The sequence below is a fragment of the Pectinatus haikarae genome (genome assembly GCF_015732185.1).
Lineage (GTDB): Bacteria > Bacillota > Negativicutes > Selenomonadales > Selenomonadaceae > Pectinatus > Pectinatus haikarae.
This window is the reverse complement of sequence record NZ_WIQM01000004.1, coordinates 344,863-402,533: the sequence shown is the minus strand read 5'-3', so window position 1 is coordinate 402,533 and position 57,671 is coordinate 344,863. Positions and strand designations below refer to the sequence as shown.

49 protein-coding genes and 3 pseudogenes (1 of these 52 running past the window's edge) are annotated in these 57,671 nt (G+C 35.6%); 8 read left to right on the top strand and 44 right to left on the bottom strand.

What is annotated here, in order from left to right:
• Nucleotides 1-23: 23 nt before the first annotated feature.
• The 11 genes from I6758_RS03080 to I6758_RS03030 all read right to left on the bottom strand — a co-directional run bounded on the left by I6758_RS03080 (nt 24) and on the right by I6758_RS03030 (nt 11,301).
• Nucleotides 24-1,478 (bottom strand): flippase, encoded by a 1,455-nt coding sequence (locus I6758_RS03080; protein WP_196603724.1) that lies wholly within the window; start codon nt 1,476-1,478, stop codon nt 24-26.
• 9 nt (nt 1,479-1,487) lie between these two features.
• Complete coding sequence (gene glf / locus I6758_RS03075) at nt 1,488-2,588, bottom strand: UDP-galactopyranose mutase (protein ID WP_196603723.1); 1,101 nt, start codon at nt 2,586-2,588, stop codon at nt 1,488-1,490.
• Between the two features lie 189 nt (nt 2,589-2,777).
• Nucleotides 2,778-3,860, bottom strand: coding sequence for a hypothetical protein (locus I6758_RS03070; protein WP_196603722.1), 1,083 nt, complete (start codon nt 3,858-3,860; stop codon nt 2,778-2,780).
• Nucleotides 3,860-4,978, bottom strand: a complete 1,119-nt coding sequence (locus I6758_RS03065; RefSeq protein WP_196603721.1) for a glycosyltransferase family 1 protein — start codon at nt 4,976-4,978, stop codon at nt 3,860-3,862. The genes I6758_RS03070 and I6758_RS03065 overlap by 1 nt, the downstream gene beginning before the upstream one ends.
• 13 nt (nt 4,979-4,991) lie before the next feature.
• Complete coding sequence (locus I6758_RS03060; protein ID WP_231038487.1) at nt 4,992-6,053, bottom strand: glycosyltransferase family 2 protein; 1,062 nt, start codon at nt 6,051-6,053, stop codon at nt 4,992-4,994.
• Nucleotides 6,054-6,085: 32 nt separating this feature from the next.
• Nucleotides 6,086-6,508: a GtrA family protein gene (locus I6758_RS03055; protein ID WP_196603719.1), complete on the bottom strand. Its 423-nt coding sequence runs from the start codon at nt 6,506-6,508 to the stop codon at nt 6,086-6,088.
• Between the two features lies 1 nt (nt 6,509).
• On the bottom strand, nt 6,510-7,448 hold the full coding sequence (locus I6758_RS03050) for a glycosyltransferase (protein ID WP_196603718.1): 939 nt from the start codon (nt 7,446-7,448) through the stop codon (nt 6,510-6,512).
• A 2-nt stretch (nt 7,449-7,450) separates the two neighbouring features.
• The gene (locus tag I6758_RS03045) at nt 7,451-8,590 is read right to left on the bottom strand and encodes an FAD-dependent oxidoreductase (RefSeq protein WP_196603717.1); all 1,140 of its coding nucleotides are present in this window, start codon (nt 8,588-8,590) and stop codon (nt 7,451-7,453) included.
• A gap of 9 nt (nt 8,591-8,599) precedes the next feature.
• A complete protein-coding gene (locus I6758_RS03040; protein WP_196603716.1) occupies nt 8,600-9,385 on the bottom strand; it encodes a sugar phosphate isomerase/epimerase family protein in 786 nt (261 codons plus the stop codon).
• A gap of 24 nt (nt 9,386-9,409) precedes the next feature.
• Nucleotides 9,410-10,309: an aldo/keto reductase gene (locus tag I6758_RS03035; protein WP_196603715.1), complete on the bottom strand. Its 900-nt coding sequence runs from the start codon at nt 10,307-10,309 to the stop codon at nt 9,410-9,412.
• Between the two features lie 26 nt (nt 10,310-10,335).
• Complete coding sequence (locus I6758_RS03030; protein WP_196603714.1) at nt 10,336-11,301, bottom strand: glycosyltransferase family 2 protein; 966 nt, start codon at nt 11,299-11,301, stop codon at nt 10,336-10,338.
• A 219-nt stretch (nt 11,302-11,520) separates the two neighbouring features.
• Between I6758_RS03030 and I6758_RS14860 the strand changes: the two are divergent.
• Nucleotides 11,521-12,022 (top strand): annotated as a pseudogene (locus I6758_RS14860) (IS1/IS1595 family N-terminal zinc-binding domain-containing protein); the annotation flags it as partial.
• 85 nt (nt 12,023-12,107) lie between these two features.
• Here I6758_RS14860 and I6758_RS03020 read toward each other — a convergent pair.
• The 31 genes and pseudogenes from I6758_RS03020 to I6758_RS02870 form a co-directional block, all read right to left on the bottom strand.
• Nucleotides 12,108-13,303, bottom strand: a pseudogene (locus tag I6758_RS03020) (IS256 family transposase).
• 65 nt (nt 13,304-13,368) lie between these two features.
• A pseudogene (locus I6758_RS15190) lies at nt 13,369-13,497 on the bottom strand (helix-turn-helix domain-containing protein); the annotation flags it as partial.
• 402 nt (nt 13,498-13,899) lie between these two features.
• Nucleotides 13,900-14,955, bottom strand: coding sequence for an IS30 family transposase (locus I6758_RS03010; RefSeq protein ID WP_196603708.1), 1,056 nt, complete (start codon nt 14,953-14,955; stop codon nt 13,900-13,902).
• Nucleotides 14,956-15,049: 94 nt separating this feature from the next.
• A complete protein-coding gene (locus I6758_RS03005) occupies nt 15,050-16,561 on the bottom strand; it encodes a hypothetical protein (protein WP_196603713.1) in 1,512 nt (503 codons plus the stop codon).
• Nucleotides 16,562-16,647: 86 nt separating this feature from the next.
• Nucleotides 16,648-17,643, bottom strand: coding sequence for a GHMP family kinase ATP-binding protein (locus tag I6758_RS03000; RefSeq protein ID WP_196603712.1), 996 nt, complete (start codon nt 17,641-17,643; stop codon nt 16,648-16,650).
• Between the two features lie 19 nt (nt 17,644-17,662).
• Entirely contained in the window at nt 17,663-18,631 is a 969-nt protein-coding gene (locus I6758_RS02995) for a GDP-mannose 4,6-dehydratase (RefSeq protein ID WP_196603711.1), read from the bottom strand.
• Between the two features lies 1 nt (nt 18,632).
• A complete protein-coding gene (locus I6758_RS02990; RefSeq protein WP_231038485.1) occupies nt 18,633-20,732 on the bottom strand; it encodes a glycosyltransferase in 2,100 nt (699 codons plus the stop codon).
• Between the two features lie 37 nt (nt 20,733-20,769).
• A complete protein-coding gene (locus I6758_RS02985) occupies nt 20,770-21,204 on the bottom strand; it encodes a hypothetical protein (RefSeq protein WP_196603709.1) in 435 nt (144 codons plus the stop codon).
• A gap of 99 nt (nt 21,205-21,303) precedes the next feature.
• On the bottom strand, nt 21,304-22,359 hold the full coding sequence (locus tag I6758_RS02980; RefSeq protein WP_196603708.1) for an IS30 family transposase: 1,056 nt from the start codon (nt 22,357-22,359) through the stop codon (nt 21,304-21,306).
• Between the two features lie 94 nt (nt 22,360-22,453).
• On the bottom strand, nt 22,454-23,308 hold the full coding sequence (locus I6758_RS02975; RefSeq protein WP_196603707.1) for an SPASM domain-containing protein: 855 nt from the start codon (nt 23,306-23,308) through the stop codon (nt 22,454-22,456).
• Nucleotides 23,309-23,325: 17 nt separating this feature from the next.
• Nucleotides 23,326-25,116 (bottom strand): ABC transporter ATP-binding protein, encoded by a 1,791-nt coding sequence (locus I6758_RS02970; RefSeq protein ID WP_196603706.1) that lies wholly within the window; start codon nt 25,114-25,116, stop codon nt 23,326-23,328.
• An 18-nt stretch (nt 25,117-25,134) separates the two neighbouring features.
• Nucleotides 25,135-25,917 carry an ABC transporter permease gene (locus I6758_RS02965; RefSeq protein WP_196603705.1) on the bottom strand — a complete coding sequence of 261 codons (783 nt, stop codon included), beginning with the start codon at nt 25,915-25,917 and terminating at the stop codon, nt 25,135-25,137.
• A gap of 112 nt (nt 25,918-26,029) precedes the next feature.
• The gene (locus I6758_RS02960; protein WP_196603704.1) at nt 26,030-29,296 is read right to left on the bottom strand and encodes a glycosyltransferase; all 3,267 of its coding nucleotides are present in this window, start codon (nt 29,294-29,296) and stop codon (nt 26,030-26,032) included.
• A gap of 100 nt (nt 29,297-29,396) precedes the next feature.
• Complete coding sequence (locus tag I6758_RS02955; RefSeq protein ID WP_196603703.1) at nt 29,397-29,873, bottom strand: D-glycero-alpha-D-manno-heptose-1,7-bisphosphate 7-phosphatase; 477 nt, start codon at nt 29,871-29,873, stop codon at nt 29,397-29,399.
• Nucleotides 29,870-30,574: a nucleotidyltransferase family protein gene (locus tag I6758_RS02950; protein WP_196603702.1), complete on the bottom strand. Its 705-nt coding sequence runs from the start codon at nt 30,572-30,574 to the stop codon at nt 29,870-29,872. Before I6758_RS02950 ends, I6758_RS02955 begins: the two co-directional genes overlap by 4 nt.
• 21 nt (nt 30,575-30,595) lie before the next feature.
• A complete protein-coding gene (locus I6758_RS02945; RefSeq protein WP_196603701.1) occupies nt 30,596-31,243 on the bottom strand; it encodes a D-sedoheptulose-7-phosphate isomerase in 648 nt (215 codons plus the stop codon).
• Nucleotides 31,244-31,408: 165 nt separating this feature from the next.
• Nucleotides 31,409-32,371 carry a glycosyltransferase gene (locus tag I6758_RS02940; RefSeq protein WP_196603700.1) on the bottom strand — a complete coding sequence of 321 codons (963 nt, stop codon included), beginning with the start codon at nt 32,369-32,371 and terminating at the stop codon, nt 31,409-31,411.
• 33 nt (nt 32,372-32,404) lie between these two features.
• The gene (locus I6758_RS02935) at nt 32,405-34,309 is read right to left on the bottom strand and encodes an O-antigen ligase family protein (protein ID WP_196603699.1); all 1,905 of its coding nucleotides are present in this window, start codon (nt 34,307-34,309) and stop codon (nt 32,405-32,407) included.
• A gap of 182 nt (nt 34,310-34,491) precedes the next feature.
• Nucleotides 34,492-35,298, bottom strand: a complete 807-nt coding sequence (locus I6758_RS02930; protein ID WP_330998011.1) for a DUF4422 domain-containing protein — start codon at nt 35,296-35,298, stop codon at nt 34,492-34,494.
• Nucleotides 35,298-36,749, bottom strand: a complete 1,452-nt coding sequence (gene wbaP, locus I6758_RS02925; protein ID WP_231038471.1) for an undecaprenyl-phosphate galactose phosphotransferase WbaP — start codon at nt 36,747-36,749, stop codon at nt 35,298-35,300. The genes I6758_RS02930 and wbaP overlap by 1 nt, the downstream gene beginning before the upstream one ends.
• A 39-nt stretch (nt 36,750-36,788) precedes the next feature.
• Entirely contained in the window at nt 36,789-38,021 is a 1,233-nt protein-coding gene (locus tag I6758_RS02920) for an O-antigen ligase family protein (RefSeq protein WP_196603698.1), read from the bottom strand.
• A 27-nt stretch (nt 38,022-38,048) separates the two neighbouring features.
• Nucleotides 38,049-39,053, bottom strand: a complete 1,005-nt coding sequence (locus I6758_RS02915) for a glycosyltransferase family 8 protein (RefSeq protein ID WP_196603697.1) — start codon at nt 39,051-39,053, stop codon at nt 38,049-38,051.
• A complete protein-coding gene (locus I6758_RS02910; protein ID WP_196603696.1) occupies nt 39,050-40,117 on the bottom strand; it encodes a glycosyltransferase family 8 protein in 1,068 nt (355 codons plus the stop codon). The genes I6758_RS02915 and I6758_RS02910 overlap by 4 nt, the downstream gene beginning before the upstream one ends.
• Complete coding sequence (locus tag I6758_RS02905) at nt 40,089-41,165, bottom strand: glycosyltransferase family 9 protein (protein ID WP_196603695.1); 1,077 nt, start codon at nt 41,163-41,165, stop codon at nt 40,089-40,091. The genes I6758_RS02910 and I6758_RS02905 overlap by 29 nt, the downstream gene beginning before the upstream one ends.
• Nucleotides 41,166-41,277: 112 nt before the next feature.
• Nucleotides 41,278-42,876, bottom strand: a complete 1,599-nt coding sequence (locus I6758_RS02900; protein WP_196603694.1) for a DUF4127 family protein — start codon at nt 42,874-42,876, stop codon at nt 41,278-41,280.
• 171 nt (nt 42,877-43,047) lie between these two features.
• Nucleotides 43,048-43,881 carry a MetQ/NlpA family ABC transporter substrate-binding protein gene (locus I6758_RS02895; protein ID WP_196603693.1) on the bottom strand — a complete coding sequence of 278 codons (834 nt, stop codon included), beginning with the start codon at nt 43,879-43,881 and terminating at the stop codon, nt 43,048-43,050.
• A gap of 71 nt (nt 43,882-43,952) precedes the next feature.
• Nucleotides 43,953-44,606: a methionine ABC transporter permease gene (locus I6758_RS02890; RefSeq protein WP_196603692.1), complete on the bottom strand. Its 654-nt coding sequence runs from the start codon at nt 44,604-44,606 to the stop codon at nt 43,953-43,955.
• Nucleotides 44,575-45,636: a methionine ABC transporter ATP-binding protein gene (locus I6758_RS02885; RefSeq protein WP_196603817.1), complete on the bottom strand. Its 1,062-nt coding sequence runs from the start codon at nt 45,634-45,636 to the stop codon at nt 44,575-44,577. Before I6758_RS02885 ends, I6758_RS02890 begins: the two co-directional genes overlap by 32 nt.
• Before the next feature lie 278 nt (nt 45,637-45,914).
• The gene (gene hisD / locus I6758_RS02880) at nt 45,915-47,186 is read right to left on the bottom strand and encodes a histidinol dehydrogenase (protein ID WP_196603691.1); all 1,272 of its coding nucleotides are present in this window, start codon (nt 47,184-47,186) and stop codon (nt 45,915-45,917) included.
• 184 nt (nt 47,187-47,370) lie between these two features.
• A complete protein-coding gene (locus I6758_RS02875) occupies nt 47,371-48,135 on the bottom strand; it encodes an SDR family NAD(P)-dependent oxidoreductase (protein ID WP_196603690.1) in 765 nt (254 codons plus the stop codon).
• Nucleotides 48,136-48,593: 458 nt separating this feature from the next.
• Nucleotides 48,594-48,752 carry a hypothetical protein gene (locus tag I6758_RS02870; RefSeq protein ID WP_196603689.1) on the bottom strand — a complete coding sequence of 53 codons (159 nt, stop codon included), beginning with the start codon at nt 48,750-48,752 and terminating at the stop codon, nt 48,594-48,596.
• A gap of 140 nt (nt 48,753-48,892) precedes the next feature.
• On the opposite strand from I6758_RS02870, the gene I6758_RS02865 reads away from it, so the two are divergent.
• Entirely contained in the window at nt 48,893-49,291 is a 399-nt protein-coding gene (locus I6758_RS02865) for a nitrous oxide-stimulated promoter family protein (RefSeq protein WP_196603688.1), read from the top strand.
• 150 nt (nt 49,292-49,441) lie between these two features.
• Here I6758_RS02865 and I6758_RS02860 read toward each other — a convergent pair whose 3' ends face one another.
• Nucleotides 49,442-50,230, bottom strand: coding sequence for an amino acid ABC transporter substrate-binding protein (locus I6758_RS02860; protein ID WP_196603816.1), 789 nt, complete (start codon nt 50,228-50,230; stop codon nt 49,442-49,444).
• Between the two features lie 124 nt (nt 50,231-50,354).
• Here I6758_RS02860 and I6758_RS02855 point away from each other — a divergent pair, with 124 nt between their 5' ends.
• From I6758_RS02855 to I6758_RS02845, 3 genes are all read left to right on the top strand, one after another.
• The gene (locus tag I6758_RS02855; protein ID WP_196603687.1) at nt 50,355-50,879 is read left to right on the top strand and encodes a hypothetical protein; all 525 of its coding nucleotides are present in this window, start codon (nt 50,355-50,357) and stop codon (nt 50,877-50,879) included.
• Nucleotides 50,880-50,952: 73 nt separating this feature from the next.
• On the top strand, nt 50,953-51,597 hold the full coding sequence (locus tag I6758_RS02850; RefSeq protein ID WP_196603686.1) for an amino acid ABC transporter permease: 645 nt from the start codon (nt 50,953-50,955) through the stop codon (nt 51,595-51,597).
• A 20-nt stretch (nt 51,598-51,617) separates the two neighbouring features.
• Nucleotides 51,618-52,370, top strand: coding sequence for an amino acid ABC transporter ATP-binding protein (locus tag I6758_RS02845; RefSeq protein WP_196603815.1), 753 nt, complete (start codon nt 51,618-51,620; stop codon nt 52,368-52,370).
• 117 nt (nt 52,371-52,487) lie between these two features.
• Here I6758_RS02845 and I6758_RS02840 read toward each other — a convergent pair whose 3' ends face one another.
• Complete coding sequence (locus I6758_RS02840; protein ID WP_196603685.1) at nt 52,488-53,129, bottom strand: hypothetical protein; 642 nt, start codon at nt 53,127-53,129, stop codon at nt 52,488-52,490.
• Between the two features lie 286 nt (nt 53,130-53,415).
• Between I6758_RS02840 and I6758_RS02835 the strand changes: the two genes are divergently transcribed.
• The 3 genes from I6758_RS02835 to I6758_RS02825 form a co-directional block, all read left to right on the top strand.
• Complete coding sequence (locus tag I6758_RS02835; protein WP_196603684.1) at nt 53,416-54,720, top strand: NCS2 family permease; 1,305 nt, start codon at nt 53,416-53,418, stop codon at nt 54,718-54,720.
• Nucleotides 54,721-54,739: 19 nt separating this feature from the next.
• Nucleotides 54,740-55,495 (top strand): glucosaminidase domain-containing protein, encoded by a 756-nt coding sequence (locus tag I6758_RS14855; RefSeq protein WP_231038470.1) that lies wholly within the window; start codon nt 54,740-54,742, stop codon nt 55,493-55,495.
• 262 nt (nt 55,496-55,757) lie between these two features.
• Nucleotides 55,758-57,671 carry the 5' portion of an anaerobic ribonucleoside triphosphate reductase gene (locus tag I6758_RS02825; protein ID WP_196603683.1) on the top strand. 360 nt of this gene lie beyond the right edge of the window, so only the first 1,914 of its 2,274 coding nucleotides appear in the window; it begins with the start codon at nt 55,758-55,760; its stop codon lies off the right edge, out of view.

Below are 57,671 nucleotides of genomic sequence, written 5' to 3'. Positions count from 1 at the left end.
AAATGACATAATTGATACTTCAATCAGAACCGTTTGCAGATGAATATTCTGTATTTATCTCTTATTTTACAGCACATACCAAGAAAAAATTTATCCTTCATCCAATACAGAATTCCCAAATATAATACAGCTCCAAACATAACCAGAAAAACTGTATTCCTGAATACCGGCAGTAAACTCCTGCCCATCATATATATCCCCACAAACATTATCACTCCCGCGGCAAAATATTTTGCAGACATTTTTATAATGTCCTCTATGCTAAAAAATTTTCTAACAAAAATGAACTGCATCACTGTAATCAACACTTCTGTAATAACAGAAGTTATCGCTGCCCCAAGCGCCATATAATGTTGAATCATAAACAAATTCATCACAAAATTAAAGGCAGCTCCTGCCAGCAGAGTTATTGAAAGCTTATTTTGCTGGTTTGTCGGAACCATGTATTGTATGCCTGTGACATTACTTAACCCTATTGCAATTATCAGCACACTAAACACCTGCAGCAAAATTACCGATTCGTCAAATCCCTGTCCCAAGAACCATGGCAGTGCATTTTCAGCTATACCCATAATGCCAAACATCAATGGAATTCCTAAAAACCAGACAAACCGATATGAGCGCATCATATACCACTTCAGTTTTTCATAATCATGATTGGCATATAAATATGAAATGCGCGGCAACATAACTATACCCAGCGCAGTCACAATGGTAAGCGGAATCTTAGCAATCTTTTCCGCCTGCTCATAATAGCCATTCTCTAAAGATGAACCGGTTATGACACCCAGCATTGTCTTATCAAGAACAGTATACATCTGTATAGCTATTTGCGGTAAGAACATTTGTATAATCACACGAAAATCATGGAATGGTTTAAATCCCCTTATATCGAAGCCGCAAAGATGTCTCCGTAAATAAGGAAACATGGATATGCCGCCGATTATATTCATTATTCCCATCAAAAAAATATAGAGATATAAATCGTCAGCTCTTCTTATAAAGGATAATATAAGCACAACATTAAATATCCTGACTATAATATTTCTCAAAATAATTTTCCCGAATTCTTCAAGTCCCTGAAAAAACCAAGAAATATCAAACAGCAATGATACAATATTTAATGCCTGCAAATAATACATACTCTTATCATCAAATTTCACAGATACGAACCAATAATATAAAATCAGGCTCACTGCCGTAGTAATAATACGTAAAAGAAACATTTCAAAAAATACTTTGCTCTGTCTTTTCGGATTATCACGATTATACGCTATCTCTCTCTGCGCATAATCCGCAATCCCCAGCGAACCCAATATAACAAAATATGTAACTATGGAAAACGTGTAGCTGTATATACCTATGCCTGAGGCGCCTAATACTCTTGATATATACGGTGTTGTTATAAAAGGTGTAATCAATGCCAGAACCTGATATATGACATTATATAAATAATTACGCGTTACACTTTTTGCCATTTAATCTGCTTACCCGTTATTTTCAATTGACGCAGCAGTTAGTGCAGATGCAATAACTTTGTCCATATCATAATATTTATACTCTGCCAAACGTCCGCCGAAAATCACATTTTTCTCCCTATCCACCAAAGCCCTGTATTTTATATATAGTTCCTGATTACTCAAATCATTGACGGGATAATATGCCTCACCGCCCCTTTGCCAGCTGCTTGGATATTCTTTTGTCACATAGGTTACAGTCTGATTGCCGAACTCAAAATGCTTATGCTCAATTATCCTCGTATATGGAGTATCACTATCTGTAAAATTCATTACTGCCACGCCCTGATAATTTTCTATTTCCAGACGCGTTGTTTCAAAACGCAGCCCTCTATACTCAAGTTCTCCCAATACATAACCAAAATATTCATCAATTGCGCCTGTATAGACTATTTTTTCGGCAAGCCCGGCAAAATCGCCGCGATGTTCGCTGTAATCCCTGTTTAATTCCACATCACTTCCGGATAAAAGATGATTGATTATTTTATTATAGCCGCCCATAGGTATTCCCTGAAATCTGTCATTATAATAATTATTATCGTAAATATATCTTACCGGAAGCCGTTTTATAATAAAAGCAGGAAGTTCTTCACACTTTCTGCCCCACTGTTTTTCCGTATACCCCCTTATAAGCTTCTCAAAAACATCTGTTCCTACAAGGCTCACTGCCTGTTCAGCTAAATTTTGAGGCTTACCGCGTACGGAAGCCTTCTGAGCGTTTATTTTAGCCGCGGCTTCAGCAGGCGTATTTACGCCCCACATTTTATGAAAAGTATTCATATTAAACGGTAAATTATAAAACTCTCCCTTATAATTTGCTATCGGAGAATTTATATAATTATTGAACTCCGCAAACTGATTGACGAAATTCCAAACTTTTTTATCACTGGTATGAAAAATATGCGCGCCATATTCATGCAGATTAATTCCGTCCTTTTCTCTGCAATATACATTGCCGCCCTTATGTGATCTCTTATCTATAACAAGACATTTTTTACCGTTTCTTGTCATCTCATGCGCAAATACCGCACCAAATAAGCCTGTCCCAACAACCAAATAATCATATTTCATAATATCACAAACCCCATTCAACAAAGTAACCATCTTGATTTATGACATTATTATATCATATTTTAAAGGCAAAAAATGAGACTGGCAGTGAATGAATAAAATCACTTTCTGCAGCAGCCTCATTTTCTATATATCAGGTTCATTATAAACGTGTTCGAAAAATGTCTTAATTTATGGGACCATTATAGACTATGTGTTGACAATCCACTCCAGTGTTCGATTAACTGCATTAGATAAAAATTCTCCATTCAGCACTTTTTTTTGCAAAATTTTTATATTGGTTTTTAATAATTCATATCTGTCAAAGTCAATCTTATCCATAATATTATTTATTTCATCCAAAGTTTCAATACAATACCCTATATTATACTTTTTCACCAGAGCTGCCACTGCAGCCTTATTCCAGACAATTACTGGTATACCGGCTGCAATATACAGAGAGAGTTTGTGGGGATTATTATATTTTAAATATTCTCCATAATCTCCATCGCAGGTTTTTGTACCAACTCCATCCCAGATCAACCCAAATCCTCCAGAAATTTTATGTGGAAGAACTTCTGGCGGATATGCCCCGCAATAATTCACGGTATCAGATAATACCCAATCCTCATTTAACCCATTGCCATATAAATTTAAAGCATATTTTTTTTTGGTCTTAACCCATTCAGATAAAAACTGTGATTTCTTTAGATTTCCGGCAAAGACTACTGCCTTTTCAAAATTTTTCTCTTTTACCGATTTCTCAACAAGATAATCAAACAGCTCCAAATTTACAATATGTGCATTTAGCAGTCCATATTGCTGCAGCTTAGATGCCATAAATTCATTATGCACAATCACTACCGAAGCTGAATTTAAAATTTCTATTTCATCTTCTGCTTTCCCAAAGTTTCTGAGAAGATCAACATCATGAACCAAAAAAACAGTATTATTCTTCTCATATAATTTTCTCATTGCCCCCCTCAATACTGATGGTGAATAAGACGGAAACTGAACAAACAAAATCTTATCCTCCACACCATGGAAAGAACAATATGTTTTTAAACAATTTATCATGCGGCTTATATAATAAATAATACTTTTAGAAGCCGTTCCATCAATATTATTGTCTAATGAATAATTAAATAATTTTTTAAACCCAAATTTATTGAAAATCGTGTCCACATCATTTCGAGCTTTACTACCAGCATGAAAATGATCACCATTTTGTTCAATAAGGACAATACAGTTCTTTTTGACATGATTATAATTGGATTTTGAAATATCTTTCATCACTGATTCCTGACTTCTGCTCGAAAATTTTCTTCAATCTGGCTTATTTCCTGCTCAATAGAATATCCCATCTCTTTTATTCTATCGGACATATCCCACCGATTATGCACTTTACACTCTAAAATATTGTGTATCCATTCATTTAAGCATAACGGCAAATATTTTACTAAATTCGTTAAGTTAATTTCTCTGGATACAAATTGAGAAAAATAACATGGCAGTCCCGCCGTCTGCGCTTCTATTCCCACTATTCCTAAACCTTCAAATCTGGAAGGAAAAACAAAAACATCCATAGCCTGCATAAGCTCATTCACATCATCCCGCATCCCCATAAACAATACTTTATCCTGCAGTCCCATTCTGTCAATCATGCTGTGAATTTCTTGCCATATTAATTTATCACTCTTTGCAGCATCTCCCACTAACATCAACACTGCATTATTCATTGCTTTGCTGACCTCTCCAAATACTTCCAATAAGAATTTATGATTTTTTTGATAAGAAAATCTTCCGACATGGCCTATGACAAATTTTCCGTGCAGAGACAATTCCCGCCTCTTTTTATCTCTTATTAATTTGTTAAACTTAAATTTACTCGTCTCTATAGCATTATGGATTATTACAAATGGCCTTACACCAAACATCCACTTTCCTGCCGACGCGGAACACGCCCAATAATCCGTAGCACTGAAAAAAAGTATCCTCTTATTGATTGCAATTAAACTTTTTCTCCAGACACTTAATCTAATCTCATCACCATTATTATGAGAATGAACAATACGCTTCCGTATTCCAAAAAATTTTGCAATAAATAATGGAAAAACATAATAGAGATGACATGTATTAAAAACTATTACATCATATTTTCCCCTTGTATTTGCCAGCAGCTTCCACCATTGATAATAATGTTTCAGAGGATTACGACTGCGCCGGCATATATTGTAAATTTCACTCCCATTATTTAAGATCTCATTTTCAAAGGCGATGGAAGAATCTGCAGTAATATTAACAAAGTCATAATGCAGCAAAGTCTTATTGATATGTCTGTACTGATTCATTAAATATGTTTCCATTCCGCCGATATTGGCGGTCATTCCAACCTGAAGTACATTTATCATTTTCCCTGCATCCTTATCTCTTTATCCGTGCAAACATTAATCTAAAATGATTTTTTACAAAGCTTATACAACCACACATTAGTATAATCAAAAATTTTTTCCTGCTTTTTAAAACATTTACCAATATCCTTTGCTTAAATAGCGCATCTGAAAAATTAACGGTCCGATACTGTAAGAACAATTCAGACTCAAAAATTTCATCTAAGAATAAAAATATATTCCGAACAGTATTTTCTTTTATACTTCTGGCAATTGCAGAATAAATATAGCGCGTATATAACCAAAAAATATTTTGTAAAACTATATTATTCAATAAGCACCATTTTTCATATTTCTTTATTAAATTATTTATTTTTGCCATATGCAGTGAATAATATTTGCTGTTTTTCTTAGTAGATAAACTATTGCTTACTCTTTTTGCATAATGATATCCGCAATTATTTAAGCAATATAGGTACTCTACATCGTCAAAAATATTCAGATTAAACATGAAATCTTCATTTACTTCATATTCCAAATCAAACCTGCGTTCCTTGATTTTAAGCGCTTTAATATCATAAAAAGAATTCCATAAATACCCAAACAAGGGCATTTGTTCGATTTCTAAAATATGTCTTCTAATTTCTGTTATATTAGTTATATATTGTTCCCGCAGAGCGATCTCTTTACTTCCTGCCAAAGTTCCTTCAGAAGTATAATATTCTTCAATACAGCCATATTTTAAAACCTGTACTTTATGTTCCGATAGTTTTTTTTGTACTATTTCCAATAAATCATTATCAATAAAATCATCAGAATCAACAAATGTCAAATATTTTCCAGAGATCCATTTTAATCCTTCATTACGAACATTAGCCACTCCCAGATGTTCCGCAGTCCGTTTTAAAATGATTCGATCATCTTTGGATGCATATTTCGCACAAATTACATAGCTATTATCATTTGAATCATCCTCTACCAGAATCAATTCAAAATCGGTAAAGGTTTGATTTAGAATACTCTCTATCGCTTTAGAAAGATATCCTTCACTATTATAAACTGGCATTGTTATACTGAAAAAAGGTTGTTTTTTCATATAAAATTTTAAACTCCCTTTATCATCAAATACTAAACCTCTTTTTTTATTGCCTTTTTTTTCATAATATAATTCCAAATCGTTACAACTGCAGTAGCCCCAAATTTTGCAAACATATAATACACACCCATTATTGTAACAAAGAAATACATACAAATTTGGTTTAGTCCTAGTCCTGCCACACTTGAGCCAATAAACACAATTCTACCCTTTCTACCTACATCTCCTGCATTTTTAAAAACATATCTCACGCATAAACCATAATTTACTATAGTGGCCAATGAAAATGATATTCCCGCTGAAATAAGATAGTTTACATCAAATATTTCCGTTAGAATGTACAACACACTATAGTCTATTACGAAGGAAAAACCTCCCGCCAGTAAAAATCGCAATATTTCAAAATAAATATTAGAAAATCGCTCTATAAAAGATTTGATATATTTATTCACCATATTATTTTGTTAATTTCTCTATAGATTCAATAGTATAATTTTTTCTTTTGAAAATCAATCCAACTAAAAGGTCTAAATATTTTATTATTACTGCCGATACTGCAAAAATTCCTGTAAAACCAATGGCCAGGAAAATCATCATACTTGTCCAGCCAGAAACAGGTTTTTCTGCAATAAATATAAATGCTGTATATACTGCTATAAAAACACTTATTACCATCATTATTAAGGTTAATAAAAACGCTGTTTTATATCCAATATCAGTAAACAAAATCAAAGCATCTACTGCCATTTTATATCTATAATGTCTAATCTCATTATCAATATTTACAGACATATTTTTTGCAGCATAATATAATGTCTCCTGCTTCAATCCACAATTGACATAGAGTGCTTTTCTATAAGGAATAGTTTTACTCATAGAAAATATCCTGTTGATTGCTCTCCTAGATAAAATCCTAAAGCTTTCTGTTTTTAATTTATATTGATTATTAGAGAAATTATTATATAACTTATAGAATAACTGCGATCCTTTACTTTTCACAATTTCCGGAGATACATTAACTATGTCATACCCCTTTAATGAACACCTATAAGTATCCATTATAAAATTACTGTCATAATCTATAATAACATTATCAAACTCAAAAACAAAATCCCCTATAGACAATTGTACACCAGCATTCATCGCCAATTCATTACCATGATAATGACTCATATGTATTATCTGCACAGTGCAGGATTTTATTTCTTTTGCTATTTTTCTTATAATAGAAACACTATTATCATCTGATGCATCATCCACTAAAATGATTTCATATTTATCGAAATTTTTTTTCAAAATGCTATTTATCTGTTCCATAAATCCTTCAATATTTTTTTCATTATTCCTGATATAGGCAACAACAGATAAAAAATTCTTTTCTTTATTTTTTTCCATTCTCATAATACCTCATCTAAATCATATACCGTATTTATTTTGCCTGACAAAACACTTATAAATACCGGCATATTCGATAGTTTCCTTACGACAGTCGGCCTTGAATCATCAATTTCTGATGCTTGTAATATTGGTTTCACAGAAAAAAGTGATTTTTTATATTTAAATCCGTATTCGGTTTTTAAATACTTTCTTGCCATCTGTGACATATAATACCATGCTGACTGTGGTTTTACCGGACAATCATTACAGTTTCCTAATTGTACGCTACTGCAATAATCACCAGCTTTCTCTTGGCATTCGAATTTTGGCAGGTTATCATAGCTCGTTACATGCGGTGTAAATGTAACTGCTGTCAAAGAATGATACGCTGTCTTACCAAAAGGCATAATGGAAAAAAATGGGCCATCCATGACCGTAATACCGGTATCCTTTAAATTTTCACTTACTTCGCATAGAATAATTTCACATAATTCATACTTTATCTTAAAAGCTTCATACTGCTTACTTTTCAATTTTTCATCCTGCATCATAGAAATGATCTGATTGCTAGAAGCATATGTAGCATTAACCAAAAAATCAGTAGAATACATTCTTCCATCATTTAAATGAATATCGAAACAATTCGTTTTCTGTATTATTGATTTTATTCGTATACCATATTCAACAGTAACATTAGTATATTTTATTAGTTTATCCCTAAAATATTGTTTCAACAATTGGGCATCATATGTATATTCTTTAGTTAAAAAGGCCCCATCGCACATACCTTTATTAAAATATCTGTCCGTATTTACTTCTTCGCAATATATCCCAGCATTTTCACAAAAACTTTTGAATTGTTCCGCATCAGTCCACGAAAAAGCTGCTGATGTGGCGTAAATTTGATCAAATTTAGAATAAATACAAAAACCATAGTCTTTATTAAAACGATCAAAATAATGTGCTGACTTTGTCGCTGTAGAAATTGACCGAGGATAATGATATCCCATATGTACTCTAGCTTGATTTATATAAGTTGCTCGCATAAAAGGTGCTTTATCATATTCTAATACGAGAACTTTTTCACCTTTTTCTGCACAAAAATTTGCTGCATATAAGCCATATAACCCTGCACCTATAATAATTTTATCATATGACATGTAATCCCTCTATTTAAATAAATTAAAAGTATCTATTACACACTTTTTTACCACATCAGTATCATTTAAGTTTTTCATCTCGATTGATACATATTTTTTATAATTAGAATCATTAATTAATAATCTTAATTTCTTATGTATCTCTCTTATGCTTATTTTATTCAAAAAAGGTTCGCTTATATGAATATGATTCACATATTTCATATCTTTTGCTGTAATCAACCTTTCTTTATTATAAATCACTGTCCCTAAATCATAGTTCACAGCAAGTCCCGGCATATTGACATCTCTTACAAAATTTAAAACTTCTGAAGTAGTAGTCAAAAAGTTTGTATTATATATTTCGGGATTTGCCTCTATAGCTATAATTACATCATTTGCATGAGCATATTCACTAAGTCTGGAAAAAAAATCAATTGCTACTTCATATTGATTCTTATCTATTATTATTCTGTTTTTAGGGCAGCCAAACACGATATTATCACACCCCATACTGACCGCAAAATCAATAGCCTTTTTTGTATAGGAATATAAAATTTCTCGCTCCTGTGTACTATTAAAAATATTTTCTGTTTTTCCATACCAAATGGACTGAATAGAAACTATCGACAGATTATAATCTTCTTTCAGTTTTTGTGCAAAAAGAATTGCTTTGTCTAAATAATTATACGGATCCTCTTGAAACACTCTAGTAGGTGCTATTTCCATACCACTAAAGCCATTTTTCTGTAAAAAAGGCTGAACTATTTTATCATCTTCTTTACTCCAAGCAATATTAGATATGGCTAAATTCATATTATCCTCCCATTAATTTATACCTTATAATTTATTCCAGATTTCTGTGGGTACTTCAATATCTAATGCAGCTATATTTTCCTGTAACTGTTGAAGTGAACTGGCCCCTAGCACAGGATAAATTCGCTTGCGCAAACACCATAAAATAGCCAAATGACTGCCTTTTATATTAAATTTTTCACAAATATCAACAAAATGATCTATACGTTTTTTATTTTGTTCATAGAAGTTCGCCGTTTTATGATATCCTATTTTATCACTTTTTTCTATACGAGAATTTTTAGGCACTCCATTCTTATATTTGCCTGTCAATAAGCCTTGACATAATGGAGAAAATCCTAAAGTACCAACACCATGACTATCACAAAAAATTTTTACCCCATTTTGCTCAGCCTTAGTAAGTGCATATGAATATATAAATTGTTCTGCAATAGGTTTTTCCATTTGTAATTTATCGCAAATTTCGTGACATTCTTCCAATGCATTTTCTGGCCATTCTGACGTTGCCCAATATCGTATTTTTCCTTCATTAATTAAATAATTGAACGTTCTAACAATCTCTTCCATAGAAACTTCATCATCATATCGATGTGCATAATAAACATCAACATATTCAAGATTCAATCTTCTTAAAGATTCTTCAAAAGCCCATAAAATATGTTTGCGCGAAAGACCCCGATGATACGTACTTTCCCCTATCGGCCATGAGCCTTTTGTCGATATAACATATTCTTGCCGCGGATATTTCTTTAGAGCCTGTCCTGTCAAAGTTTCAGCGTTTCCCATTCCATAATTATTTGATACATCAAACGATCGTATTCCCAAATCCCACGCTGTATCAATCATTGTTTGGGCAAAATTTATATTTTTATTTTCTGTTCCTATTGTTAAAGCTGTTCCAAAAGTAATTTCTGTTATTTTCAATCCAGAATTTCCTAATCGTACGTATTTCATTTGTCATTTTTCCTTTCTAGACTATTTTCGTGTTGCCATGGTAAATATTCATTTATAATCGACGTAGGGCGTTTTTTCACTTCGATCATAATTTGCCCTATATACTCACCAATAATAGTCAAAACCATAAATAACAATGTAAATAAAAATGAAACTATTGTCACTATAAAGCAAGCAATATTCCAAGGATATTGAGTAAATAAAACTCCCAACAACGTAATTATTGTAATTACAAATGAAATCATTGCCATAAAAACAATTTTTCTCAATGGTTCAATTGAGATACTTGTGATACTATCAAGTGCATATCTTAACATAGAAGCAAATTTATATTTCGTCTTTCCTGCAAATCTTTTGTCTCTATCATATTCTACCACAGCTGTTTTCATTCCGATAAATGGAACTATAACTCTAAAAACCCTGTTCACCTCTGGTAATTCTAATATCTGCTGAACAGCTCTCCTTGATAATAAGCGAAAATTAGCAGCGCTTTTTTCTAATTTCAATTTTCCTGATAAAAAATTTAGAACTTTATAATAACACCCTGCACTCAATTTTTTAAATAGTGTATCATTACTACGTTTTATTCTACTAGCAACAACTATATCCATTCCATTTTCCCATTTTTTAACCATTTCGAGTATAAGTGCAGGTGGATCCTGTAAATCAGCATCCATAACCACTACAGCATCACCTTTTGCTTTTTTTAAACCAGCACTAACAGCTCCTTCCAGGCCAAAATTTCTCGATAGATTTATAATACTTATTTTATCCATATATTTTTGTTGCATTAATAACATTTTTTCATAAGTTTTATCTTTAGATCCATCATTTACTAGAAGTAGTTCTACATTATATATATTTGAAATTGCAGCCAAAGTATTTAATGTAGTTTTACAATATTCTTGTACTAATTTTTCTTCATTATACATTGGTGCAACGACCGATATTACTTTTTTCACTTGTCTATTATCACTCCAATAAAAATTATTATCTTCCCAATGATTTATATGCTTAACGGTATTTATCTACTTTATTTCATTCATATTAACTCCAGCAATAAATTCACGTATTATAAAGTTAAATGAAAGTTGAGAACTCATCAGCCCTTCTGGTACAGTTTTATCGCAAACACTGTACTTACCGAAAGGAGATGAATTCTCATGATAAAATGATATCAGATTTACTGTCCGAAATGCAACAATCATCAAAACTTTTATCGTTATGGCAAAGATAAAAATGGAAATCAGAAATATCTTTGCCGTATATGCGGGCATCAATTTGTGCCGGATACTCATACGGTCGGCAAACTCAGAAGGCCATGCATACGTTTTTTATCCGATTTGCTCTGTCTGCGGAAAAGCCAGGTTTCTTCATCATAACCATAAGTACTATTCAAACCACCAGTGCTGCGACAAGAAATGCGACCATTCCATTTTTATCCCTGAACCAACTGTCGCTACAGTACCTTCAATGTCAAAATTGTCAGGGAAAATCAATTTCAATCGGATGCGTTATCTTGTGCATGTCATTCTGACGGCGTTGTCAACATTTCACTTGAGCAAGGATTCTTTCCGCAATATTGCTCTGATTCTGCGGACTGTCATGAATATTCAGGTTTCTCACACCACCATCAGCAACTGATATACGAAATTTGCGCCTTTGTTTCAAAATATTGCACTTTAATTGATGCCAATGCTTAATTTCAACTCCGACGGACGAAGTTAGTGTCAATAGTAGTTAGCAAAATTCAAGATAACGCCAGAGATTAAGCGACGGATTTATGTCTTTTTTCTTGAACCTGTTGCAGTGTATCCGGCTTAATATAGCAGTGACTCATTGACCAGTCTTCGCTGTATTCGATCAGGTATATTGTAACCAGCTGGATATAAGAATCCATACTGGGGAAAATTCCGACGGCGGTTGTTCTGCGACAAATTTCCCGATTGAGTCGCTCCAACATATTGGTAGAAGCGATTTTACGAAAGTCTATTGGGGTAAAATCATAAAACTGCAGTAAATCCTCCAGGCCATCTTCTAAAACGGCTATCGCTTCCTGATAGGATTTGTCAACAGATTCTATAAAAGAATGAGCATACTCTTTGGCACTGTCATAATCAGGCTGCAGCCAGATTTGCTTCAGTCGTCCAGCAAACTATGCTTCTTTCTTTGCCGGAATATGAGCCAATATATTCGCATGAAATGGACTTTACACCGCTGCCAGGCGCATTGCAAAAAAGATTCATTGATCGCTTTTACCAAGCCCTTATGGGCATCGGAAACGACTAGCCACACATTTTCTAAACCTCGTTGTTTGAGCTTTTTAAAGACGGCTTTATAAGTGTCGGTGGATTCTTCCTGCATCGGCTCAACGGCTAATACATCGCGGTGGCCCGTTTCATCCAGACCGCTTACGACGGCTACCGCCATATTTTGTATCCGGTGATCATAGCGAATTTTTTCATACAAGGCACCTACCCATAACACGGGATAGGTCTTCTGTAGCGATCTATTTCGAAAAGCCTTGACCTGATCATTAAGCTCTTTAGTGATCTGGGATACTTGGCTGCGGGAGATCGAATCAATGCCTAAACTTTTGGCCAGCTTTTCGATTTTGTGGGTGGAAACGCCATTTACATAGGCTTCCTGAATAATCTGCAGGAGCGCCATTTCTAAACGCTTTTTCTCCGTGACGAAAAAAGGAATATAGCCGCCCTTCCTTAGTTTCGGAACGAACAAATACATGGTTCCCATGCGAGTATCATAGCGGCGCACACGATAGCCGGAACGGTATCCAGACCGTTCATCGGTTCCTTCCGACTTGGCAGCATTAAGTTTTGCATCCACTTCGGCTTCCATGAGTTTTTCACAAAGCCACTTGAGCATAGCGAGCATTGGATCGTCTTTGATCATGAATTGTAATAGCATTTTTTTCAAAGGTAAGGTAGAATGGGAGTAAGCCATCTGTTTTCAACTCCTTTTGGGTTTGTTTGGTCACTTACCTTTTTCGGAGTTACCGATGGTTTTTCCTATTCTCTTTTGCGAACTTTATTATATGCTATCGTGCTGGAGCTGCGATTTATTTGCTGAGCAATATAGCGTAGTGAATGTCCTTCATGTAGCAGTGCACAAATTTCTCCTCTCTCATCAAGTCTTAGATGTTTAAAAGATGACGTGGATGTGTTTTAAACAGCCATAGTGAAAACCTCCTTATGATTGGATTTCGTCATCTTTATCATACTCGGTTTCTCACTTTGGTTGTTTATTTTTTCTGTTGTATTTCATTTTACAATAAACCACTACATATTATTTAGAACTCCATCCTCAAAATTAAAAGTATAACAGTAAAATTCACCATCGATAATATAGTTTTTAAAATCACCATTGATATAATTATTTGCTGATATTTTTACTGAATGATCTCCTGCAAGATAATATTTTGAAAAAACTTTTATTATATCTTTATTTCTTACAATAAAAATATTATTTTCAAGTATATATAAAGTTATTTTCGTAAATTGCAATAGCAAATTGAACACTTTGGTAAAATGCCGATGATCTCAGGCAATATAAAGTTTATCGAGAAAAGCGTCGAACAATTCTTCCGGTGTCTGGTAGGCAAGTCGCTTGCGCGGACGGCTATTCAATTCATCGGCAAAATGTAATATATCTTCATAAGTATATTTCTCAATCGAAACGCCCTTTGGAATATATTGACGCAAGAAGCCGTTGTGCCGTTCATTTACTGGTCGCTCCCAAGAGGAGTAAGGATGTGCATAATAAACACTGGAACCCCAGGCTTCAATCTTGGAAAATTCCTCGAATTCAGAGCCATTATCGGTTGTAATGGTTTTGAAAACAGAACTGAAACGCTCACCATATTCAGCGTGTAGTTCTTTCATCGCAGCCATGACAGACTCACTGTTTTTACCAGGAATGCGAATAGCCAGGTAATTGTTTGTAACACGCTCAATCAGAGTTAAAACAGCAGCTTCTCTGCCTTTTTTTCTGCCAATCACCGTGTCAGCTTCCCAATGGCCGAATTCCGTGCGTAAATCTACGATGTCAGGACGTTCGTCAATGCTGCGACCTTTCAGACGTTTATGCTTTCGGGTTCCTTTTTTGTTTTGCTTTCGCTTTAGAATTTCAGGCAGCTCGAACAGCGATAGCGGCAAATTACCAGCAGCCATTTCGTTATATAGGGTCTTCGTGCATACCATTTCTTTATCAGCAAAGAGCTGGTGCAGGCGCGCATGACCGACGCAAGCGTCTAACGACCACTTTTTTGCCCTAACTTGCGCAACCACCCACTTAACAAAATCTGAGCAATGTGTGATATAATGCGGCCTTTTGCACTTCATTCGATTCATTTCATATACTGCAAGACCTCGTTTGGCGCTGTACTCCGGTGTACGTCCTCTATGGCTTTTGCGCAGCGGTGTACCGCGGCGCAATTCATACATGATAGTACTTGGCGAACAATTGATTTCTCGGGCGATTGCCCGCAGAGAGTATCCTTGCTTGTTTAGTTGCTGGATCGCTCCGCGTTCTTCCCGTCCCAAATGCTGACCACGTTTTCGTTCAGGGAATACTGTGATATAATTATGGCAGTCCATAGTGATTGTCTCCTCTTTGGTTAATGGTGCTGTGAGAACTCCATTTTACCATTTAAAGAAAAGTCACTGTGGACTTTTTGCTAACTGTTCATTTTCATTTTACAATCAACCATAAAGTTATTTTATTATTATCATTATAATTTTCTATAGTGAAATTACAGCCATGTAACTTCACTAAATCATTTAAATTTTTTTGAGAAACTGATAGGGACATTTGCGTTTGATATAAATCAAAAGAACATATACTTTTCTCTGTAATATTTCTTAATGCGCGTGTTTCAAATAAACTTTCTATATTAGTAATTCTGCTAAAAATAGATTGTTGCTCAATAGCGAAAGTATTATTCATTGTTTGTATTAACATTCCATAAAAGCAAATCAACAACATTAATATTATTTTTATATACCCTATTTTTAATTTTTTTATTATGTGCCAAATAATATATGAAAATAAAAATATCATGCTAAAATATATTGGATAACTTGCTGTCAATGAAATATAGTCTGTTGCGTTTACTCGTCCTTGATACATTCTAGCTATGGCATATGGCAATGCTGGTAAAAATAAATACACGATTGCCACTATTATATATTTAAGAGAAAAACGCATACTATTATTTTCATCGTCTTTTAAAAAATAATAGTATTTAAAAAAAATTATTATTGCAACTATAGCTTCTAATATGATTTTTATATTTCCCATATTTAAAATGATGCTTTGGATTCTAGACACTAAAGATGAATCATCATTACTAGGAATTATATCTCCACATAATTTATATATGTATGCATATTTATCATTAAAAATAAAATATCCTGGTAAAGAACTTTTAAATAATTGATATAAAATATCTATATGATTTTTAGCTGACCAAATATTATCTATTTGCGTTCCACTATAATGAGATATATATATTTTAGTTAAAATAATCCATGTCGTAATATACCAGAATACTATTAGCACTGGAATTATTGTTATTTTATTTATTCCTATCCATCTACCAGTCTTATATTTATTTATGATCGGAAATAAACAAACAAAAGTAACCATAAATTCAAAACTTAATACCGCTAAGAACCAAAAAAACATTGACACAATGAATAATCGATATCTTTTTCTATTATCGAAATATTTATCAAAAAAAATTAGAGATAATAATAAATAATTTATTGGCATTCCAACTAATCCAATATATACATTTGGAAGCGCATGTTCAAAAGTAATTGGTAAAAATAAGCAAAATAAAAATATTACTAAATAAGAAAAATATATATTATTAAATATTCTCTTTAGAAAATATCCAAATAAAAACAAATTACTTATTAATATTCCTATTTGGATAAACCTAGAAATATAAAAATTTTTGCTTATATTATCAAAAGCCCAATTAATTACCGCCAACCTTAATGGTCTTCCTTGATTAAGATCAATTAAAAATTGTTGATAAATCACATTTAATAATCCATGTTCTCTATTAATATAGTGTAATAATGCATCATTTACTACACATCCCTGTATAAGAATTGAATGCATTGATAAGATAATAAATATTAATAATATCATTGGTATTTGCTTTTTATCAAAGAGTTTATGAAAATCAATCATGTGTTCCTCCATTTATTACACCACTCTTATCTATAATGGTTAAAGGGCATTACTTTACATATTGAATTTACAAATTTATTTCTTATTTATTCCAAATTATAATCTTCCGCCGTATAATAAACAACTTGTGTTCCATTATTTTCAAATTCAATCGGAACATGCAATAAATTTTTTAGAACATTCAATACGTTGTTCTTACACTCCCTTTCTACATAAAACAGTAAAAATCCACCACCTCCAGCACCAAGTAATTTTCCTCCTATAGCCCCGGCCTCTCTCGCTTTTTTATAAATATCATCAATTGCGTCTGTAGATATACTTTCTGATAAATCACGTTTTAATGTCCATGAATAATGTAATAACTTCCCAAATTCATTTAGATTCATTTTAGAAGTTAAAATATGTTCTGCTTCATCTACCATCTGCTTCATTTCTTTTAACTGTTCTATTTTTTTATTAATATTTTCCCCCGTCTTTTTTTGTATATCTGCTGAAAATCTGGTAAATCCGGTGAAAAACAACATAAGATTTTCATTCAATTCCTTCTTACGCTGATTGGATATAATAATAGGACTGACAATATATCCATTACTAGTAATATCAATCCTATTTAATCCACCATAGGAAGCAGCAATCTGATCTTGAATTCCTCCAGCCTCTTTGCAAAGTACACGTTCCAAATAAATAGCTTCATCAGATAAGCGTTTTTTATCAACACGCTTTCCTTTTAATGCATAAAAAGCGTTCAAAAGACCTACTGCAAAAGAACTACTTGTACCCAACCCTGTGCGTGCAGGCAAATCCGCATCGTACATCAGACGAATATCATGCATATCAAGATATTTCATCGCTTCACGAATCAGCGGATGGTTTATTTCATCATAAGAATTTACAGATTCTGTTTTTGAATAAGTCAAATGTGTCCTATAATTAAAAAATTTAGGTAAATGGCGTATATTTACATAACAATATTTATCAAAGCTTGAAGAAAGGACAGCACCTCCATATATTTTGTAAAAAGATGCTATATCGGTTCCGCCACCAAAAAACGACATTCTAAATGGTGTTCTTGTTATAATCATATTACTTCACCGTCTTTTCTCATAATTTTTTTCGCCAATAGTCAAGCATATCCACGATCGTCGTTTCTAAATCATATTTTTGCTTCCAAGAAGTTTCTTTATACAATTTATCACTATTTCCGCAAATTACTTTTTCATCAGTCAAACGCAACAACGCCTTGTCAATTTCAATATCAAATTGAATATCAGTATGTCTGCGTATAATGTCGATAATGTCTCTTATTTTATAAATACTTTTACCACTGATGTTATATACCTCTCCAGCTTTTCCTTTTTCTGCTAAAAGAATTAACGCGTTCACAAGATCTCTAACATCTGTAATAGCCCTAAAGGTCTCCAAATTCCCGACACGTAATTTATTTGTGACATTATTACTTGTATTCTCCATCAAAACAATTCTCTTTGTAAAATCAGCACAAACATCATTTACCTTTCTTGGACCAGTTGTGTTAAATATTCTTGCCCGAACTGTATGAATTCCAAAATTAATGTAATATTGGTAAGATAATAAATCTTGTCCTACTTTACTAATACCATATGGGTGCAATGGTAACAACGCCACGTTCTCATCCACTGGTTTATTACAATTTAACAGGGAATTACCATATTCGGCACTAGAACAAGCAACGACGACTGTAGGAACATAATCTTGATTTTCCTTTTTTATTCTCCGAATCGCTTCAAAAAGATTTATTGTACCTGTAATATTAATTTCCATTGTTTCTTGCGGTTTATCCCACGAAATAGCTGGATAACTTTGTGCTGCTAAATGATAAATTTGAGTTGGCAAATATTTTTTTACAATATCGTACACATTTGTAAAATAGCGAATATCGCACTCTAAAAGCTCGGCTTTCCCTTGAATATCCATAATATCAGTTGTTGGTCTATAATAAGTTCCAACCACCTTATCTACATTTGCATTGTAAAAATAATCTACCATATGTGAACCTACCATACCACCTGCGCCTGTGATCATAACTACCATATTATTCTATCTCCTTTGAAAAATATTTACTTAGCAATTTTGCCAATCGATCTTCCATAAAATATTTCTGTATATATTCTGCATATTTATGTTCTAAACACTGTAATTTATTTTCGTCTTTATATAAGTCTATAACTGCTTTCGAAAAATCTTCTGCTTTATCATAACTGTTTATATAGTCATCTATATCAGGAAGCCCTTCTGTTCCTATTGAAGTTGATACAACTGCAATTTGATAATACATTGCTTCTATAATTTTACCCTTTACCCCAGCCCCATATCTCAATGGAATTACACTTATACGACATTGTTGGTAGTATTCCATCAACTTTTCATCTGAAATATACCCGGTTACTACTACATGTCGATCATTTGCAAATGTTTTTATCTTATCTGTAGGATTAGACCCAGCTATTATAAATCTACACTCTGGTATTTCTTTAATAATCTGTGGCCATATATTTTCCATAAACCAAACAACTGCATTTTCATTTGGCCTATGGTTAAATCCCCCAACAAATAAAATATCCTTTCTTTCCTTGATTTTATATTTCATTTTATTTTTAAATTTAAAACAAAATACTGGCATAATAACAGCTTTCTTATTATTTAACATTTTATTTATTATCACTTGCTCATCAGTACTTAAAGTAAATATCACATCTGTTTTTCTCATAATATCTAATTCACGACGGCGCCACTGTTCTGAAGATCTCTTCAACATTTCATTTTTAGTAATTAAATATTCTCTCCATTCACGTAAAAAATGCAAATCGTGTCCATAATAAATTACTTTTGCATTAGAATTTTTTTTAACAAAATCAATATACTTTATGCTAATATGTGGCCGATTCAGAAATATATAATTTATATTTTTAACATTAGTTAAAAACCATTTTCGCCAATTTTTAAAATAATAACTACCGTATAAAACTTCTACTCCTAATTGTTGAAAGCAGGTTGTATATGGTTCTGAGCGATAAAAATTATCTCCCATAAATTTTACATTATAGCCTAATTTCACTAAACATTTAACATATTGATAAACGGTACGACTCCCTGCATCCTTATCAAAGGTGGGCACATAATGATCGATAACTAAAATTGTGTCTTTCTTCCGACTACAATCCCTTGCAAGAAATTCATTTTGTTTATATGGATAATATTTAACTTGTAAAACCTCTCTCCATTTCCTGAAAAATTTTTGTCGACTTATCTTCTCCATATTATCATTCAAAACATTATTTAAGTCAAAACGAATCACTTCTGACAAAGGTTGATACACTACTTTAAATCCTTTTTTTCGAGCTTCAAAGGCTAGATCAGCGCTGCTATATTCATCTAATTTATATTGTTCATCAAAGCCATTAAGCTGTATCCAAAGATCCTTTTTCATTAATAACGCCGTAAAAGAAATATAATCTGATTCCTTTACATAATTATATTCACTCCTTTCTCGATCACCTAAATTCCCATATTTTAATAAACTTCCATCCTTCCAAACAATACCACCTGCAGCTTCCACTTTACCTGTTGGATAAATCATCTTTGGTCCAATAATTCCAACATGGAAATCACGCCCTGCCAATTTTATAAGTTGTACTAGCCAATTTTTTTGTACGCTTGTTCTTTGGCTTAAAATCTGTATATATTGCCCTTTTGCCTTTTCTACCGCTTTATTGCAAACACATGAAAAACCTTTTTTTTCATTGCTACGACTTACAATTACATTTTTAACATATTTATCTATTTGTTTCGTCTTATCCATTGAACAATTATCGGCAATAATAATTTCATAATCTACTTCAATCGTATTTTCTATAATTTTTTTTATACAATTATATGTGTATTCCCATTGATTATCAACAAAAATGACAATTGACACTAAAGGATTATCCGCTCTCTCAGCAACTAATACTGCATAATTCTTTAATTTTTGGGGTGGTGTTAAAATTAATGTTTCTTGTAATTTTTCTTCATCGTATTGATTTATATAATTCTTTATTCTTCCAATTACAGAAGAAATAGATTCTGTACGGCAATAAAGAAAAAATTTCTCTATCTTATACCTATCTATATTTTTCAATATTGTAAGAAGCATTCTCACACTATTCTTTCTCCTTTAAATACATTATTTCTTATTCAACATTATTGATAACAGTTATTTTCTTTTGTCTCAATATATTTTGCACCATTTTCCACGCCTCTTTATAGCAAGGATTTTCTTTATTTAGCACATCCATTTCGAAATATTCGGTTTCTGTATATGTTCCCCAGTTTCCTATTCTTTGTAGCTCTATAGCATCTACCTTCAAACGCACTGCTAAATTCAAAAAATCTATCAGTTCATTATAATTCGCTTTTTGTATCACAAAACTTAACTGAATATATTTTACCTCACCTTTTAATCGCAGCATCATTAGAAAAGAAAGATTCTTTATCAGTACATCCCATTTACCACCGAGTCTTATTTTTTCATAAGTTTCTGATCTTGCAGCATCAACTGAGATTGAAAAATATATTGGCATTCCATGCAAATTGGAAAGTTCTTGCCATGTTTGTTCATTAATCAATTGTCCATTTATTCTAAAAAACAACTTCATATTTGGAAAATTTTTTTTATTCGTAAATTGCAATAGCAAATTGAACACTTTGGTAAAATGCCGATGATCTCAGGCAATATAAAGTTTATCGAGAAAAGCGTCGAACAATTCTTCCGGTGTCTGGTAGGCAAGTCGCTTGCGCGGACGGCTATTCAATTCATCGGCAAAATGTAATATATCTTCATAAGTATATTTCTCAATCGAAACGCCCTTTGGAATATATTGACGCAAGAAGCCGTTGTGCCGTTCATTTACTGGTCGCTCCCAAGAGGAGTAAGGATGTGCATAATAAACACTGGAACCCCAGGCTTCAATCTTGGAAAATTCCTCGAATTCAGAGCCATTATCGGTTGTAATGGTTTTGAAAACAGAACTGAAACGCTCACCATATTCAGCGTGTAGTTCTTTCATCGCAGCCATGACAGACTCACTGTTTTTACCAGGAATGCGAATAGCCAGGTAATTGTTTGTAACACGCTCAATCAGAGTTAAAACAGCAGCTTCTCTGCCTTTTTTTCTGCCAATCACCGTGTCAGCTTCCCAATGGCCGAATTCCGTGCGTAAATCTACGATGTCAGGACGTTCGTCAATGCTGCGACCTTTCAGACGTTTATGCTTTCGGGTTCCTTTTTTGTTTTGCTTTCGCTTTAGAATTTCAGGCAGCTCGAACAGCGATAGCGGCAAATTACCAGCAGCCATTTCGTTATATAGGGTCTTCGTGCATACCATTTCTTTATCAGCAAAGAGCTGGTGCAGGCGCGCATGACCGACGCAAGCGTCTAACGACCACTTTTTTGCCCTAACTTGCGCAACCACCCACTTAACAAAATCTGAGCAATGTGTGATATAATGCGGCCTTTTGCACTTCATTCGATTCATTTCATATACTGCAAGACCTCGTTTGGCGCTGTACTCCGGTGTACGTCCTCTATGGCTTTTGCGCAGCGGTGTACCGCGGCGCAATTCATACATGATAGTACTTGGCGAACAATTGATTTCTCGGGCGATTGCCCGCAGAGAGTATCCTTGCTTGTTTAGTTGCTGGATCGCTCCGCGTTCTTCCCGTCCCAAATGCTGACCACGTTTTCGTTCAGGGAATACTGTGATATAATTATGGCAGTCCATAGTGATTGTCTCCTCTTTGGTTAATGGTGCTGTGAGAACTCCATTTTACCATTTAAAGAAAAGTCACTGTGGACTTTTTGCTAACTGTTCATTTTCATTTTACAATCAACCAATTTTTTTTATTTATATGTTGATAAAAACGTTTCATTACCCTGCTTGCAAAAAATTCTCCGCTCATTAATCCACATAAAAGCTTACAATCTTGCAATAATGGATAAACTTTTTCTATTAAAACATTATATAAATCATCAATTTTTTCTTTACTTAACGCTTTATAATGTGATCTGCATGAAGGACATTTCAAGTTACACGTTGGATCACAAGTTAATTGTATTATTTCTGGAAATTTTTTCACTGTACAATCCTTCCATGAATTATACGTATTTCTAAAAGATTCCCTTAATACGATTGGCATATCAAAATAGTTACTATATTGTTTTTGAAACTCCCCAAAATTATCATTAAAATGATTAATCCATCTGCAAAAGCGATTACAAAATTCAAAGTTTCCACTAGCCACAGAGAAACGCAATTTTTTAACTTTATCTGAGTTCCATACATCTTTTAATGAATCTTTATAAATGTTACCTATATAATAATCATGCATAATATATCCGCTACAACAATTATAAATCTCGCCATTTTCTAAAATTTCTATTCTGTTAAATGGATAAATACAACAATATTTTTTTAAACTTCCATCATGATTCCAATTTTCTTCAGTTGTTTGGTAATGCAATTCTTTCAGCGTACCATTTCTAAATTTAAGAAAATTAATTTCTTCATTTAAACTTATGCACCCTTTATATAGACGATCCAATTCTTTAGCTTGATTTTCTTTTTCCTGTGTAACTCGCAACAAAACTGCTTCTAATTCATCTTTATTTTTTTCAAAATTTTTCATACGAAAAATCTTATGCTTTATAAATTTTTTCACTGAATCTATCATTATAAGTATCTCTCCTTTTATCCAGGATAACAGCAAAATCTCAGGATGTCAGCCTTATTAGCTTGTCCAAAATCAAATATTTTTTCTACATCTTGGATAATATCATTTTTTAATTTAAAAGAAATTATCTTTGATGATTGATGCATTATTGATAAAAAAATTCTATTGTCAAAGAACTCAAATCGATATGGAATACCATCTATCAATAATGCTTTTGTCAGATTTTCGTAATTTTTTACAACTAATTCTCGCATATTACGAAATCTAATACAGCGTCCATCACCACTGGTCAAATAAAAATAATTATCAAACTGAAATATATCATTTAAATCCGAGATTACATTTGATACATCGTGGCGCTCCAGCAATTCAAATGTATTATCTATATAATTCAAGGAAAATATTATTCCATTATTTGCTACTATCCACATAACTCCATCCAAAATTCTAATCGAACGAATATATAAGTTTTTTATTGTATCAATAGAAAATTTTTTTCTAACTGATACATAACCATCATCATTTTTTAACATCCATAAAATATTTCCTTGCATGTTTAATTCATAAAACGTTTTAGTTGTCTTATCAAAAATCACATTTCTCGCACCAATAATGCCAGAGATACATTGCGAGTAATTAAATATATCCTTATATATGTATTTATATACACGTAAATTTCCATATCCAGATTCATTTAAAATAATTAAATCACCATCACAAGCGACTGTCACGGGTGTAGCAATATCAGCTGCTATAGTCTTCCATTTTTCTATAGGCTCATCAATACTTCGATTGAAAATAACTCTGTGATGGAGTGAATCAACAATGAAATAATAAAATTCTCCCCCACAAAAAACTTTCGTTATATAGGTAGGAGAATATAGTCTCGTTTCATATTTATCATTACCTCTTGTCATATCTGCCATCATTACATCACCGGTCACCTTTACATTCTTGGATTTACAGGAAGTAACTTCCTTATTTTGGGTCAAGTATTCCTCTTCTGACAATATCTGTGCCTGCCTGAAAGTTTTTTTATCACCGACACGGACGGATGTGCTTTGCCTCTTCTTGTACAGTTCTCCTAAATAATGTCCATAAACTTCATCTACACTTCCAGAACAACGAAGTATACCCTTCTCCAGCCAAATAGCCTTATCGCAAATTTTACATACCTGTTCCATGGAATGTGAAACGAGTACAATTGTTGTACCTCCAGCCATAAGTTCACGCATGCGTCGTTCACTTTTTTGTTTGAAGTATTGGTCCCCAACGGAAAGTATCTCATCTACAATAAGGATGTCAGGTTTAACAATAGTCATAATTGCAAAACCAAGTCGTGCCACCATTCCCGATGAAAAATTTTTTACAGGCACATCTATAAAATCCCCCAGCTCGGAAAACTCTATAATTTCATTAAAATGATCCTGCATAAATTCATGTGAATAACCTAAAACGGCACCATTTAAAAAGATATTCTCTCTTGCTGTTAAATCCATGTCGAATCCGGAACCCAATTCAATCATGGGAGCAATGGAGCCATGAACTTCCACGTTTCCCCTTGTTGGTTTCAATATACCGGATATAATTTTCAGTATAGTAGATTTTCCTGAGCCATTAGATCCCACAATGGCAAAGGACTCACCTTTTCTTATCTTAAAGGACAGATCATTTATTGCATAAAATTTGTCAAAAGACAAATTACCATGAAGTTTTTTTATGAATAATTCTTTTAAATTATCCACCTTTTCTTTTGCCAAATTAAAACACATGGAAACATTATTTACTTCAATTGCGTATTCTGACACCACAAATTCTCCTTATTTCTAGAAATATAAAATAAACCGATCCTGATTCTTTTTAAACACATATAATCCCAAAAATAGACTGCAGCACATTAAAACAATGCAAATTATATGTAAAGATAAAGAAGGGATTCGCCCATAAAGTACAATTTCTCGAAAAATCTCAATAAAATAATATAGCGGATTTAAATATATTATTTTCCTCACAAACTCTGGTACCATGCTCATTGGATAAAAGATTGGTGTTAAATACATCCAACCAGTCAGCAACACACCATATAAATGAACAATATCCCTAAAAAAAACAGCTAATGTTGACAATAACATTCCAATACCTAAAGAAAAAAATAAAATATAGAGTAGAGGCAACGGTACGAGAAAAAGCGCCATTGTTAATTTTACCTTTGTCACAAGCATTACTATCATAAGCGCTAAAAGAGAAAAAAAATAATTTACAAAAGCAGACACTATCGTTGCAACGGGAAAAATATATTTAGGCATATATACTTTTTTTATAAGGCTGCTATTGTTTATTACTGAATTCATTGCTATATTACTGGATTCACTAAAAAATCCATAAATAAGTTGCCCACATAGGAGATATACAGGATAATTAGGAATATCAAAGCGAAAAAAACTGGAGAATACTATCGTTAGTATTGCCATCATCAATAAAGGATTTAATAAACTCCACAAATAACCTAAGATTGATCTTCTATATTTTATTTTCAAGTCTCTATTTACTAATTCATATAATAACCATTTGTATTTATAACCCTTTTTTAAATAAGCTACCACCTGCATATAATCACCTCAAAAATTTTTATAGATTAAACTATTTCGCAAGTAATTTCAACTCAAACTATATCCATATTTTTTATATCTGATTCCTTATATATTCATATGATAAAATACCTCAGCTAAAATATTTTTCCCATAAAGTCACTTTTTGTTCTTCTGATATTTTATTCATTTCGTCCAACACTACAACGTCGTCAAAACAATCATTGCATTCATCAGATTTATCGCTATAACCTATAAATTTCGCATGTATTTTTTTTCTAAAAAAGGCCAGTTTTTCTTTTGAAACATTTTCTTCAATCCAAAAAACAACATCTATATATTTTTTATTTTTCTGCAGCCAATTATAAATATAATCTTTATTTCCAATTAAAACTTCAATTCCAGTTTGTCTTACATTGTCTTTTATACAATCCTTGGCTTGCCCCTCATTGATCCAAAGTTTCACATTATATCCCAGTCGGGGTAATAATTGCAAAGTATCTTTTTCTATTGTGTTATCATGACACATAAGTAAAATAGTTTTTTTTCCCATACTTCTGTCTCTTGCTTGAAATACATTGACTGCATTTCTTTGATGAAAATTTCTTAATTGCACTTTCCATTTTTGATAAAACTTTTTTTGGTTTTCTATTTGATAATGTTTTATTCCTTGATCAGTATTTTTACCATTCGACATACCTTCAAAGTGAACGACCACAGATTTAGGTTGATATACTACCTTGAATCCACGTTTCCGTACTTCAAATGCCAAATCTGTATCCTCACAATACGCCGGAATGAATTGCTCGTCAAATCCACCGATCTCTTGCCAAAGTTTTCTCCTAATCATTATCGCAGCACCTGAAATATAATCAACTTCTTTTACATAATTAAACTGAGGTAAATTACTATCTTCATACCTTCCATAGTTCCATGCAGTTCCATCTCTCCAAACAATTCCACCAGCCTCCTGCAATTCACCAGTTGGATAGACCAGTTTTGATCCAACCATCCCTATTTGTCTATCCCTGTCCATCAGTTCTATTAATCCTGCTAACCAACCAGGCTGTACTTGCGTATCATTATTAAGAAAAAATATTTTTTCTCCCCGTACAAAATCAACAGCTTGATTACAATTTCTTATAAACTGCAAATTTGGATGATTATGTATAACTCGTACATTAAACAATATACTGTCTATCATTTGAGTTAAATCTGTTGAATTATCATCAGCAACAATAACTTCATATGGTATATCCAATCCTGTATTTTGTAATATAGATCGCAAACAATTATATGTATATCCAAATTGGTTATACACAGGAATAATAATTGAAACTTTTATATTCTCAAATTTTGGGAATTCCAATTTTTCATATACAGATATTGACCGATCAGATTCTGCAATGGGAAAAAGTTTTAAATTCACTTTAGTTATCTTATATTTATTAGTAACACTACTATTAAAATATATATGGTTTTCTAAAGAATCATAACGTATATAATACAATAATTTTCTCATATTATTAATCGTAAACTTTGATAATATTATCTTTGGATTATGCATTGTACAATAAAATAATTTTAATAACAAGCGCCTTTTACTATGTAACGGAATAACTTTATCTCTAACCAGCCATATTTTCTGCATTAAACGCCACGCACGTGAAGATCTTATTTCATTTATAGCACGTTCAGATTCTGCTTTCTCAGACATTAATCTGTCAATTTCACCATTCAAATTATTAATTTTATCATCTAACTTATCTAATTTATAATCCAATGTCAATTCTCTCTTATATTGATTACAATATCCATCCGCACCATATATATCACCCGTTCGTTGAAGTACTCTATCCCAAATAATGACTTCTAGCTTATCATAAATTTCATAAGGCACTTTTATGCCTGCATACTGGCATAACTGACTAAACTTTATATCTGTATTATTTTTGCCAAATTTATAAACATTTTTTATAGCATAATATAAAATAAATGATACAGGTACATTTTCAACACACCATTCTTGATCGAAAAAAATAAGATTATCGTCTTCAATAAAAGCATTATAAAAAGTCATATCTATAAATCCTTTTTCTAAGACAATATCAGTTGCATCAACCTTTGAACATAAATTGTATTTAAGTAAAATATTTTCTTTTGTTGTATATGGTGCACTTTTTAAAATAGCATTTTTCAATCTATCAATCATTTTGCACATTGACAAAAAATCATTCTGCTTTAAATAATGAACAAATTTTTCATCTGCTTTAATACCTTTGTATACCTTGCAAGATACATGATCGTCTCTAAAATCAAGACTTAAAACTCTTATTCCTCTATTTTTTAAAAACAAAGTATTATTATACAATTGCTGTATATGTCCTAACGCCTCACGATTTACAGCCTTCTTAGTTACCATACCTGAACTAGTGATCTGAGTTATAATTCGATACTTTTTTTTGCATTCACTTCTGGCTGAAACATATACTGTGTGATTTCGCGATAATTCTGTTAGACTAGCTTCAACTAAATAAGAATTTGCAAAAAAATCTGCTACATTATTTTCTACAATATCCTCATAAAGTTTCCGTTCATCAAATAATAAATTGCTATTCGCCCCGTAAGTAAAATGTACATTACTAAGTTCGTGCCCATTTGGTTTATAATCATCAGAAAAAATCAGTTGCGGAAACTTATAATCCGGTAAAACATAATAGAATCGATTATATATTAAACCAGTAGATTTTAAAAGGTTTATCAATTCCTGTTTAGAAAACGTAACTGCTGTACCATGTTCTTTATATCCTTCTATCCCGACATAAGGCTTGCATAAATGATCTTCAGCTGCACCACTCCAATATTTCAAACCGAAACGATTTTCTATAGCAAATAAAAGAACACCATCACTTTTTAAAAATCTTCTCACGTTTTCTAAAAAATCATAGTGTGGAGTTTTAGTATTTTGAAAAATAGCTGCATATTCCAAAACTCCTACAAAAACAACATAGTCGTATTTTTCTATATTCTCCCATGTATTTATATTTTGACACAGCACTGTCAAATTTTTTCTATCTCTATATCTTTCGCGGATAACTTCGGCCCTTACTTCATTCATCTCTATCGCCGTAACTTTAGCACAGCGATCACAAAAAAGCCCTGTTAAGGCCCCCATCCCCGCACCAACTTCCAATATAGTTGCATCCTCTTTAAAATTATACCAGTTTAAAATATTTTGCCTTACTGGCGAAAAAGTATTATTTATTGTGTATTTACTGTTATTACTGATATAATCTTGGGATAATTCACCTGGATACTTCTGAGCAATTTTCAACATTTCATGTTCAGTTATATCTCCATCTGAATATACTTTTTCTCCTGCCTGCGATTGTATAATCAACTATAAATCCTCCAAATTAATTATGTCTAAAATCATATACATACACAAAATAAAAATCATTTAACATTACAAACCATTATAATGATAAAGGTACCATTTTTTATGAAATTTTATTTTTAAAATCAGACAATACAGTGTCTATATAATACGACTTTATTCCACACCTCAGTCCGCACTCTATATCCCAAGGTTTATCTCCATAAAGTATCGACTGTGATACGTTAATATTAAATTCTTTTATTGCCCGTTCTATCATTCCTGTCTTAGGCTTTCGGCAATTGCAAACGCCTGTATAATCGGGATGATGTGGACACATATAGAACGCATCTATATGTGCTCCAATCTTATTTAATTCTTCATTAATGTGTTTATGTAATTTATTAACATCTTCTGCCGTAAAATATCCTTTTGCTATTCCAGCCTGGTTAGTTATAACAATTACTTTGTATTCTTTATTATTATACTGTTTTATAAATTCTGGTATCCCACTTATAAATTCAAAATCCTCAATCCGATAAACATGTCCTTTATCTATATTAATAGTTCCATCCCTGTCAAGGAACAACGCCCTATTCATATAGTAGTCCCTTTAAAAATACTTTTAAAATCAATTTGAGCTTTATAATAGTCTTCTGGTATTCCTATATCTATAAAATATTTATCACTTTCAAAGGCATAAAAATATTTCTTTTTACAATTTCCCTCCATATATCCTCTTTCAATAGAAAAAGATTTCTTTTCTATTTCATTAAGACAAGTTCTTTTCATGCAATATATTCCCCCATTAATAATTCCTAATTCGCAATACTTTTTTTCATTAAATTTAATTATTCTATAATCCTTTATTTCAATAGTTCCATATCTATCGAAATTTTTCATTTTCTTTACAGCAATAGTCAGATCTGCATTTTTTTTAGAATGCAGATCTATCATTGCAGAGAAATCAATATCAAAAAAAGTATCCCCATTTACAATGAACACATCTTTTTCCGTTGTCATATTCAATGCTTTTTTTATAGCCCCCCCCGTTAGAAGAGGCTCTTCTTCCATCGAATAATCGATAGGAATATTTTGATATGAGGTTCCAAAATAACCCATAATATTCTCTTTTTTATATCCTACTGCCAAAATTATTTTATCAATACCATTATTAATCAGATTTTTTATTATATATTCAAGAAAAGGCTTATTGTTAACACGTGCCATTGATTTTGGTATATTCTTGATAGTACGCTGTAAGCGAGTTCCAAAACCACCTGCTAATATAATTGTTTCCATAAGATTTTATCCCTTTAAATTTTAATTCATCGCATAGAATTCAGATTCAATTGCCAAACAAATAGTATGATAAATTGGCAAATGTAATTCTTGTATTTTATACGTTTCAGTTTCTGGAACATTTATCAATATATCTGTAACACGTTTTAGTTCTCCACCTGTTTTTCCTGTCAAACTTATGACATTCATATCCAAAGCTTTAGCTACTTCTGAGGCGTATACTATATTTTTTGAATTTCCCGATGTACTTATTGCTAATAACACATCGCCTTTTTTCCCTTGGCCTAATACTTGTTGCGCAAAATTCAAATCTGCAGCTACATCATTAGCATATGCTGTCATTAGACTTACCTCATTTACTAGTGAAATTGTAGGTAAAGTCATCTGAAGGTTATCCTCTAAATATTTGGAGTTTACACTATATTTTTTTAATCTTTCAGCAATACTATTGGACAGTTTCCTTGGCAGAACAAAGCATTTCATCAATTCTCCTACAATATGCAATGAATCTGCTGCACTTCCTCCGTTTCCGCATATTATCACTTTATTTCCAGATTTATAAACATCTATCATTTTCTCTATACATTTCTTTACGTTATCTTCAACCACTGCTAAATTAGGATATCTTACACACATATCATAAATATATTTTTCTGCACTTCTTTTCATACTATATACCCCCTAATTATTTAATATCTCTATATATTTTAAACCTAAATACTTTCTAACTCTAAATTTTAAAACTGTATAGTATCATTTCTTATGCACAACTTATCTATTATTAAAAATAACTTACAACAACATAAAAACTTTATTTATTACCTTATAAAGATATCAATCTCTTAAATTTTTTTCATTACCGGTCATCCCTTTCCAATAATTTTTATTCATGCTGCATTTCTTTACAAAAAAATACGGCAGAAATTTATACTTCATTCCTAGTTTATTTCCCATAAATTTAACTATGCATTCACATACATAGTATATACCTTCACTGATTTGTCCTTCTCTTATCAATTCTCTTAGTACATAATTCACCATTTTTAAACCTTCGAGGTTCAGTTTCACATTTTTAAAATATTTTCCATAAAGTGCAAGATATACTCCTGCATCAAAGTTTCTTGTAAACTGCTGCCATAATGTATAATTATGTGAGTGAATTACCTGTGCCTCAGCTTTATAAACCACACTATATCCGGCATATATGAATTTAGCTGCTATTATTATATCTTCCCCACTTGGCAGCGGATAATCAAATCCCCCTATTGCTTCATAACAGATCTTTTTATAAGCAGCGCATACATTTGACGAAAAAAAGGTTTTTATCCCATATGTGCTGATATCTTTCTTAGTCCTTAGATAACTCTTACCGGGATAATTATAAGTACGTGTCAGACGTTCACTGCATCTGGAATCATCGCGCGGACACTGACGCCCTGTCACCATTGATACATTATCATCCTCCAGAAAAGGCTGCAAAATGCTTTCTATATAATTTTCATTTGCAGGAATGGCATCCTGTGTTATGAATAATAAATATTCACCGATGGCCATTTCAGCAGCCATTGCCCGGGTTCTTCCATGATCAAAAGCCTGTCGCTCTATCGAAATGAATTTTACCAAAGCAAAGTTTCTACAGATTTTCTCAGTATCATCCTCTGAAGAAGAATCTATAATAATTATCTCACTCGGTAAAACGGTCTGTCTTATTAAAGAATTTAACAATTCACCTATATATTTACTGGCATTTAATGTAGGAATAATAATACTTATTTTTTTGTCCGTAAAATTCAACAATGCAATCATCCCATCTGAATAAAGTATATTCTATTAAATTTTTTTGTCAAAATAGCTACTTATAGACAAAATTATTCCTAACAACAGCCAGTATGTGTACAATGCATTAGCTGAATTACTAAAAAAACCCACACACACTCCAAAAAAAGCTATAAAGAAAAACCTTATAACGTATGTTTGCTCACCTCCTGTAACTAATGTTTTTTGGTATATGCGGAATAAACTGCGTATTATATAAAAAACAGGACACAGAAAAAGCATAACACCTATTATTCCTTTTTGTGCAAATTGATTAGTTAATTCGTTTAAAACAGGATATTGACTCTTTAATATTCCTTTTTTATTTTGAAGTTGCACCCACATGTTAACTTCGTCTGATTCAAGTGCAAATTGTGGCAAAGCATCGGTAACATATCCTTGCTTTAAAATTGTATCGCCAACTCCTAGGAAAGGATGCTCCATTCCTATTTTCAAATCAGCCATCATAATACCGTAACGCGACGTATTGCTGCCGGACTCCAAGGAAAAAACATCTCCCATTTCTCCGATATACCGTCCTAGTTTATTCTTATAATTATTTCTTTCTGATATATTTCCTTCTGCATCTATACTTGCATTAAAAATTTTGCTGCCGGCAGATGCAAACCAAAATTCTCTTTTATTTTCAAATTTAACCAAATCAACTATAATTCCATTAACACCTTGCGGTGGATTATCAAACACAAATGTGCCTTCAAAAGCTTCTTTTGGATGAATGTCATATGGCAATGACATCGACATGGCATGCTCTACCGGTTTATCATAATCTTTACACCAAATTCCAAACACTTTAATATTATCATCTTGCTGCCAGGTTTGAGAACCTGCATTAGTTATTTTTAAAACCACTTTATTCTTATCTATAGAAACGACTTTATACTCAGCCATATATATTCCCGCTCTGGAAGCAATAGATTTCATTCCTATCACATATACTGCAAAAAATAAAATCAGACACAAGAGCAGGGCAATTAGTTTTTTCATATATTTAAAACTCTTATTCATTCCTATCAAAAAGCTTATTATTTGCAGTAAAAATATACCAAATGCCGTTTTCGATTTCGTTGCCAATAATGCAAAACATAAAAAGAAAAATGATAATATATATTTTTTCTTTTTAGTAAACATCATCGTAGCAAAAACAGGTATTGCTACTGCTAAATAAAGAGCCAAAAAAGACGGTTCTGCAAAAACAGATCTCATCCTGCCAGGAAATAAAACAGGCGGCCACCATCCGTGAATACTGGCAACATCATATAACAAGGGATTAACCATTGTTAACAGACGCGCTGCTAATATATTTCCCTGTAAATAAAATAATTCTATTACAGAATAAGCTATACAAATAAACGCTCCAGTAATTATTCCTTTTTGAAATAAATCAATCCCTTTCATGTAATCATTTCTAAATAAAAAATATCCCCATGCTGAAACTCCGAATGTAAAGAACAAATTTATAAATGAACTTTCCAAAAGCTTTATAACAAGCCATGCTTTAGTTACATATAACGGGGATAACGTTATACCAAAATCAGAAAAAAGTATTATTATTTTTTCCATATGACTAAATTGTGATACATCTATTTTTTCCCAAAATGGAAAAATATATAATCCATGGATTAAAGAAATATATTCCCATAAGAGCATTATCAGTAAAAACATAACCACTGGATTTTTTAATGAAAATTTTTGTCTGCTGCTTAACTGTATAAACCACAAAAACATGCCACATATAATTGGATATATAGATAGTTTACCAAACATATCACCTAATATAAATAAACGCATACTTTTGTGAATCTCATGAAAAGGAATAAATAGCACTGCAAGAAAAAACATCACATATTGTACTTTTATCAATGTATTTTCATTTTTTATTACCGCATCAAATAATTTCATTTTCTACCACCATTATATTTACTACCCTCTTTGAATAATTATTTCAAAACTTAATAAATAGGATTATATAAAAATTTATTATACTGAATAATAACTATAGCAGTTTAGTAGTATGTACATCTAAAAATACCATACATTACATTTGAAAAATTTTATTTTAGAAAATAAGAATAGAAATTTTCTTATTTTATCCTGCCAAATTTAGGAACTGCCTTTCGTTTAAGAAATTCGAAAATCTTTTTTATCCAATTTTGTCGTTCCATAAAAATGAAACCAACTTCTGCATAGTGAATTTTATTCTTTTCTATCCATACATCCAGTAAAAGTTCACTGACAAACCCATACAGTCGCGGCTCTGCCTTTATCCCGGAGTTTTTTACATTATTTTCCAACATGAATAAAACCGAAAATAACCATTCACAATATGCATCAAAATAATTTTTTCTCATAATAAACATATTAAACATATGAGCCCATCTGCGATCACATACTAGTTTAAACGCTGCCTCATAATCAGGATAATGTTTTTTTATTATATTTCCCGTTTCTTTCAGCCAAACAGGTTGATGAGCATGATTATAATGAGATTTATTTGTTTCTATATAATATTTCCTTTTAGCAGGCAAAATTATATCTGTATTAGCCAGTATCGGCATTAATTCCTCATTTGTAAGTACAATTTTTTTCCTTTTTTCCAAACTCCACACATACTTTTTTACAGTAAAATGCCTGCGGTAATGTGCCAATCCCACATAGTCAGCTTTTAAATTTTTCCATGCCCAGTACATACCCGTCAATTCACAATAGTCGGGGTTCTTATCACCGATATTATCACCGCTGCGGTCACTTGTAATTTGCATATCACGCATCCTATTTCCGACACAGATTGGCAGGTAAATTGTATCCTGAGGCATCCAATACGGTTTATGCGTTACAACTAATATTTTTATTTTCAATGATTTTTCTTGATCATGCCGAATTTTATACACTAATATGCTCCCTTCTGAAAAAATACAGCTAATATAGTTTTATATAATAACACTATATCTATCCAGACGGACCAGTTACGCACATACCATGTATCCATTTCTACCCGTTCAGCATAGGTTGTATCACTTCGTCCGCTCACCTGCCAAAGACCGGTTATTCCCGGAGGAACCAGATAATAATCATGTATATATTCTCCGTATCGTTCTACTTCTTTCGTTATTATCGGGCGCGGACCTACTAAACTCATTTGTCCAAGGAAAACATTTATTATCTGCGGTAATTCATCAAGACTGGTCTTACGTAAAAATTTGCCCACCCTTGTTATCCTTGGATCATTTTTTAGTTTAAATGCCAGTTCCCATTTTTTTTGCAATTCGGGATCCTTTTCTAAGGATTTCTCAAGTACTTCCTGAGCATTCATTACCATAGTGCGAAATTTATAGCATGGAAACATTCTGCCATTTTTCCCGACACGGCGATGTGTAAAAATTACCGGACCAGGTGATTCCATATATATGCAGACAATAATTACTATGCTTATCAATATAATCAAAGGCAGACATAACAAGCCCACCGTCAGATCGAATATTTTCTTTAATACCTTATTGTACCAGCGCGACATGTTATTGCGCACTCTGAGCATCATTATTTTTGCATCATACAGCCTTTGTATTTCCATATTCCCGACTGGAGCGCCGATCAGATCCGGCACAAAAGCCAGATCCTTCACTAAAGGCTGTATTCTGTTCACCAGTGTAAGCAGGCTATCCTTTTTCAGCCCGGGGGCTGCGATAAGAACCGTTTTCACCTTTGTCGTTTTTATTATTTCTTCGGCCTCATTGAAACCACCCAGAATAGGATATCGCTCAGGTAGTTTCTCTGATACCGGTGCATCATCGATAAAGCCTATAATTTTCACGCCAAATCCTGTATCATTGCCAAATTGTCCTACAATAAGCTCAGCTGTTTTACCGGCACCGATTATTATCACAGGCTCCAGTAAAATATTAAATCTAAATAGTATTTTTTTTATACAATAGCGGAATACACATAAAAAGACAAATGTTATTACGCCCAATAGCGCAACATATATCCGTGATACTCCCCCTGCAATATGTCCGAAATACATCATGGTTATGCAAACCATCATACTCAGCACAGCCGCATAAAAAACTTTTTGGATCACTTCCCAAAACGGCATCCTGTTCACATAGATATGTGAATTATAAAGAAATGCAATAAATACAGCCGGTACAAGGAAATAAAAATAAAGATTTGGAACGTTTGGCATAAAATGATATACTGAGAAAACTCCGATATGCTGACGTAAATATATCGCAACTTTCTGTGCCGATAATATAGCCAAATAATCTGCTGCCAGTAATAAAAGCGGCATAATATACGATGCAGTATGATCCATATTAGTAACTTTTATCTTCTCACATTTCATAGGGTTCACTCACAACTCTTTATAGTTTATTTTAATCAATTATTGTTTTTCTATAATTATATGTTTTGTTAAAGAAAGGTATATTCCTGTTATCAGCCAAAAAATATATGTTGGTGTTTTTAAATAGTGCCCGCAAAATAAAACATCTGTCATAAAATCGATACTGAATGTCAGCAAAGAAAAGAAGTATGCTGCAGCGACGACGTCATTGCCCCTTCTCCATGTCCTTATAACATCATAATATAAATAAATCAGCAAAAACACTAACCCAGCAGTTCCAACGATCCCATTCTCCGCCAATGTATTGAGGAATAAATTATGGGCATGCCACTGCATTTCCACTGCCTCGGGATTTTTATAATGTTCAACATATTGCTTATGAAAATTATCCATTCCCACGCCAAAAGCAGGATGATCCTTAAACATTTGCCAGGCAGACTGCCACATAAAAATTCTCTCCCTATTATTGTGATAACCAGTCTGTGCATCTGTTGATATATTAGTTATTGAATCCAGCCTGCTTTGCGATGCAGGCTCAGAATATATAATAGCTACTGAAATTATAATAATTCCTATGATACTGGCTGTAACCTTAAGCCTGTTCTTTATTCCCAGGAATAAAATCAAAATGTAACTGATAGACAATCCAATCCAGACAATTCTGGTATTCGCCAAAATTACTGCCGGGATATTTATTATAATCGTAAGAAAGTAAAATATTCTCACTGATTTGGGCAAATCTTCAGCAAAAACAGCAACAGTAAATATTATTGGAAGCACCATCATATGCACCGCCGCCAGAAGCATTATACTGCTAAAAATACCTACCACACGATTATGGTCTACTGAAATTCCATAGGAGAATTGTACCAATGCAATACAAGCATTTATAAATAAGATTAAGGTAAAACACGATAAAAGTACTATTGCCCGCCGTTTGCTGAATTTAAAAAAACATGCCAAAAATATTCCCGTCAATGGACTTATGTACATAGACTTATATGCCTTGATCCCTGCCCAAAAAGATTGTTCACTGTTAAATATTACTGATAGTAATATCATGAGTAAAAAGAACAGAATGAACTGTATGTGCTTGGAATTAAATCTGATTTCAGTACGTATGAAAATGATTTTTACAAGTCCCAGCCCAAATGCCAATACTATAAAATTGATAGGTATGTCCATATAAAAAGTCAGTGCAAATAATATCAGACATACATATATTAGTTTATCAAACTTTTCATTTACAGAAAAGTTATTTATTTTCCCCATTAAATATAATTCCCATCCAGATTTATTTTAGAAGTTATATTTTCCTCTTATATACTGCCAATACCAGTATAAGGCCTCTTTGAGCTTTCCGTCATTTCTTAAAATCTCAGCATACCATCTTTTGTGATGGTATATCCGCGGCATTTCCAAAGGAGTTCCCTTCCAAGGTGAAAGTTTTTCATAATCCTTATAGATATTTTCCATGTATGGACGTTTTTCATATTGCCAGAGTACATTCCATGGTTTCGGATGATTGGCAAAATGAATTAATTTTATTTGCGGCAGCCTATCTTTTATGATATTGTCTGGTTCACACCACAAGCCTATGCTGTTATATATTTCATCCAGATAAAAATGTGTTTTTTTGGAAAATACTAAGTTCAAAATATCCTGATCTAAAAGCTTTTTATGCTCATTTATTACTTGCAGCAATAGCTCCGTTATCCGATTTCCTAACCACTTTTCTGCATCTATAAGCATGACTCCGCTGTTAAAATACAGATGGTCTTTCAGCTTCAATTCCTGTGTTCTTTTTAGGCGCACAGGTTCAAAATCTGGTATAACACCGACTATGGCTTTATGCATATCCAATGTAAACAATTCTGCGATTTCGCCGACACAAATAACATCCGTATCCAAATAAAGAATTCTGCCCTTACCAAAGATATACGGCAAAAATATCCTAAACCAGATAGGCAGCGGAAATATCGCATCAGTAGCCAAATTTTTTAGCAGTGTAGTTGCCATATCTAAAAAATATATATTTATATCTATATCAAATCTCTGAGCGAGGATTCCAAATTTATCGATATTTTCCTCAGATATATCGGCGCATAAGAGACTGAATACCATATTTGCGCCGTTGTTGTTTTTGCAAACAGATGCAATGGATGCTCCGGCCATGCGGGCAGCATTGTTATCCAATCCGTATGCTATATGCATCACAGCGTTTTTCTTATTTTTTATAAAGGAAAAGTTTCTTTGCTCTTTTACTGTTTGCCAAAATAATACCGATATATCTGGTTTATTCATTTATCTTTTCTCTTTCCCTTACAATATTTTTTGCTTATAGATTTTAAAAGCCAATACCCCGCTGTAAAGAGTTCTTTTTTTTTGAAGAAATATCTTGCATACAGCCGCATCTGCCGATATTTTACGGGGTTTTTAACCAAAGACGTATCAGCCCACGGTGACATTTTCCAATATTTGCGAAAATATCCGGCTAAAGGATGAAAACACCATTCATGCCATGGTTTATTAAAACCATGATAGTGCAGCAGGATCACATTCTCCGGTATTTTCCTCAGTTTTTCATTTTTTTTCAAGCTTATATTTGTCAAAAAATTATAATGCGGCTGCAGATATTTTACTTTATTTTTTAAAATAATATTAAGTGCATCCTGATCAAAGCAGCGAAATTCATAACCGTATTTTTTTTTGGCTTCAGGCTTTTCATTGACTTCGCGGAGAAGTTCCATGCATTTTTCGGATATTTTTTCGTCGAGCCATTTATGAATATTAATATACATCATACCGCTGTTGAAATAACGTTCATCCTTTTTCTGTACAAGTATGGGGTTCCCGGTTCCATCCAAGCTAAAATCTTCTACTGCGCAGGCCGCAAAATCTGTTAAGTCAATATCCAAAAAGGGAGTCAGCACATTCAAACAGGTAATATCCGCATCCAGATATAAAAAACAGCTTGCTTCATCTTTTAATTGATGAGGGATAATAAAGCGATAATATGCGGCAATAGTAAATTCCCTATCGTCGAGTCCCGCAAAGACACTGTTATCTATTTCATAAAAGGTAATGCAGGTATTGTATTTTTTTGCCAGCCGCCTATATTTTTCATACTCCTCATGAGAAATTTTGTTATCCGCGAATACATGAAAAGCAATTTTAAGTTTTGCATTGTTCTCTAAAAGCGAAGTCATCAAAATACCGACAGGATATGTAAAATCGGCACTTATCCCAAAGGCAATATGAAGATCGGCCTTCCTTGAAGAAAAGTCCTTACTGCACTGTATAAAATTCTTCTGTTTTACCGCATTTTCGAACATCGTATCACTTTTCCATATCCGTATTATTTTCAAGCATCATTTCACATGCCCGCAATACTTGCTCAGGCTGTACAGCCGTCAAACATCTGTACTCCGTGCACTGCCGCCTCGTTTCATCGCTGCATGGATAGCATTCTATATCCGGATACAGGCAGCTCACTTTATCACCGTATGGTGCCCAATGGCGGTGTGAAGTTCCTGCAAAAATGACGACCTCAGGTATAGCAGCCGCGGCTGCTAAATGCGCCGTTCCTGTATCCACCGATAAAAGGAGATCTGACTGCCGTAAGAGGCAGCCAAGCTCCGGCAGGTTTGTCTGACCGCAAAAGTTCCAAACACTATATTTGCTGTTTTTTATAAATTTCTCCGCATAAGAGCTGTCACCACTTGAGCCTGTTACATAAAATACAGCATCATATTTTTCGGCAAGTCCGTGTACGACTTTTGCAAAATCTGCCATAGGCCAATCCTTGAACGGAATACCGCTTCGTATGCATAAGGCAATTTTAAGCTTGCCGGCAGGAAGTGCAGAAAGCATTTTATCGATTTTTTCCCTGCTGCCAGCCGGCAGGTCAGGAAGTATCATTTTTGCCTTATCGTTCCTACCCGTTATTCTATTTATAAAGATTTCATGGTTTTTTACCTGTTGCGTATTTCCAAAATCATAGTCGATATCATAAATTTTCGTATAAAAAAGTTTCAGATAAATATTGCGCAGGGTTACCTTTTCAAAACCCAGACGGTGCGGTACGCCTGACAGCCAGGCCAGCAATGCTGAACGAGGTTTGTTGTCTATCACCACAGCCAGATCGAATCCTTCTTTTTTTATTTTCTGCGTGATTTTTTTTATGTCCCTCAGCTTTGCCTTGTGTGAGTAATCATAAAACAAAACCTGATCAATAACAGGATTATTTTCTGCTATTGACCGCGTGAGCGGTTTCACCAGCATAGTGACTCTGGCCTCTGGGTAGGCTTTTTTCAAAAGATATGCTGCAGAAGTTGCCATAATGGTATCGCCTATTTTACGCAGGTTCAGCACCAATATATTTTTGTAGACCGGCTTTTTTGTCACCTTATCCATCGTGATATTAATTTCTCTCTTTATCAGATTATATACTTTTCTAATTTTTACAAGATACTTTAAAAATTGTACTATACTTTGTAATCTACAACAACCTATTTTCTCAGAGATTTTACTTTTCCGGTATTATTACCTCGGCTTCAAATAAGCGATGCCATGGAAATCGCACTTCAACTCTGTCCAGCGCTGCCTCACCGGGAAGTTTATCCAACCCGTACTTTATGATATCCTGACGCATCAATTCGGTAGCATATTCCTGCGCCTGTGCATTGCGTGTTTTCGTATCACCATAATCTCCCTCGCCTTTAAAGCTGCCCAGCTTATTGGCAACCTGCTGGCGGATATTTGCCTGATAAAGCCATTCGTCCAGATAGCGCGGTATCAGCATCTTTATTGTATTCTGCTGGTTCGTATAGGAAGAAAGCATCCCCAGTCCGATAGCATAGCCGCTGCTGTTGGTCGGCGTATTCCAGCCTGCGTAAGCTTTAAGTTTCGGCAGATAACCTCTCTGCCAGAGAAGGTTCATGAGAGCATTATCCGACCCGTTGCCAAAATCAATATCGGCGATTCCCACATTTTTTCCTTCTTTCAGATATTTTCCTGCCATATCCGCAAAGGATGCTGTATTTGCTCTCAGCTCGGTCGTGTTGCCGGGATCGTTTGCTGCGTAGGTGATGCCATTTTGATCAGTATTCAGTAAAAGCACAAGATCTGCTCTTTTAGCGGTATTCACCTGCAGCCCGCCTGCCAGTCTTATATGTGTTCTGACAGAATCTTTTATCGGCTCATTGGAGTACGCAGGGATAGTATCCGCCCCCCTGCCTTCCGCATAATGTACATTTACAAAGGGGATATCTCCTTCAAGTTCATTGACCGCACGGGTCAGAAGAATCATTCCCAGTTCATCCAGTCCTGCGACGGATTGATATTTATCTGCCTCCAGCTGGCCGGCATATTTGTCGAGTTCACGGCGTTCCTTATCTGTTTGTGAATATGGTGCATTGTCATCGCAGCCCAGAACAAGATATGATATATCCTTGTTCTGGGTCAATGTGATCAGATATTTATTCACTTCAAAGTTACCCGCACGGCGCGCCATCCAGTCATTTATCGCAGTCTGCGGTATTGATTTTTCCAGATTTGCCAGTTCCTGTCGTTCTCCGCCTTTAAGTCCGTCTTTTTCCCGTTTGTCAAGGAGTGCCGTATATCTGGCGATCATAGTACCATAAAGCCTATAATACTCCGGTTCTTCGGAGGATGCGGCACTCGTCTGCGGTGTGCGCATGATCGAACCGAAAACATAAATTGGCAGATATGGATATTTTTGGTGCAGCTCGCCAAAAGCCGCAGCAGCTCTTTGCTGCAGCACATCCGCAGGTATATCATGCTTGCGTGAAGCCACAAGACTGCCATAAACAAGAGAATCAGCAGACAGAACAGCAAAATCTGCTTTCCCTGCATTTTCACTGACCCATTTTGTCAAAGCGTCCGGATGTCCAAGATCATCGCGATTGCCGAGCAAGTTTTCCGGCGGAGTTATGACATTATACCCCAACGCCCGGATGTTGCTGACTGTCTGCATAAAAGAAATCGGCCGATTGTCATGCGGCACAAACAATATGGTCTGATTAAACTGTGCCAAAGCTGTTCCGTTGAATATTCCTCCGCAAAGCACTGCAAATAATGTAATAAGGATTCTTATATAATTCAATGTTCACACTCCCCCGAATATTATATAAACCAGCTGAAAATTCTTAACAAATATATTCTATGGCCTGATCTATATATTTAGATTATATTATATTTCTACTTTGCCAATAAAAAACCTCCCCTGAGGGAGGTTTTCAAAAAGCATGCATGATCATAAAAACGGTCACTGCTTTCAAAATGCAGGGATTATAGCACCCTTATATTTATCTTCAATGAATTTTTTAATTTTTTCAGATTGGAGTGCTGTAATAAGTTTTTTTATTTCCGGACGGTTTTCATCGCCCTTTCTTACAGCAATTATATTCGCATACGGAGATGAAACATCTTCGATCACTAAAGCATCCTTAGTCGGTGTCAGACTGGCCTGCACAGCAAAATTCGTATTGATCACGGCCGCGTCTACGTCGTCGAGAGAACGGGGCAATTGTGCGGCTTCGATTTCCTGGATTTTAATATTTTTCGGATTATCGACAATATCCTGCACTGTAGCTTTTACACCCACACCGTCCTTCAGCTTGATCAGGTTTGCCTGCTGCAGCAGGAGCAGAGCACGTCCGCCGTTTGTGGGGTCGTTGGGAATAGCTATCTGCGCGTCATTTTTAAGTTCATCCAGTTTCTTTATTTTATGAGAATAAAGACCCATTGGTTCAATATGGATTCCAGCCGCACTTACAAGAGTCATATTATGTTCGGCATCGAAGTTTTCCAGATACGGTGTATGCTGGAAAAAATTTGCGTCCAGTTCTTTGTCATTAAGTGCCATATTGGGCTGCACGTAATCGTTGAACTCCTGAATCTGCAGATCGATTCCCTCTTTTGCCAGATCATCTTTGACCTGTTCAAGTATTTCCGCATGCGGTACCGGCGTGGCCCCTATCTTTAATACTGTCTTTTCAGTACTGCCCGATGATGAATTGTCTGCTGCCTGATCTTTATTTGCTCCGCAGCCCGTAAAAGCAAACAGCATCATTACAAGAGCTGATATAATAAACAATAACTTTTTCATAAAAGTCCTCCCCCTGCTAATCATAAGTATTTTGATATTTATTGTACTTCATTATACATTGATCTGCAATGTTATTTTTTATTTAATCTTGCCGCTATATAGTTGCCGATGAATTGCACGAGCTGCACCACGACAACCAGTATTATAACAGTAATAAGCATGATGTCAGGACGAAAGCGCTGATATCCGTAGCGTATGGCCAGATCTCCCACACCGCCGCCGCCGATGGTCCCCGCCATGGCAGAAGCACCGATAAGCCCGATGACAACTGTTGTCAGCTGTGAAATGATGCTGGACAAGGCCTCCGGCAAAAGAACATGCTTTATTATCTGCAAAGGTGTCGCTCCGAGAGACAGCGCCGCTTCTATCAGCCCGTACGGAACTTCCTTTATAGAGTTTTCCACCTGTCTGCCGATAAACGGAATAGCTGCCAGTGTAAGCGGGACCATAGCCGCCGTCGTACCTATTGAAGTGCCCACTATACTGCGGGTGAAAGGTATGATGGCCACCATCAGAATTATAAACGGTATGGAGCGTACAGCATTGACAAGCCCCGCTATGATACGGTTAAAGGCAACACACTCCAAAATCTGTCCCTTCGCCGTAGTAACCAGCAAAATCCCCAGAGGTATGCCGATAACAGCCGCGATAATCATTGATATAGATACCATATACAATGTTTGTCCCAATGACTTAATCAACAGCAGCGTCATGTCGCTTGACATAGCCTATCACCCCTACTTTTACGTCTTGTTCTCCCAGCCATTTCTCTGCTTCCTTCACTTTCTGCGCATCTCCCTTCAGACCTATTATCATACGTCCGTAAGGTACCGTTTGTATTTGGTCCAAATCGCCGAACAGTATGCTCACATCCACATTTGGCGCATTTTTTATAAGCTGCATGATCACGGGCTCATCCGCCGACTCACCAAGAAAAGTCAGACGCAGCAGAAGATATCCGTCCTCAACGGGTTCGGCTGAAACAGGCTGCTGTCTGAAGGCACTCGGTAATTCATCACTGAGCAGAACGCTTATGAATTCATGAGTTATTGCCTGCTGAGGATTCATAAATACTTCTATTACAGAACCCTTTTCAGCTATCACGCCATGATCGATCACTGCCACTTTAGTACAGATATCTTTTATGACCTGCATTTCATGAGTAATTATCACAACGGTTATTCCCAGCTCTTCATTTATCTTTTTGATCAGTCTGAGTATAGACTGCGTGGTCTGAGGGTCAAGCGCCGATGTTGCCTCATCGCACAAAAGGATAGACGGATCGCTTGCCAGTGCCCGGGCTATTCCTACGCGCTGCTTCTGCCCTCCGGAAAGCTGCGAAGGATACTGTCTGGCTTTTTGCTCCAATCCTACCAATTTCAGCAAAGGCATTACTTTTTTTTCAATATCTTTTTTTGCCATACCCGAAAGTTTCAGAGGAAAAGCAACATTTTCATATACTGTGGCTGAGGAAAGCAGATTGAACTGCTGGAATATCATACCGATATTCTTACGCACTGAGCGAAGCTGTGCCTCATTCATTTTGGTCAGATCCTGCCCGTCTATCTCCACAGTTCCCTCTGTCGGTCTCTCCAGCATATTGATACAGCGAACCAGAGTTGATTTTCCCGCTCCCGAAAGCCCAATAATACCATAAATGTCACCATCCTCTACAGTAAGACTGATATCTTTCAATGCCTGCAGTGATCCTGACGGTGTATCATACACTTTCTTTATATGGGAAAGCTTTATCATTTGTTTACACTTTCCTTTCTCAAAATAAATATTCTTATAATATACATTGTTTATCATAAAAAAGTCTCTCTGTCAATGCAGGACGTATGTTCTATCACCATTCAGGGATATCACGGCTGCTTAAAATTTTCATTTGACGACAGCAAAAAACCGCCTATCGAATGCTAGACGGTTGTGACTGGCTTATGATTTAATCGTTCGTTCCGAAACTTATTATTTATTCCCATGTATGATGCGAATTCAGTTTCTTTATGAATTGTAAAAAGCTTTCCCATTATTCAGTCCTCCTGCTTTACTCGTATGCCGACAGACTTCCGGTGAGCCATAAGGCCTTCCGTTTCAGCCAGATGCATACAGGCAGCCGACAGATTTTTACAGCCTTCTTTTGTTATATGCTGATAAAATGAAGTTTTTATAAAAGTTCCGACATAAACGCCGTTGGAATATCGGGCAGTACGCATTGTCGGCAAAGTATGATTTGTTCCCGAACAGTAATCGCCAAAGGCTACAGGAGTATATTCCCCGATAAACAGCGAACCATAATTTCTAAGCTTTTTGCTGAGTTTAACGCTGTCCTTCGTATGAATCTCAAGATGTTCCGGTGCCATTTCATCAGCCAGAGCGATCATTTCTGTTTCGTCTTCAGCCAGAATAACAGTTCCGTTATCCTGCCATGATTTATAAGCAGTCTGCCCTGTAGGCAGCTCTTCCACAAATCCGGCTATTTTTTCTTCCACCCTTTTGGCATAGCCTCTGTCCGTAGTTATTAAAATTGCCTTGGCATTGGGATCATGCTCGCTTTGTGCCAAAAGATCTATGGCCGTATAGTCAGGATTGGTGGAACCATCGGCTATCACCAGCACCTCACTGGGCCCGGCCAGACTATCGATTCCCACTTCCCCGAGCACCTGCCGTTTTGCCTCGGTAACAAAACGATTGCCCGGCCCGACAATCATATCCACCGGCGGTATTGTCTGAGTGCCGTAGGTCAGTGCCGCTACCGCCTGAGCTCCACCGACACAGTAAATTTCATCGACACCGCCTATGTCCATAGCTACGAGCACAGCCGGATGAATAGTCCCATATTTTTTTGATGCCGGACTTGCAGCAGCGATCCTTTCAACTCCGGCTATTTTTGCCGGTATCGATAACATCAGCGCTGTACTGGGCAGCGGATAACGTCCCCCCGGCACATAAGCTCCGCAGGCTTTTACCGGTACCAGCCTGTGTCCTAATGTCACACCTTCGACCTTGCTGGATATTTCCAGTTCCCTTAAGCAGTCCATTTGTTTTTCAGCATAAAATTTGATCTGCTTTGCGGCAAACTTGAGATATTCCACTGTTTCGGGGCTTACCATATCATATGCTGCTTTTATCTGCTGCGGCTCTATGCGTATAGCATCAAGCTCTATCCCATCAAATTTGCGGCTGAGCTCTTTTAAAGCTTCATCACCGTTCTGCCGGACATTTTTTATTATGGCTCCCACACTTTCTATAAGTTCTGCAGTGCGTTCATAAGTCTTTTGTTCTGCCTGTTTTAATATTTCCATTTTCCAATCTCTTTTCTATGGTTTTAAAATTATCTTTGCCGCCAGTTCTTCATGCTGTATCAAAAGCGCAAAAGCTGCTTTACATTTATCCATGGGAAATTCATGCGTAACACCTGCAACCGGACGTCATCGCATCGCACATCACCTATACCGTAAAATCGTACTGCCTTCATCCGCTGCCTCCTTACCCTGCCAGCCAGCCGCCGTCAACGACTACGGTCTGCCCTGTTATATAATCACTGGCCTTACTCGCCAAAAATATCAATGTACCCGCAATATCTTTATAAGTACCTATGCGCCCCATAGGAATACGTTCGCATATCCATGCACTGTGTTCCCTGTCCTTAAAAAATTCTTCTGTCATTTCCGTCAAAAAATATCCAGGTGCTATTGCATTTACGCTGATCCCGTCTTTTGCTGTTTCCAGCGCCAATGCCTTTGTAAACTGTACGACGGCTCCTTTGGAAGCACAGTAGACCGTTGACTCGGCAAGTCCGATAAAGCTGCCCAGTGACGCGATATTTATTATTTTTCCTGATTTGCTGCGGCGCATATATTTTACAGCTTCTTTAGCCATCATATATGTACCCTTGATATTTACCGAAACGATCTTGTCAAAATCACTTTCTGCAACCATTTCGATCGGCTTTGCTATCTCCGTTCCTGCATTATTCACCAGGATATCGATCGCACCATATACCGAATATATTTTTGACATGACTTCTTCAATAAAATTAACATCCGTAACATCACCCGCAAAATATGCTGCCGTATTTCCCTCAGCCGTCATCTCCTGAACTGCGGTCCTGAGACTTTCCTCATGTCGTCCTATGCAGATAACAACAGCTCCGGCCTGAGCCAGTTCTTTGACATAACCCCTTCCCAGACCTCTGCCTGCACCTGTAACAACAGCTATTTTGCCGGAGATATCGAATAAAGCTGCCGCCATTATGTATACCTCCGTTATTTTCCTTTATAAAAATCCGCCGATATAAAACTGTTCGTATCAGGAGCCTTAAGCCCATGCCGACCATGCGGCAGTAGTCAAATCTATGTGGTCAGATCAAACTTTCTTGTCTTGGAAAATAAATGTTTTGACTCACTCCCAGCAGTTCATTTACTTTAATTAAGGCAATGCATTTTATAATTTAAATAAATAATTTCTACTGTTTAATGATAATTTCATTTATCAAAAAATAAAAAACAGCGCATATCCTTATGTTGATAAAAGGATAGGCGCCGTTGCTGTTTATGTGCTTATTATAATGCCTCTGTCCCAAACTGTCAACTATACATTTTTCCGTTAAAAATATTTATTTTTGTTCTTTTCACATAAACTTATATATGTTTTTATATCCTATCATAGTTTATTTAAAATTTGTATGAAATCGGCTATATAAACGCACTTTATAATTTTTTGCAGCTGGCTGAATCTGCAACTTGCAATTCATTAACATTCATATCCTTTACACAGATTATTTCTACACAAAGACGTTCTTTCCGCTTCATTGCATTAAAGATCTTATGAATATCAAGTTCACCGCACATAAAACTGATATTATACAAAAGCAGAACATCCTAATATAAATTATCTAAAGAAAGAAAATAGCTGTGTATTATTTTGAGAAGCATTGACTTTAAAGATAATACAACGTAAAATAAACAAGGTTCACTGCAATCATTTTTTAAATAAGGACGGGAATATAATGGGAATTTTTTCTCGCTTTTTCAATAAGCGCGCTGCCAAACAACCGGCTCCTATAAAAAACACTGTGCCGGAAGAAAAAAAGACTATCAGAAAGGCTTTCGGGGTATATTGCCACGGACATCACAGCACAAGCGGCAAGGCACTGTGCCCAAAATGCAATGCTCTGCTGATGACCGCTATGACGAAAATCCAGCGGTGTCCTTACGGTATAACCAAACCTCTCTGTCATATATGTGAGACCCCATGTTTTGGGCAAAAGCAGACGGTCGAGTTTCGTAAAATCATGAAGGGATCACGAAAAGGCATGTTTTTCCGTCATCCCATGATGTTTATCAAACAGAAGCTTAAAGAATGGGGCTTTGCTTACATGAAGCAAAAGCAGGGTCAAAAGAAATAGCATTGTTGTTTCTCAACTGGAAAAAACCGCAGTATCAGCAATAAAATTGCCGGTACTGCGGTTTTTCTATGATATATATGCCCACTATGTCAGGCAGCTTTTATTATATACAAATCTTTTATTTTTAAACGGAGAACAAAAAGCTGTTTATTATTTTGTTATATCTTTGCCGAACCATTTTTGAGAAATTTTTGCCATTGTGCCATCTGCTTTCATTTCATCCATTACCTTTTGTACTTCGTCACGCAATGCTGTATTATCTTTGGCAAAACCTATGCCAAAGCTTGTCACATCACCGACTGCCAAATCACGTGCTTCAAATTTATCGGGATGCTTACTCATATAATATCTGCCGGTTATTTCATCACCAACGATGGCATCTATTCTGCCGTTTTCCAGGTCCATAAAAGCAGCTATGTAATCGGGATATGCTTTTACTTCCTTAAAAGAATCTTTTAAAGTCTGATCTTTGTTAATATTTTCTTCTCCGGTAGAGCCACTCTGTGTTCCCACAGTTTTTCCCTTCAAATCATCCAGTGCTTTTATTGGTGAATCCTTTACCACAAATATTATTTGTTTATTATCCATATATGGATTACTGAACAGCATATTCTTTTTACGGTCTTCCGTTATATCCAAACCGTTCCAAAGCACATCAACTCTTCCGCTTTTGAGTTCGGCTTCCTTACTGGACCAGTCTATAGGTTTAAATTCAACGTCTCTTTTTAATCGTACCGCGGCTTCTTTCGCCAAATCAACATCAAAACCCGTTATTTCATTATTTTCATCCCTAAATCCCATGGGCGGATAATTATCATCAAGTCCAACGACGATTTTTCCTCCTTTGTCACTGCCGGAGGATGAGGATGCAGACGGCTGCTGTTCTCCGCCGCAGCCGGTCAAAAAAACTGCCGCTGTCAGAGCAGACAAGCATACCATTATAAATTTTTTCACTAAAAGGCCCCCTAAAATAAAATGTATAAAATACTTGATTTATAAAGCTTTACGCGTAATAATTATATTATAATTTACGTTTTACTTTATTGCAATAAAAAATTACAAAGTGAAACTACGAAAGGAAAGAGAAAATATAAAAAATTATTTATTTACAATAGTCTTTATGATATTCTTGTCCACAAGTCCGCTTACCGCCAAAGCGCAGTTTGTTCAAAATTATGATCAATTGCATGAAGCCTATGCAGCCGGCAGCTATATCCATCCCGGTGATCCCGCTGTTTCCTTATATATACAGAAGTTTTTTCCTATGGACGGATCGCCGATCTTTTATTCATTCGCAGCATATAACAGCGGCTGGCAGAATCTTTTCACGGTTGATTCATCCGTAAGTTTCATCGTTGATGATCAGACATTTTTCCCAAAGGCAAAATATTTTTCACGCAATATAACCAATTTCCCTATTGTTCATACTGCATCCAGAGTTGAATTTATTTTATCTGATGCGCTAATTGACAGTTTAAAAATTGCGCAGAATATCAGCATAGTCTCTGCTGACAAAAAAATCAACTATCAGCTGACACCGGGAGAAATAAAGGAATTGAAGAATGTTATCGCTCAGAATCATTATTGAACGCAGCACCCCAGCTTTCATTCATCATTTATTTATGCAGTCTCATAAAATCTAGTCTTTCAGGAGTAAATTTATGCACAATATTCTCAACACGATCGCTTTAATGCTGGAGGGTACGGAAACTACGCTGCAGATATTTTTTATCACACTCGTCTTATCCATTCCTATAGGCATGCTGGTGTCGCTGGCAAGGCTTTCGCGACTGAAACCAGTCAGCTGGTTCATGGAATTATATATCTGGATAATGCGCGGTACGCCTTTGATGCTTCAATTATTATTTGTTTATTTTGCCCTGCCGATGGCCGGCATAAAATTATCTGATATTACAGCTGCTTTATTGGCATTTACACTGAATTACGCAGCATATTTTGCCGAAATTTTCCGAGCGGGCATCCAGTCGATAAACCGCGGGCAATACGAGGCGGCAAAAACACTCGGCATGAGCTATACTCAGACAATGCGCCGTATAATACTGCCGCAGGTGATAAGACGCGTTCTGCCGCCTATAAGCAATGAAACCATCAACCTGGTAAAAGATACTTCCCTGATCTATATTCTGGCAATGAACGATTTACTGCGTGTAGCCAGAACTATAGTTCAACGTGAATTTGATATGACTCCGTTTGTCGTTGCTGCTGTTTTCTACTTGGCTATGACTTTTGTTTTGACCTGGATATTCAAACGACTTGAAGCACATTACGGAAAATACGAGGTATAGGCGTGGAAAATAGTACAATTATGATTCAAATGAGCGATATATATAAAAGCTTCAATAATATACCTGTCCTAAAAGGAATAAGCCTGGAAGTAAAAAAAAGTGAAGTGCTTGCTGTTATCGGACCTTCAGGCTCCGGCAAATCAACACTTCTTCGCTGCCTGAATACATTGGAGACCATTGACGGCGGCAGTATAAAAATAAAGGGCGAATATCTGGCAAAAAACAGTGACGGAAAAGCCGAATATGCCGACAAAAAAACTCAAAAGCACATTCTCGGACAAATGTGCATGGTTTTCCAGCAGTTCAATCTTTTTCCGCATATGACAGTTCTGGAAAATCTTTTGGAAGCTCCCTTGCATGTTAAAAACATGAAAAAGAATGAAATTCTTCCCGTTGCTGAAGAACTTTTGCGCAAAACGGGGCTTTTTGACAAGAGGGATGCCTATCCCAGCCGCTTGTCAGGCGGACAGCAGCAGCGTGTTGCCATTGCCAGAGCATTATGTATGTCCCCTGATATTATGCTTTTTGATGAACCGACATCCGCACTTGATCCTGAACTGACCGTCGGTGTTTTAAACACCATGCGGCAGCTTGCCGAGGAACAAATGACAATGATAGTAGTGACACACGAAATGGGATTTGCCCGTGATGCCGCCAGCAATGTTATTTTTATGGCAGATGGAAATATAATAGAAAAAGCAAAACCTCATGATTTTTTCAGTAATCCGCAGGAAGAACGAACAAAATCTTTTTTGAAAAATATGCTGAAATAATATGCCCTGCCTTATGCAGATTTACAGGCAACATGTTGATATCCGAAATTTCTTATGTGCCTGTAAAAAAAACAGCTCCGCTGTTTTTTTACAACGGAGCTGTTTTTACATAGCATTCTATTTATCTGTTTGGTATCTGTCCATTATTTCTTTTACTTTTTGCTTTTCTGTTTTTTTATCGGCTGCCGGTGTCTGTTTTTCCGTCAGCCCAGCGGCCTTAAGATCATCAGGCTTCAACTGATCATGCTGTCTTTGCATTAATTCTATCTTATGAGCTGCTGCATAACTTATTATATTGTCATAAAAGATCCTGTCCAGATTTTTTTCTGACATTTTATCAATATTATCGACATTATTTGATGTGAAAACAGCTATGGAACTCCACCATGTATTCAAATATTCTTCCTGCACATACACCGCGGTGCGTGCTTTAAGATCAATGTGCACTATCCCGGCAAATCCCCAAAGATTGCTGAAACCAGTCACATCTTCATTGTTCCAGCGTCTTTTTTCCGTTACATCCTGTATTTCTATCCAGTCAAACTGCTGCAGAACAGGTACCTCCAAAACATTGGTGTCTGCCATGCCATCGCTGCCGACCGCATATTTCATTTCCGCCTTGTTAAAATAGTAGCTTATCCTCGGTGATGCCTGTACCCACTGGTAAATATCGCTTGGCACATCCTGCGCTGCTGCTGCCGGCAAATTTGCTGTCAGCAGAAAAACGACCGCTGCCAAAAAAACAATTATTTTATGCACCTTTCCTATCGACCTCCTGTGATTGATATGCTGATATTATATCATACTATCTATTCAGGGACAAAGATTAATGGAGACTTAATTCAGACGGTGTTTTTATGCCGCCTGAATAGTAGTCGAAATTATCCAGGGAGTATTAGAGCGGATTAGTCATCGGATAAAGATGATCATTTGCTATTTTGCCGGCATTATTTCGCCTTGCCTAATTATTGCTATTTTAGTACAATTAGGAAGTTAAGATACAGTTGTATGCTTATATCTATTATTTTTAGGAGGTTGATTTTTAATGTCTTTGAATGACAAATTCAAATTCAGCGAACGTAATACTACTTTGAACACTGAAATCATCGCCGGTATTACTACTTTTGTGACAATGTCTTATATAGTCATAGTAAACCCTAGCGTTCTGAGCAAAGCCGGTATGGATTTCAACGGTGTGTTCATAGCAACTATCTTAGCAGCTATGATTGGCACTCTGATAATGGGGCTCGTCGCCAATTATCCGATAGCTATTGCGCCTGGTCTTGGCCTCAATGCCTACTTTGCTTTCGTTATCGTACTCGGTATGGGTATTCCATGGCAGTCGGCCCTGGGAAGTGTTTTTATATCTTCAATCATTTTTCTGCTGCTTTCTCTCACCAGCTTCAGACAAGCCCTCATAGCGGCTATCCCACGCTCACTAAAGGCCGGTATAAGCGGTGGCATAGGTCTCTTCATAGCTTTTATCGGCATGCAGAACGCCCATCTTGTAGCTCCGTCACCCGCAACAATAATAACACTTGGCAATTTCGCCGAACCTGTTGCCTATATGACTATTCTCGGGCTTATAGTCACGATCATTCTGCTTGTGAATAATGTCCCGGCCGCAATTTTTCTGGGTATGCTGATAACGGCAATAATTTCTTTTCTTCTGGGCTATGTAAATATGCCTGCTTCTATTTTCAGCCTGCCTACAGGATTTGAAAGTACATTTATGCAGCTTGATATCGCCGGTGCTTTCACACCTAATCTATTCGCAATAATTTTCACATTTTTTCTTGTTACCTTATTTGATACGACCGGCACCATGATCGGCATTGCCGAACAGGCTGGATTAATTAAAAATGATCGTTTCCCAAATGTCAGAAGCGCACTTCTTGCTGATGCTTTTGCCAGTACTTTCGGTTCTCTTCTGGGCACATCACCTACCTCGGCTTACATAGAATCCGGTGCAGGTGTGGCAGCAGGCGGCCGAACAGGCTTTACCTCTGTGGTCGTTGCTGTATTGTTTTTCTTCATGCTTTTTCTCGCGCCTATTGCCCAAGTCCTGGCAGCCGTTCCGGCTATAACCTCTCCCGCTCTTATAGTTGTCGGCTTCTTAATGATGGGCAGTCTCAATCAGGTCGACTGGAACAATATTGAAGAATCTCTGCCTGCTTTTTTTGTACTTTTCTGGATGCCTTTATCCTATAGTATAACTAATGGTGTGGGAGCAGGGCTTATTCTTTACCCTCTCATAAAAATCTTCCGCGGCAAAATACGTGATGTGCATCCTTTACTGTATGTTTTTATGGTATTATTTATAATACAGTTTATCATGATGAATCATTGAATCCAAAAGGAGGTTTTCTTTGTCTATTTTAAAAAAGAAAAAGCTGTTCATATGTTTTTTGGCTGCAGCATCATTTTCCATTATTCCGGCAGGCAGCTGTTTTGCCGGCCAGCTTGTTCCTCAGCACAACAGCAAATTGAATACCACTGTAAAAGTTGATTCTGTTCAGGCTCACGGACAAATTTTCTCCGGAAAGATCCAACAAATATTGGCGGATTACAAAAAAAAGGATAGCGTCATTCCTGTTCCGTCTGTCACCCGCTCCGCCAATTCAGAAACCATCCTTGGCAGAGCAATGGCCACTCCGGAACAATGCGTCAGCTATCTTCTGCGTATAAATCCTAAGCCGGAAATCTCTGTTTCTCCTCAGGAACTTGTATCCTACTATTATCAGGAGGGCAGTAAAGAAGGTGTCCGTCCCGATGTGGCTTTTGCCCAGGCTCTTGTCGAAACCGGTTTTTTCCGCTATGGAGGTACTGTTACTCCTGATCAGAATAATTACGGCGGACTGGGAACCACCAGCACTATTGTCAAGGGCGCTTACTTTTCAACATCCCAGATGGGTGTCAGAGCACATATACAGCACTTGCTGGCTTATGCCTCTCTCATGCCTCCTCAGGCCCCTATCATCGATCCACGATATTCACTGGTAAGATCAATTTACCAGCAGCAGACCCTGACTTCCTGGCAGGATCTCAACGGTCGCTGGGCTGTTCCCGGTGATACATACGGACAGCACATCCTCAATGTATATAATGCCATATTGAATTCCTGATTGCCTGTCATCAATCAAATGCCAAAGCACAAGAATGCTGCCAACATAAAAATATGATTGGCGGCATTTTTGTGCTATAATATATCCCCGTAACGCAGTTATAGTATTTTTTTCCCCGTCAATATTTTTTCAATATATTGTGCTTAAATTGACATCCACATCTATATATAGTAAAATCTCATATAGTCAGCAATACTTTTATCGACAGGAAGATGGGCCATCCGTCTCATAAACCGTCAAATAAAATGAATGGGAGTAAAAGATGACTACTACAACCATAAGCTCAATAAAAAAACGTACCGGCAGTATCGCCGATTTTAACGCACAAAAGATCGTAATTGCTATCAAAAAAGCGAATCTGGAATCAGTTGATGATACTTTCACACCAGAAAAACTGCAGCGGCTTGCACAAAAAGTTATAGAAGATACAGCGGTTTTTCCCGTTCCGACCGTTGAACAAATACAAGATGCTGTTGAGCGCGTACTTATAGCAGACAATCTTGCCAGTACGGCAAAAGCATATATATTGTACCGTGCTGAGCACACCAAAATACGTGAAGCAAAAGTTAATCTGATGGATATTTACGGCGAACTTACTTTCAAGCAGGCAAAGGATGCCGATCTAAAACGTGAAAACGCCAATATAGATGCCGATACAGCTATGGGCACAATGCTGAAATACGGATCGGAAGGATCCAAATATTTTATTGATAATTATATTCTTCCCAAGGATATAGCAGCAGCTCATATTGATGGTGATATTCATATACATGATATGGATTTTTACATGCTGACAGAAACCTGCTGTCAGATCGATCTGCTGAAATTATTTCATAACGGTTTTTCCACGGGGCATGGGGCATTGCGCGAACCCAATGATATTCGCTCTTACGCTGCGCTGGCCTGTATAGCCATACAAGCCAATCAGAACGAAATGCACGGCGGACAGGCTGTTCCCAACTTCGATTACTCCATGGCGCCCGGCGTGGCAAAAACCTTTGTCAAACAATATTTTAAGGCCCTTGCACAATACTTCAGCATAACTCTCGATAAGTCTGCCGCTGACTCGCGTCTGCTGGTCAATAAAATAGAAAAGGCTGTTTCTCCTTCAATCTCAATGGCTGCCGCTGATTCTTTCGGTAATACTCTTATCAGATTTTTTGATGATTACCAGCAGGAAGCTTTATTTGAACCTATTCCGCTTTCTGTTATCAATGCGGCACACGCCTATGCCGTAAAAACTGCCACTGCCGAAACTGATGCGGCCACATATCAGGCAATGGAAGCCTTTGTTCATAATCTGAACACAATGAATTCCCGTGCCGGTGCTCAGGTACCCTTTAGTTCTGTAAACTACGGAACGGATACCTCACCCGAAGGACGCATGGCGGTAAAGAATTTATTGCTGGCAACTGCGGCCGGCTTGGGCAATAACGAAACACCAATTTTTCCCGTGCAGATCTTCAAGGTAAAAGAAGGTATAAATTACAACAATACCGATCCCAATTATGATCTTTTTCAATTGGCAATAAAGACTTCGGCCAAAAGACTTTTTCCTAATTTCAGCTTTCTTGATGCTCCCTTCAACAAAAAATATTATAAAAAAGGCGATTACAATACGGAAGTTGCCTACATGGGATGCCGCACACGCGTGATGGCAAACGCGTATGATCCCGCTCATGAAACCACCTGCGGGCGGGGAAACCTAAGCTTTACAAGTATCAATTTGCCTCGTCTGGGTATTGAAGCACACGGTGATATCAGCAAGTTTTATAATGATCTTGATGCTATGATCGATCTCGTTATCAGACAGCTGCTGCACCGCTTTAAAATCCAATCGGCAAAATTCGGCCGCAATTATCCATTCCTCATCGGCGAACACATATGGCTTGATTCAGAAAAAATATCCGCTGAAGACAAGATTGGCGATATATTAAAGCACGGCACATTGACTATCGGTTTCATTGGTCTTGCCGAAGCTTTGAAGGCTCTGACAGGGCTGCATCACGGCGAGAGCGCCAGATCGCAAAAGCTGGGGCTGGAAATAATTGGTCATATGCGTAAGCGGATGGATGAAGAATCGGAGCATACTCATCTGAATTTTTCACTTATTGCTACTCCTGCTGAAGGTCTGAGCGGTCGCTTTGTCAAAATAGACGCCAAGCGTTATGGAAAA

Bases quoted from the DNA above. Each gene is read 5' to 3' on its own strand.
- I6758_RS02990 (WP_231038485.1), bottom strand. From the start codon at position 20,732: ATGCTTCTTACAATATTGAAAAATATAGATAGGTATAAGATAGAGAAA.
- I6758_RS02915 (WP_196603697.1), bottom strand. From the start codon at position 39,053: ATGAATAAACCAGATATATCGGTATTATTTTGGCAAACAGTAAAAGAG.
- I6758_RS02995 (WP_196603711.1), bottom strand. From the start codon at position 18,631: ATGGTAGTTATGATCACAGGCGCAGGTGGTATGGTAGGTTCACATATG.
- I6758_RS02850 (WP_196603686.1), top strand. From the start codon at position 50,953: ATGCACAATATTCTCAACACGATCGCTTTAATGCTGGAGGGTACGGAA.
- I6758_RS02875 (WP_196603690.1), bottom strand. From the start codon at position 48,135: ATGGCGGCAGCTTTATTCGATATCTCCGGCAAAATAGCTGTTGTTACA.
- I6758_RS02980 (WP_196603708.1), bottom strand. From the start codon at position 22,359: ATGGACTGCCATAATTATATCACAGTATTCCCTGAACGAAAACGTGGT.
- I6758_RS03055 (WP_196603719.1), bottom strand. From the start codon at position 6,508: ATGGTGAATAAATATATCAAATCTTTTATAGAGCGATTTTCTAATATT.
- I6758_RS03000 (WP_196603712.1), bottom strand. From the start codon at position 17,643: ATGATTATAACAAGAACACCATTTAGAATGTCGTTTTTTGGTGGCGGA.
- I6758_RS03050 (WP_196603718.1), bottom strand. From the start codon at position 7,448: ATGGAAAAAAATAAAGAAAAGAATTTTTTATCTGTTGTTGCCTATATC.
- glf (WP_196603723.1), bottom strand. From the start codon at position 2,588: ATGAAATATGATTATTTGGTTGTTGGGACAGGCTTATTTGGTGCGGTA.
- I6758_RS02890 (WP_196603692.1), bottom strand. From the start codon at position 44,606: ATGTCAAGCGACATGACGCTGCTGTTGATTAAGTCATTGGGACAAACA.
- I6758_RS03005 (WP_196603713.1), bottom strand. From the start codon at position 16,561: ATGATTGATTTTCATAAACTCTTTGATAAAAAGCAAATACCAATGATA.
- I6758_RS03040 (WP_196603716.1), bottom strand. From the start codon at position 9,385: ATGAATTTAGCCATATCTAATATTGCTTGGAGTAAAGAAGATGATAAA.
- I6758_RS02955 (WP_196603703.1), bottom strand. From the start codon at position 29,873: ATGAATAGGGCGTTGTTCCTTGACAGGGATGGAACTATTAATATAGAT.
- I6758_RS02845 (WP_196603815.1), top strand. From the start codon at position 51,618: ATGATTCAAATGAGCGATATATATAAAAGCTTCAATAATATACCTGTC.
- I6758_RS03070 (WP_196603722.1), bottom strand. From the start codon at position 3,860: ATGAAAGATATTTCAAAATCCAATTATAATCATGTCAAAAAGAACTGT.
- I6758_RS02895 (WP_196603693.1), bottom strand. From the start codon at position 43,881: ATGAAAAAGTTATTGTTTATTATATCAGCTCTTGTAATGATGCTGTTT.
- I6758_RS03060 (WP_231038487.1), bottom strand. From the start codon at position 6,053: ATGAAAAAACAACCTTTTTTCAGTATAACAATGCCAGTTTATAATAGT.
- I6758_RS02835 (WP_196603684.1), top strand. From the start codon at position 53,416: ATGTCTTTGAATGACAAATTCAAATTCAGCGAACGTAATACTACTTTG.
- I6758_RS02885 (WP_196603817.1), bottom strand. From the start codon at position 45,636: ATGATAAAGCTTTCCCATATAAAGAAAGTGTATGATACACCGTCAGGA.
- I6758_RS02945 (WP_196603701.1), bottom strand. From the start codon at position 31,243: ATGAAAAGAAGTGCAGAAAAATATATTTATGATATGTGTGTAAGATAT.
- wbaP (WP_231038471.1), bottom strand. From the start codon at position 36,749: ATGAAATGTGAGAAGATAAAAGTTACTAATATGGATCATACTGCATCG.
- I6758_RS02905 (WP_196603695.1), bottom strand. From the start codon at position 41,165: ATGGATAAGGTGACAAAAAAGCCGGTCTACAAAAATATATTGGTGCTG.
- hisD (WP_196603691.1), bottom strand. From the start codon at position 47,186: ATGGAAATATTAAAACAGGCAGAACAAAAGACTTATGAACGCACTGCA.
- I6758_RS02935 (WP_196603699.1), bottom strand. From the start codon at position 34,309: ATGAAATTATTTGATGCGGTAATAAAAAATGAAAATACATTGATAAAA.
- I6758_RS02975 (WP_196603707.1), bottom strand. From the start codon at position 23,308: ATGATAGATTCAGTGAAAAAATTTATAAAGCATAAGATTTTTCGTATG.
- I6758_RS02865 (WP_196603688.1), top strand. From the start codon at position 48,893: ATGGGAATTTTTTCTCGCTTTTTCAATAAGCGCGCTGCCAAACAACCG.
- I6758_RS02965 (WP_196603705.1), bottom strand. From the start codon at position 25,917: ATGCAGGTGGTAGCTTATTTAAAAAAGGGTTATAAATACAAATGGTTA.
- I6758_RS03065 (WP_196603721.1), bottom strand. From the start codon at position 4,978: ATGATAAATGTACTTCAGGTTGGAATGACCGCCAATATCGGCGGAATG.
- I6758_RS02950 (WP_196603702.1), bottom strand. From the start codon at position 30,574: ATGGAAACAATTATATTAGCAGGTGGTTTTGGAACTCGCTTACAGCGT.
- I6758_RS03045 (WP_196603717.1), bottom strand. From the start codon at position 8,590: ATGTCATATGATAAAATTATTATAGGTGCAGGGTTATATGGCTTATAT.
- I6758_RS03010 (WP_196603708.1), bottom strand. From the start codon at position 14,955: ATGGACTGCCATAATTATATCACAGTATTCCCTGAACGAAAACGTGGT.
- I6758_RS02860 (WP_196603816.1), bottom strand. From the start codon at position 50,230: ATGGTATGCTTGTCTGCTCTGACAGCGGCAGTTTTTTTGACCGGCTGC.
- I6758_RS02920 (WP_196603698.1), bottom strand. From the start codon at position 38,021: ATGGGGAAAATAAATAACTTTTCTGTAAATGAAAAGTTTGATAAACTA.
- I6758_RS03080 (WP_196603724.1), bottom strand. From the start codon at position 1,478: ATGGCAAAAAGTGTAACGCGTAATTATTTATATAATGTCATATATCAG.